Below are 57,025 nucleotides of genomic sequence, written 5' to 3' on the forward strand. Positions count from 1 at the left end.
AAAAAAGTGCAGGTAGCCCGGCGCGTAGCCCACCTCCGGCATCCCGAGCTTCTCCACCACGCGCAGGGAGTTGGAGTTCTCCGGCCGGATCGCCACCTCGACGCGGTGCAGGCCCAGCCGGTCGAAGGCGTGGTCGACCACCATCGCCACCGCGCGCGGCATGACGCCCCGCCCGGCGAACCGCTGGTCGAGCCAGTAGCCGACGGAGCCGAACATGGCCGAGCCACGCACCACGTTGTTGATGGTCACCTGACCTGCGAAGACGCCGCCGACCTCGATGACGAAGGGGTACGTGGTGCCGCGCCGGGCCTGGCGCCGCAGGCTGCGCACGAGCCCGTCGAAGGTCGTGGGGCGCAGGTCGCCGCCGGGCGGGACGGTGGCGTCCCACGGGGCCAGCCACGTCGCGTTGCGCTCCCGGGCGTCACGCCAGAGCGCGGCGTCCGTGGTGCGCAGGGGCCGGCAGACGACGTCCTCGTGCGTGAGCCGGACGGGCCAGCCGCCCGGCAGCACCCCGGGCGGACGGGTGAGCCCCAGGCTCGCGCCGAGGCCGAACCCGCCGGTCAATGGTCGCTCCCACGCACCTGCTCCACCGCGTGCACGAGCACGGGCTCGAGCACGCCGAGCGCGTCCTTCACCCCGCCCCGGGAGCCGGGCAGGTTCACCACGAGGCACTCCCCCGCCAGCCCCGCCAGGCCCCGCGAGAGCACGGCGGTGGGGACGCCCTTGGCGACCCCGGCGGCGCGGATCGCCTCGGCCAGGCCGGGGACCTCCCGGTCGAGCAGCGGACGCGTCACCTCCGGCGTCCGGTCGGTGGGCGTGAGCCCGGTGCCACCGGTGGTGAGCACCACCCGCGCGCCGGCTGCGACGGCGGCGGCGATGGCCTCGCCGACCGGCTGTCCGTCCGGGACGACGGCCGCGGCGTCCACCTCGAACCCCCACCCGCGCAGCGCGGCGACCAGCAGCGGGCCGGTCTCGTCGGCGTAGACGCCCGCGGCAGCCCGGTTGGAGGCCACCACGACGGCGGCCAGGCCTCGCGCAGGATCACGCTCGGACGGCGAGGTCACGACCGCCCCGGCACCGCGGGCAGGTCCGCCCGCGTCCAGTCGCCGGACTTGCCGCCCGACTTCGCCTCGACCCGGACGTCGGTGATCACCGCGCCCTTGTCGACGGCCTTGACCATGTCCACCACGGTGAGGGCGGCGACGGTCACGGAGGTCAGCGCCTCCATCTCGACGCCGGTGCGGTCGGCCGTCCGGACGGTGGCGGTGATGGCGACGGCGTCGTCCAGCACCTCCAGGTCGACCTCCACCCCGGAGACCGACAGCGGGTGGCACAGCGGCACGAGGTCGGGGGTGCGCTTGGCGCCCATGATGCCGGCGACGCGGGCCACGCCCAGGGCGTCGCCCTTGGGCACGCCCTCGCCGCGCAGCAGCGCCACGACCTCGGCGGAGACCAGGACGCGGCCCGTGGCGGTCGCGGTGCGGGCGGTCACGGCCTTGGCCGAGACGTCCACCATCCGCGCCGCCCCGGTCTCGTCGACGTGGGTCAGCCGGGCGGCGGGGGTCGCCTCGGACGGCGAGCTCACAGCCCGCCCTCGAGCCCGCCCTCGAGGGGCAGCACCTCGACCTCGGCGCCGGCCGGGAGCGCGGTGACGTCCTCCGGGACGACGATGAGCGCGTCCGCGACGGCCAGGTCGCCGACCAGGTGCGAGGCGGGCCCGCCGACCGGGGAGACGGTGCCGCCCGCGACGTCCAGGTCCCCGCGCATGTACTGGCGGCGTCCGGGAGGCGAGGTCAGCGCGTGCGTGAGCCGGGCCCGCACGTGCGGGCGCGAGGCCGGGGTGAGGCCCATCATCGTGCGCAGCGCGGGCAGCACGAACAGCTCGAAGGAGATGTAGGCGCTCACGGGGTTGCCGGGGAGCGTGAAGATCGGCGTGGAGTCCTCCCCCACCCGGCCGTAGCCCTGCGGCTTGCCCGGCTGCATCGCGACGCTGCCGAACCACACGGTGCCGAGCGGCGCGAGCGCCTCCTTGACGACGTCGTGGTCGCCCTGGGAGACGCCGCCGGAGGTGACGACGACGTCCGCGCGGACGAGCTGGTCGTCCAGCGACTCCAGGAACGCCCGCGGCTGGTCGGGCACGATGCCCACGCGGTAGGCGATGGCGCCGGCGCGGCGGGCGGCCGCGGCGAGCAGGAACGAGTTGCCGTCGTAGATCGAGTCGTGACCCAGGCCGGTGCCGGGGTCGCGGAGCTCGGTGCCGGTGGAGAGGATCACCACGCGCGGACGCGGCCGGGCGGCGATCGTCGGGTGACCCGCGGCCGCGAGCAGCCCGAGGTGGCGCGGGCCCAGGACGGTGCCCTCCTCCACGAGCAGGTCGCCGACCTCGACGTCCTCGCCCGCGTAGCGCACGTGCTGGTGCTCCCGCGGCGCGCGCGAGATGACGACCTTGGCCACGCCGCGGTCGGTCCACTCGTAGGGGACGACGGTGTCGGCGCCGTGCGGCACGGGCGCACCGGTCATGATCTTGGCGGCGGTGCCGGGCGGCAGCGCGAGGAGGCGGGCGTCGCCGGCGCTGATCTCGCCGACCACGGGCAGGTGCACCGGCGCGTCCTCCGAGGCCGTGGCCACGTCGGCGAAGCGCACGGCGTAGCCGTCCATCGCGGAGTTGTCGAAGGGCGGCAGGGAGGTCGAGGAGACGACGGGCTCGGCCGCCGCCAGCCCGAGCGCGTCCATCAGCGGCTGCTGGTAGGGCGCGAGCGGCTCGACGTCGTCGAGGATGCGGGCCAGGTGCGTCTCGACCGAGACCGGCTCAGGCATGCGGTGCTGCGTCCTCCTTCAGGACCGTGCCGGGCTCGATCCGCTTGCCGGCCTCGCCCTGCACCTTCACGTCGCCGACGACCTCGACACCCTTGCCGAAGGTGACGTCGCCGTCGACCCGCAGCGAGGTCGCCTGCTTGAGCGAGGGCGCGCCCTCGGGGAAGCGGCGGTCGAAGCCGTCGACCAGCTTGTAGTAGTCGTCGTCGAGGTCGATGAACGGCAGCGACTCGCTCACCTGGTCGAGCACGAAGTCCTGGCCGAGGCTGTAGACGTCCGAGCGCAGGACCAGCAGGTCGTTGGTCGTCTTGACCGGGACGAAGCGATCGCGACCGACCTCGATGAGCGTCGCGCCCTCGAAGACCTCGATCGCCGCGCCCATCGCCGACTCGACCTGGATCACCTTCGGCGAGGTCTTGTCGGCCGGGTCGACCGTCTTCTCGTTGCGGATCATCGGCAGCCCGAGGACGCCGTCGCGCTCGTCGAGGACCGCCTTGAGCGCGGCCAGGTCGACCCAGATGTTGTTGGTCGAGCAGAACCGGTGCCGCTCGAGGTCGGCCAGGGCCGCCTTGTCCTCGTCCAGCGTCTGGGCGGTCTCGCGCAGCACCAGGCGGTCGTCGGACTTGCGACGGGCGAAGTGGCCGCCCTTGCGGTCGCTCGGGGTGCGGCGCACGGCCTCGATGGCGAACGGGGCGCCCGAGGCGGCGAACCAGCCGGCCACGCGGGGGTCGGGGGTCGCGCCGAGGTTGTCGGAGTTGGAGATGAAGACCCGCTCGTAGCCGGCCTCCAGGAGGCGGTCGAGCAGGCCCGTGCCGCGCAGCGCGGTGTAGATGTCGCCGTGGCCCGGCGGGCACCACTCCAGCGTCGGGTCGGCCGGCCACTCGGCGGGCGTGAGCCCGTCGACGAGGAGCTTCGGCTCCTTGTTCTGCAGGAACTCCAGCGGCAGCCCGGCCACCGGGAGGTCCTCGTAGCGGGCCAGCGCGTCCATCGTGTCCGCGGACGTGCGGAACGAGTTCATCAGGATGAGCGGGAGCGGCGCCCCGTGCTCCTGGCGCAGGTGGAGGATCTGGCGGGCGATCACGTCGAGGAACGACAGGCCGCGGCGCACGCAGAGCAGCGACTTGGCGCGGTCCATGCCCATGGACGTGCCGAGGCCGCCGTTGAGCTTGATCACCGCCGTCGTGCGCAGCGCCGCGGAGGCGGCCTCGTCGGCCACCTCCACGTCGGCGAGCGACTCCATGTCGACGGGGTCGATGGTCGACTCGGGGATCATCCCGGTCTCACCGGCCTCGAGCAGCCCGTAGTAGTGGGCGAAGGTCCGGATGGCGACCTCGTCCACACCTGCGGCCTGCATCTTCTCGCGAGCAGCGGTCAGCCCTGCAGAAGTCATAAGGGCCATCGTATGGTCGGGCGGTGCCCGGTCCGCAAACCCCCGGTGGGGGAAACCTTCCCCAGGGCCCTGGTTCCGGGGCTGGTTCCGGCTCTGTCTCGGGCGCTGGTTCGGGGGCTGGTTCGGGTTCTGTTTCGGGCGCTGGCTCGGGGCCGGTCTCCGGCTCGTTCCCGGGGACTGTCTCGGGGGCGGCCGCCAAGACCGCCGTCCGAGACCGCCTGCTCACCGCCCGACGCCGGCGGACCCCGCTCGAGCAGGGCGAGCACGCACAGTCGCTGGCCGGCGTCCTGCTGGCGGCGCCGGAGGTGGCACGGGCCGCCACCCTCGCCTGCTACGTCTCCTCGCCGGGCGAGCCCGGCACCGGACCCCTCCTCGACGCCCTGCGCGCCGCGGGCAAGCGCGTGCTGCTGCCCGTGCTGAAGCGGGACATGGACCTCGACTGGGCCCCCTTCACCGGCGCCACTGACCTCGTGGGGGCCCGGTTCGGCCTCCTCGAGCCGTCCGCCCCGGCGCTCGGGCCGGAGGCGGTGGCGACGGCGGACGTCGTGCTCGTGCCGGGCCTGGCCGTCTCGGACGCCGGCGCGCGGCTCGGCCGCGGGGGCGGCTCGTACGACCGGGCGCTGGCTCGGGTGCCCCTCGGCACGCCGGTGTGGGTGCTGCTGCACCCCGAGGAGGTCGGCGTCGACGTGCCGACCGAGCCGCACGACCGCCCCGTGACCGGTGCCGCCAGCGGCGACGGGGTCGTGCGGCTGCCGCGCTAGTGCCCCGCTGGCTGGTGTCTGTCTGGCTGGCGTCTGTCTGGTCGGGGTGTGTGTCGGCTCGCTGGTGTGTCCCCGGCTGGCTGGGCTGTTCGGTCCTCGTAGCCACGAGGACCGAACGGCCCCTCCCACCTGCGGGGGTCCGCATCAGCGCAGGTCAGCGGGACGCCGCCCAGCCGGCCGCTGCGTTGGGTCCTCGTGCCCACGAGGACCGAAGCCAACCCACCGGCGCACCAGCCCCGGGCAGCTCGTCCAGCCGTCGCCTCGTCCGCCAGGAGGACCGAACCACCACGCCAGCCAGCTGGGGTGCGCATCAGCGCAGGTCAGCGGGACGCCGTCCAACCGGCCGGTGCGTTGGGTCCTCGTGGCCACGAGGGCCGAAGCCAGCCCACCGGCCCGGCGACATGACGGTCATCTGCCACCGGCCCTCTGTCCACCGGCCCGCTGGCGAGCCGGCCCCGACGGCACGAACCGCCGGCCCAACGGCCGCTGGCTCCTCGGCGCACCGAAGCTCGTCAGCCACGAGGACCGAACACCCGCACCAACCGGCAGGCGTGCACATCACCCCAGGTCAGCGGGACGCCGCCCAGCCGGCCGATGCGTTGGGTCCTCGTGGCCACGAGGACCGAAGCCGGCCCGCGGCGCACCGGCCCCACCCAGCAGCAGCAGCCGCAGCCAGCCGAAAGCCGTAGCCACACCCACACCCACAGCCACACCCAGCCGACGCGTCAGTCCGCCGGCTGGAGCGTGAGCACGTCCTCCGCGGCAGCGTGCACGGCGTCGGAGGAGAACAGGAAGGGCAGTGTCTCGCCGCGCGCCCACAGGTCGGTCTGGTCGGTGTAGTGCGCGGAGCCGGGATGCCCGGAGACACCGGTCAGGTTGATCCAGCGCGAGTCGTCCAGGTCTGCCAGCGAGACGAGCATCCGCATGGACGGCGCGCTCACGATCGTGAACTCGCCGACCGAGCCGGCCCCGCTCGAGCCACCCCCAGCAGACGCACCACTCGACGCACCAGCACCCGAAGCACCAGCACCCGAAGCACCAGCACCCGAAGCACCAGCACCCGACGCACCCTCACCCGACGCACCCTCACCCGACGCCCCCCACGTCGACGCGTCCCAGCTGGACGCATCGACCGCCGCCGAGCCGCCGCCGACCTCCCAGCCGCCCCGGTTGACCAGCGCCTCGACCGCCCCGATCCCCGACATCCCCAGCGGCGTCGCCACCAGGTCGAGCCGGTGCTGGTGGCCCCACGTCCAGTCGCGCGCGTCGCGCGACTGCAGCCGCGTGAGGTCGTCGCGCGCCTCGAGCAGGGCCTCCTGGAGCACGTCGTCGCGCGTCTCCACCTCGTCGGTGGTCACGTCGTCCCAGAAGGCGTCGCGCGGGTGCCGCAGCAGCCGGGTGACGACCGCGACCCAGCGGTCGCTGCCGTCGGGGCGGACGGCCTCGGGCAGCTCGTCGTCGAACGTGTCGGCGAGGAGCCGGGCCCAGACGGCGTTGAAGTAGGCCGCGGCCGCCGAGCCCTCACCGTCGGCGGGCTGCGAGAGGTCCCAGTCGCCCAGGAGCGCCTGCCCGGCCGCGTCGTAGCCGGGCTCGAGGTCAGCGTCGAGCAGGTACGGCACCAGCGCGGCCGCCATCGGGTGCCGGGTGTCGAGCTGGATCGCGGCGAGGTCGTCGAGGGTGACGCCGTCGCCGTCGGCCAGGTCCGCCGCCAGCAGGGTGCGCATCCGGTCGGAGCGGTAGCCCTGGTCCCAGTCGTCGGTGAGGAAGTACGGGTACTCCTCCCCCACGACACGCTGGTTGGCGGTCACCACGAAGCCCTCGTCCGGGTCGAGGACGCTGGGGAGGCCGTCGAACGGGACGGTCTGGTCGGTCCAGTCGTCCTGCACGAGCCAGCCGCGGGCCGGCGTCCGCCCGTCGTTGCCGGACTTGCGGATCGGCACCACGCCGGGCGCCTGGTACCCGATGTGGCCCGCGGTGTCGGCGTAGACGAGGTTCTGGGCGGGGACGGCGAACGAGGCGGCCGCGGCCCGGAACGAGTCCCAGTCGTCGGCCAGGTCCATGGCGAGCACCGCGTCGGCGGTGGGCTGCGGGTCGAGCGCCGTCCAGCGCAGCGCCACGGCGGGCTCCACCGCCCCGCCCGCGCCCGAGGAGCCGGCGACGTCCGAGCCGGTGGGGGCCGACGGCGCGGCCGCCAGGACGTCCTCGCCGACCTCGGCCAGCTGGTCGCTCACGTCCGAGAGCAGCGGCCCGTGCGCGGTGGAGCGGACGGTGATCTCCACGTCGTCGCCGCCGGCGACCGCGAGGGTCTCGGTGCGGGTGCGCAGCCGCCGCCAGCGCCCGCCGTGCAGCCAGCGGTCGCCGCGGACCTTCTCCACGTACAGGTCGCTCACGTCGGCGCCGAGGTTGGTGAACCCCCAGGCGATGGAGGCGTTGTGCCCGATGATCACGCCGGGGAAGCCGGAGAAGGTGAACCCGGCGACGTCGAGGGCGCAGTCGCCGGCGGCCGCCGCCTCCGCGGTGCAGTGCAGGCCCATCTGCATCCACACGCCCGGCACGGAGACCCCGAGGTGCGGGTCGTCGGCGAGCAGCGGGGCGCCGGTGGCGCTGAGGTCGCCGGAGACGACCACCGAGTTCGAGCCGATCCCGTCGCCGAGGCCGAGCAGGGCGGGCACCGACTCGGTGCCCGTCGCCACCTCCGCCAGGACGGCGCGCTGGGCGGCCGTGAACGCGGGCCGGGTGGGGTTGCGGGTGCCGCCCTGGGTCGCGTCCGCCTCGTAGACGCCGTCGACGACCGCGCCCTGGGTGACGATCGGGGTGGCCGCGGTCGCGCTCGGGTAGAGCTGGGCGGCGCGGTCGGCGCCGACCGCCGCCGTGGCGAGCACGCGGCCGACCTCGTCGTCCATGTTGCCCCGCAGGTCCCACGCCATCGCCTTGAGCCAGGCCAGCGAGTCGACGGGCGTCCACTCCTCCGGCACGTAGTCGTCGAGCGAGCCCAGGGAGAGCACCGTGTACTCGACCGCGATGTCGGCGGTGGAGCGGCCGTCGAGGTAGGCGTTCACCCCGTCGGCGTAGGCCTGCAGCAGCTCGCGGGTGTCGGGGTCGAGCAGCCCGAGCTCCTCGGCGGCGACGCGGCGCCACCCCATCGTCCGGACGTAGGCGTCGGTCTCGAGCCCCGCCTCCCCCACGAGCTCGGAGAGGCGCCCGGCGGTCACGTGCCGGCGCACGTCCATCTCGAAGAAGCGCTCCTGGGCGTGGACGTAGCCCTGGGCCATCGCGAGGTCCGCCACGGAGGAGCCGTAGAGCTGGGGGACGCCCTGGTCGTCGCGCACCACCTCGACCGGCGCGGAGAGGCCGGGTAGGTCGATCGTGCCGGTGGTCTGGGGGAGCGGACGCCGCACCTGGACGCCGACCAGCACCCCCGCCACGAGCGCGACCACCACCACGCCCACCGCGACGCCCGCCAGCACCCGCACCGGCCACGGCAGCGCGGCCCAGCGGGCGCGCAGGCGGGGCTCCCCGGGGGCGGCGGCGACGTCGCTCATGCCCGACATTGTCGTGCCTCCTGGCCACTGGCGTACTCTTGGCACTCGCAGGGTTCGAGTGCCAGGTCGAACGAGGCCTCGACGCCCCGCACCCCTGATCGGCGCGCTGCGCCCTGACCCCGGAGGGACGGATGCCCACCTACCAGTACGCCTGCACCGAGTGCGGTCACGGCTTCGAGATCGTCCAGAAGTTCTCGGACGCCTCGCTCACCGAGTGCCCCGAGTGCCACGGCAAGCTGCGCAAGGTCTACAACGCCGTCGGCGTGGTGTTCAAGGGTTCCGGGTTCTACAAGACCGACTCGCGCTCCGGGTCCGGCTCCGGCCCGAGCTCGTCCAGCTCGTCGTCGGCCACCTCCACGGGGTCGTCGTCCGGCTCCTCGGACTCCGGTTCCTCCTCGACCTCCTCCAGCACGTCGAGCACATCGAGCACGTCGAGCTCGTCCAGCAGCGGCTCCTCGACCTCGAGCTCCGCGTCGTCCTGATCCGCCGCTGACCCCGGCCCGCCCCTCCCGGGGGCACCGCGGGCCTGTGGAGGACGACGGACGCGTCGCGGCGATCCGGCCTAGCGTCGGTCCGTGCTCAGCGACCCGCCGCCCACCACCCCGGCCCAGGCGCTCGGCCGCGCCCGCGTGCGCCTCGGTGCCGCGCGTCGACGGCTGCGCGCCCTGGTGCTGGGTCACCGGAGGCTGCTCGCCGCGGGGCTGACGGCCGTGGCGGTGGCCGCCGGGCTGCACGCCGTGAGCACGCCGCCGCCCGCGTCCGTGGAGGTGGTGGTGGCCGCCGCCGACCTCCCGGCCGGGCACGTGGTGGCGCCGGACGACCTCACGTCGGTCGCGCAGCTCCCGGGGGCGGTGCCCGAGGATGTCGTCGCCGACCCGGTCGGCGCCGTGCTGGCCGGCCCCGTGAGCGCCGGAGAGCCGCTCACCCGCGCCCGGCTGGTGGGGCCGGGGCTCGCCTCCCCGGGGCTGGCCGCCGTGCCCGTCCGGCTGCCCGACGCCGGGACGGCGGCCCTGCTGGACGTCGGGGACACCGTCGACCTGCTGGCGACCGGGTCGGGCTCGGGCGCCGGTGGGGACTCCCGCGTCGTGGCCACCGACGTCACCGTGCTCGCCCTCCCCGCTGACTCCGGCTCCGGCCCGGCCGGCGTGGCCGGCGGGCGCGTCGTGGTGCTCGGCGTCCCGGACGAACTGGTCACACCTGTCGTGGATGCGGCCGCGCGCACCTTCCTCAGCTACGCCTGGGCTGGGTAGGTTGCGCACGCACGCCGGTCACCGGGGCCGGTATTGGACTGAGGAGGGGCAGCCCATGCTCACCGGATTCAAGAACTTCCTGCTGCGCGGCAGCCTGGTCGACCTGGCGGTCGCGGTCATCATCGGTACCGCGTTCGGCACCGTCGTCACCGCCTTCACCGCCCTGCTGCTGGCGCAGATCCCGACCAGCAACGACATCTTCGTCGGCGCGAAGGAGGGCACCTTCGGGTACTTCTTCAACGCGCTCGTGGCGTTCCTGCTGCTGGCCGCCGTCGTCTACTTCTTCGTCGTCCTGCCCTACACCAAGGCCAAGGAGAAGTGGTTCCCCAGCGCCCCTCCCGGCACCCCGGAGGACACGATGCTGCTCCGCGAGATCCGCGACCTGCTCGTCGCGCAGGCCGCCGCCGAGAAGGCCGAGCCCGAGGGCGAGCACAAGGCCTGACGGTTCCTCACCGGCGTCGCCGGGAGGAACGAGAACGACCCGCCACCCTGCCCGGTGGCGGGTCGTCGCAATTCTCGGGAGGGACGGCGGTCAGCCGCCGTGGTGCGGAGGCACCTGCTCACGCAGCCAGTCGTCGCCGGACCGGCCGCCCCGCCCGCCGTCCGGACCGCGCTCGTCGTTCGTCGTGCCCGGGAGGACGTCGCCGAAGACCTCCGCCAGCCGCCGCCTGCGCTTCCACGCGGGCTCGGCGGGCTCGGCGGCAGGCAGGTCTCGAGGCTCCTCGCCGGAGCTCGTCGCACCTCGACCACCGGGCTCGCTCACGTGCCCCTCGCTCACGTGCCCCTCCCTCAGGTGCACAGCCCGGCGGCGGCGAGCTGCTCGTCGTCGGCCAGGCCGGCACCGCCGGTGTTGGAGTTCTTCTTCTTGTTCTTCTTCCCCGTGCCGGAGGAGGCGGAGGCCGACGGCGAGGAGGACGCGGACGACGAGGACGAGCTGTCCGAGCCCGGCAGGTTGCCGGCGGAGATCGCGTCGGTGGCGATCGAGGACGTCAGCGGCTTGTCGTTGCGCAGCTTGCGCCAGACCTTGGCCGCGTCGTCGGTCCACACGAGCCGGTTGTAGTCGTTCGGGTCGGTGGTGTTCGGGATGGTGATGAACTGGATGCCGTCGAGGCTGATGTTGCGGAACTGGTAGCCGAGCTCGGCGAGCTTGGTGATGCTGCCCAGGCCCGAGTCGACGGTGAGCGAGGCGGTGGCGGCCTTGAGGAACTTGGTGAGCCGGACGGGGTTGGCCAGCGTGTTCGCCGAGACCACCGTGCTCGCCAGCGACGCCAGGAACGCCTGCTGACGCTTCATCCGGCCCAGGTCGGAGCCCTGCGAGACGGCGTACCGCTCGCGGACGTACTCGAGGGCCTCGTCGCCGTCGAGCACCCGGGTGCCGGCGGCGATGTGGATGCCGTGCGAGGCGTCGTCGATGTCCTCGGGGATGCACATCTCGACGCCACCGACGGCGTCGACCATGTCCTTGAAGCTGCCGAAGTCGACCACGACGTAGTGGTCGATGCGGATGTCGGTGAGCGACTCGAACTGCTGGATCGTGCAGGCGGCGCCGCCGACCGAGAACGCCGCGTTCCACATCTGGTAGTCGGCGGCCGGGATCGTGGTGCCGTCCTCGGTCTTGCAGGCCGGGCGGTCGACCATCGAGTCGCGCGGGATGGAGACGCCGTAGGCGCGCGTCCGGTCCGCGGAGAGGTGGATGAGCATCGTGTTGTCGGAGCCGTCGGCGCCGGTCTCGTTGTCGATGTCGCACCCGGAGCAGTCGCGGGCGTCGATGCCCATCACCAGGATGTTGAGCGGCTCCTGCGGGCCCTCCACCTCGACGGTGGTGGGCCGGTCGGTGAGCTGGTCGGTGACGTCGTCGACCGTGATGCCGCTGTTGAGCGTCCGGTAGAGCCACACCAGCGAGAGGCCGGAGACCATCGCGAGGACCACCATCGTGCTGAGCAGCACGCGGGCGACGGTGTGGCGGCGCTTCGGCCGGGCGCGGCGGCGGCCCTGGCGGGGCTCGGCCCTGGCGGTCTCCGGCTCGGGACCACCGGAGAGCTGCGGGTCGTTCGTCACGGAACTCCTCGGGTGAGGCAGGCGGCGCGGCCGCGGGCAGGTGTGGTGGTCCGCCACGATTGTGCGGACCCGCACAAGCCTCGCCAAGTCGGGGGTGGGGCGAGATGCGTCGCACCTGCTATCAGCGCACACCTGTCCTGAGCCGGGCGAGGGCCGCCACCAGGTCCTCCTCCGACGGCGCCGGACCGTCCGCCGCCCGCAGCCCCGCGCCCGCCGCGCGGACCACCTCGGCGTCGTCCACCGGGAGCAGCCGCAGGTCCAGCCGGGAGAGCAGCCGGGCGGTCACCGGACGCTTCGCGCCGGCCGGCACCAGGGCGGCGAGCAGGTCCGCGGCCGCCGGCGAGACGAGCAGCGCCCACGCGACCGCGGCGTCCACCGCGGCGTCCGGCCCGGTGAAGGCGGCCTGGTAGGCGGTGTCGTCCAGCAGGACGGGCCGGGCCGGGCCGTCCGCGCCCGGCGCGGGACCCACCAGCCGGAAGCGGGCCTCCCGGTGCAGGCCCGAGACGGCCACCTTCCAGGGGGCGAACGTGTACGGGCCGAGCCCGAAGACGCTGAACCGCGGGCGGCCGGCGTAGATGCGCGAGCGGCGGCCGTCGAGGGTCGCCGCGTGGCGCTCCAGGTGCGCCCACAGCGCCGGGGCCGTCGTCCTCAGGCCCGCGGTGTCCTCCCCCAGGCGCGCCTGCGGCAGCACCAGGAGCCGGTGCGGGGCGCGGCCGTGGTGGAGGTCCCCGCCCTTGAGCAGGGGGTGCAGGTGGCCGGGCTCGACGTGGACGGGCGCGCCGTCGCGGGTGGTGGGGCCGGCGGGCGAGGCCTCGAGCTCGAGCGCGGACGCCGCGTCGTGCTTGACCCCGGAGCGCCACTCCAGCGGGCTCCGCCCGTCCGCGGCGCGCACCCGCTCCCAGGCGGCCAGGTCCTCCACCACCCGGCCCTCCGCCGTCACGCCGAGCCGCCGCGACGGCCGCTCGCGCGCCGGCCCGGGGTGGACGTCGGCCACGACGACCGGCTCCCCCTCCGTCGCGCCTCGCGGCGCCGCGGGGTCGAGCCGCAGCACGCACCAGCACGCGTCGACGCTCGCGCCGAACCAGCGGCGGGCGTCGACGGCGAACAGCTCGGCCGAGACCACCGGCAGACCGGCCCGGGCGGCGTGCCGCAGCACCTCGCGGGCCACCTGGGTCTTCACCAGGACACCCAGCACCAGCGGCTGGTCGGCGAGGTGCTCGAGCACGGTGAGCAGGAGGGTCTCGGCCACGTCGAAGTTGCTGGCGCCGGTGAGCGCGTCGAGGCCGGCCAGCGGCTTGAGCCCGCGGCGGCGGGGCGCGGTGGTGACGCCGAGCCGGGTGAGGTCCGCGGAGGTCACCCAGGGCGGGTTGCCCACCACGGCGAGCGGGCCGGCGGTGCGCCAGGGCAGGTCGGTGTCGAGCCGCAGCGCCAGCACGTCGTCCAGGACGACCCGGGCGTGCCGCCGCGCCACCTCGGCGTGCTCCGCCTGGACCTCGACCCCCAGCAGCTCCGCCTCCGGCCAGCGCGCGGCGGCGGCCTCGAGGAACGCGCCGGTGCCGCAGGTCGGCTCGAGCACCCGCGACCGCGCCGGCAGGTCCAGCAGCGCCAGGCACTCCGCCGCCAGCGCGGGCGGGGTCTGGAAGTCCCCCAGCGCGTTGTTCGGCACCGGGCAAGGATGGCAGGCGCGGCTGCGACGGCCGGGGCGCGCGCCGGCGCGCACAGCCCCGCGTGCCAGGGTGGGGGTCATGACGCGCTCCCTGGACACCTCGCTCGCCCTCGACCACGCGCCACTGCCGGCCGAGACCGTGGTGGAGGGCTCCCCGACGGCCGGGCTGGCCGTGCTGACCGAGCTCGGCGGGGTCGGGGTCGGGGTGTGGGAGATGACGCCGGGCACCGCGACCGACGTGGAGGCCGACGAGGTCTTCGTCGTGCTCAGCGGCGCGGGCACGGTCACGTTCGCGGACGGGGAGGTCGTGCGGCTCGCCCCGGGCGTCGTCGTCCGGCTCGCCGAGGGAGAGGCGACCACCTGGGTGGTCACCGAGACCCTGCGCAAGGTCTGGGTCTCCTGACCCACCGCCGGCGAGCCCGCGCGATCCTCGTGCGCGGCCCGGGCGGTCCGGGCGGTCCTGGCCGCCGACGGCGGCCCCCGGGCCTCAGCCCGTGCGCGCCCCGAGCGCGGCGAGGATGTCGCTGACCCGCTCCTTGGCGTCGCCGAAGAGCATCGCGGTGTTCTCGCGGAAGAACAGCGGGTTCGGCACGCCGGCGTAGCCGGACGCCATCGAGCGCTTGAAGACCACCACGCGCCCCGCCTCCCACACCCGCAGCACGGGCATGCCGGCGATGGGGGACGTCGGGTCCTCCGCGGCCGCCGGGTTCACGGTGTCGTTGGCCCCGATGACGAGGACGACGTCCGTGCTCGCGAGGTCGTCGTTCACCTCGTCCATCTCGAGGACGACGTCGTAGGGGACCTTGGCCTCCGCGAGCAGCACGTTCATGTGCCCGGGCAGCCGTCCGGCCACCGGGTGGATGCCGAAGCGGACCTCCACGCCCCGCTCCCGCAGGCCGCGGGTGAGCTCGGCGACCGGGTACTGCGCCTGCGCCACCGCCATCCCGTAGCCGGGGGTGATGACGACGCTCGAGGCGCCCGCGAGCAGGTCCGCCACATCGTTCGCGGTGGTCTCGCGGTGCTCGCCCTCGACGGCGGCGCCGGTGCCCGCGGCCACCCCGAAGCCACCGAGGATCACCGAGACGAACGACCGGTTCATCGCCGCGCACATGAGGTAGGAGAGGTAGGCGCCGCTGCTGCCGACGAGCGCGCCGGTGACGATGAGCAGGTCGTTGCCGAGGAGGAAGCCGGACGCCGCGGCGGCCCAGCCGGAGTAGCTGTTGAGCATCGAGACGACGACGGGCATGTCGCCGCCGCCGATGGAGGCGACCAGGTGCCAGCCCAGGGCCAGCGCGACCACCGTGGCGAGCGCCAGCGGGGCGAGCGACGGCGAGGCCGTGAACCAGGCGGTGCAGACGACGAGCGCCACCAGGGCGCCGGCGTTGAGGACGTGCTTGCCCGGCAGCACGAGCGGCGCCGAGGAGATCCGGGCCGAGAGCTTGAGGAACGCGACGATCGAGCCCGTGAAGGTGACCGCCCCGATGAAGACGCCCAGCACGACCTCGGCGTGGTGGATGCCGAGCAGCCCCTCGGCGCGGAGCACCGCCCCCTCGAGGCCGGCCGGGTCGGCCTCGACGAGCAGGTAGCCGTTCCAGCCGACCAGCACGGCCGCGAGCCCGACGAACGAGTGCAGCAGCGCGATGAGCTCGGGCATGCCGGTCATCTCCACCACCCGGGCCCGCCACAGGCCGACGGAGGCACCCACCGCCACGGCCACGAGGACGCCGGCCGCGTACCCCGGCCGCTGGGACAGGCCCGTGTCGAGCGCCAGCGCGAGCGTCGCGACGAGGGCCAGCGCCATGCCGGCGATGCCGAGCCCGTTCCCGCTGCGGGCGGTCTCGTGCCGGGACAGCCCGGCCAGGGCGGCGACGAAGAGCAGCGCGGCCACCACGTAGGCGGCCAGGGCGAGGGACGTGACGCTCATCGGGCACCGCCCTTGCTCGAGCCGCGGCCGGGCGAGCCGGCGGCCGGCCCGGTGGACCGGGTGAACATGCCGAGCATCCGCCGGGTCACGGCGAAGCCGCCGAAGATGTTGATGCTGGCGAGCAGGATCGCCACCAGGCCGAGGACCCCGACGAGGGCCGGCGTGGCGGCGGTCGGGTCGCCGACCTGGAGCACCGCGCCGACCACGATGATCCCGGAGATCGCGTTGGTGACGCTCATGAGCGGGGTGTGCAGCGCGTGGTGCACGTGGCCGATCACGTAGAAGCCGACGACCACGGCGAGCGCGAAGACGGTCAGGTGCGGCAGCAGCGCCTCGGGGGCCGCGGCGAGCACCAGCAGCAGCGCCAGGGCGCCGACCGCGGTGAGGGCGGCGCGCCCGGCCGGCGTCCGGAGGAAGGAGGGGGACGTCGGTGCCGCCTCCGCCACCGCGGCGGCTGCGGGCGCGGCCGCCGGGGCGGCCGAGACCTGCACCGGCGGGGGCGGCCAGGTGACCTCCCCGGCGCGGGTGACGGTGACGGCGCGCTGCACCGGGTCCTCCAGGTCGAGCACCAGCTCGCCGTCCTTGCCGGGGGTGAGGAGGGTGAGGAGGTTGACCAGGTTGGTGGCGTAGAGGCGGGACGCCTGCTGCGGGAGCCGGGCCGCCAGGTCGGTGTAGCCGAGCACGACGACCCCGCCGGCGGTGACCACCCGCTCGCCGGGCACCGAGCCCTCGACGTTGCCGCCGGAGCCCGCGGCCATGTCCACGACCACGGACCCGGGCGCCATGGAGTCGAGCATCGCGGCGGTGACCAGGCGCGGGGCGGGGCGCCCCGGGATGAGCGCGGTGGTGATGAGGACGTCGACGCCCGGCAGCGTCTCGGCGTAGAGCCGCTCGGCGCGGGCCGCGTAGTCGGCCGAGACCTCCCTGGCGTAGCCGTCGGTGGAGACCGTCGCCTCCTCGTCCGGGACGGCGAGGTACTCCCCGCCCAGGGAGGCGACCTGGTCGGCGACCTCGGGCCGCGGGTCGGTGGCCAGGACCACGGCACCCAGCGAGCCGGCCGCGCCGATGGCGGCGAGCCCGGCCACGCCGGCGCCCGCCACGAGCACGCGCGCCGGCGGCACCTTGCCGGCCGCGGTGACCTGACCGGTGAAGAACCGGCCGAACTCGTGCGCGGCCTCGATCACCGCGCGGTAGCCCGCGATGTTCGCCATCGAGGAGAGGACATCCATGGACTGGGCGCGCGAGATGCGCGGCACCGCGTCCATGGACAGGGCCGTGACGCCGCGGGCGGCGAGCTCGTCCAGGAGGCCCGGCGAGGTGGCGGGAGCGAGCAGGCCGATCCAGGTCTGGCCCGCGCGCAGGTGCGGCCGCGTCACGGTGCCCGGCCCGGCCAGCGACAGCACGACGTCCGCGGCGAGCGGGTCGCCGATCCTGGCGCCGGCCTCCCGGTAGGCCTGGTCCGCGAAGCCCGCGCGGGCTCCTGCCTCGGGCTCGACGACGACCTCGTGCCCGAGGCGCAGCAGCGCCCGCACCGAGTCCGGCGTGGCCGCGACGCGCGGCTCGGCCTCCCTCACGACTCCCAGCAGCACGGGGCCCCCTCGGGGTTCGGTGGCGCCTCGTTGCGACACCGTCGGCAGGGAACCTAGCGCACCCCGGCGTCAGGGGTCGGGGACGAAATGCCCTGGCGGGTGCCGGCGGGCTGGACACCCTGCCCGGGGTCCGCCCGCGCCCCGCGCCCCACACCCCCGGCGTCCCACATATCAAGACCGCCGTCTTGATATGTGGGATTCCAGGCGTACGGTCGAGCCATGACCGCACCCACCCCCGCCACCTACACCCACGGCTACGCCGAGAGCGTGCAGCGCTCCTACCGCGTGCGGACCGCCGAGAACTCCGCGGCCTACCTGCTCCCCCACCTCCGGGCCGGGCAGGACCTGCTGGACGTCGGCTCCGGCCCCGGCACCATCACGGCGGGCCTGGCGGCACGCGTGGCCCCCGGGCCCGGCACCGGCTCGGTCACCGCGCTCGAGGTGGCCGAGGAGGCCCTGGCCCAGACCCGGGCCGGGCTCGAGGCGGCCGGGCTGGGGGCGTCCGGCGTCGAGGCGAGCCTGCTGGTCGGCGACGTCCACGCGCTCGACCTGCCCGACGACTCCTTCGACGTCGTGCACGCGCACCAGGTGCTCCAGCACGTCGCCGACCCCGTCGCGGCGCTGCGCGAGATGATCCGCGTCTGCCGACCCGGCGGGGTGGTCGCCGTCCGCGACGCCGACTACGCCTCCTTCGCCTGGTTCCCCGCCTCGCCCGGCCTGGAGGAGTGGGCACGCCTCTACCAGCAGGCCGCGCGGGCCAACGGGGGCGAGCCGGACGCCGGCCGCCGACTGCTCTCCTGGGCCCGCGCCGCCGGGGCCACCGACGTCGTCGCCACCTCCTCGACCTGGTGCTACGCCGACGACGCCGCCCGCGAGCTGTGGGGCGGGTCGTGGGCCGAGCGGATCACCGGCTCGGCGATCGCCGTCCAACTCGAGGCGTCCGGCACCCCGCGCGCCGACCTCGAGGCCGTGGCCCAGGCCTGGCGCGACTGGGCCGCGAGCCCGGACGGCTGGTTCAACATCGTCCACGGCGAGGTGCTCATCCGCGTCTGAGCCGGGCCCATCGGTCACCGGCGGGCCGCCCCCGGCCTGTTCGGTGACATGTGTCGGACAGGACAGCCGGCGGGGCTGGTGAGCCTTGCATGCAAGGTCGTACGCTTTCTGTGTGGCACCCACCGACCTCGCCGGCCCCGCGCCGACCGACAGCTCCCCCGCCCCCGTCTCCGCCGCCCCCGTTCCTGCTGCCCCCCTGCCTGCTGCTGAGCGCGCCTACCGCGCCGTGAAGCAGGCGATCCTGAGCGGCGAGAGCCCCGGCGGCCGGCTGCTGAGCGAGGCCGAGGTCGGCACGCAGCTGGGCCTGAGCCGGACCCCGGTGCACGAGGCGTTCCTCCGGCTCCAGGCCGAGGGCCTGCTCGACCTCCTCCCCCGGCGCGGCGCCGTCGTCGTGCCGGTCGCCCCGGGCGAGGCACGCGACGTCCTGGAGGTGCGCCGCGCGCTGGAGACCGCCGCCGTCCGGCGGCTGGCCGAGGCGGCCGCCGCCGAGCGCGAGGCCCTCGATGCCCGCCTCGCGGCCCTGCTGGCCGACCAGCGCTCGCTGGCCGCGGAGCAGGACGTCGCCGCGTTCGCCCAGGCCGACGCGGCCTTTCACGTCGCACTGCTGGAGGCGTCCGGCAACACCGTGGCGCTGCGCCTGTACGCCACGCTCGCGGACCGGCAGCAGCGGATGACGATCGGGTCCGTCGGCCGGCGTCCGGAGCACCTGGCCACGCTGGTCGACGAGCACCGGACCCTGGCGGCCCTCGTCCTGGCCGGCGACGTCGACGGCTTCGACGACGCGGTCACCACCCACCTCGGCCGGACGCACGCCGTCCTGCTCGGGGGTGCGCTGTGAGCGACACCCGGCTCGGTCACGCCCAGCCCCGCGCGGACGTCGAGACCTCGGCGCCCCGCCTGCGCGCGGACCTCCCGTCCCGCCGGCCCTGGCGCCGCTCCCCCGGCGGGTGGCGCGCCTGGTGGGCCCCCGCGGTGGCGATGTTCGTCATCGGCTGGGGCGGCAACCAGTTCACCCCGCTGCTCTCCGTCTACCGGGCCGACCTGGGGTTCTCGCAGGTCGACGTGGACGTCTTCCTGGGCGCGTACGTGGTCGGGCTGGTGCCCGGCCTGCTGCTCGCGGCCGCGCTCTCCGACCACTTCGGCCGGCGTCCGGTGATGACCGCCGGCCTGCTCGCCGGACTCCTCGGCAGCGCGCTCCTGGCCATGGGCGACGCCGAGGGCTTCGCGGCGATCTTCGCCGGCCGGGCCCTGTCCGGGGTGGCGGTCGGCATCGCGATGGCCGTGGGCACCTCCTGGGTCACCGAGCTCTCCCGGGCGCCCCACGACGACGCGCCCGCCGGCACCGGCGCGCGGCGCTCCTCGATCGTGCTCTCCCTCGGCTTCGCCAGCGGGCCGGCGTCCGCCTCCCTGCTGGCCGAGTGGGCGCGCCCGGCCCTGGTCTGGCCCTACGCCGTCCACGTGGCGCTGTGCGCGGTGGCGCTCGGGGTGGTCCGTGCCCGCGGGGTGGAGACCCGGCACGAGCGGGGCGACGCCCGGCTCGTCGAGCGGCTGCGCGTCCCGGCGGCCTCGCACCGTCGCTTCCTGCACGTCGTCGCTCCCATGGCGCCCTGGATCTTCGGCTCCGCCGCGGTCGCCTACGCCGTCGTGCCGCAGGTCGTCGCCGCCTCCCTCGGCGGCTGGACGCTGCTCTACACCGCCGGCCTCACCGTGGCGACGCTCGTCACCGGCGTGCTCGTGCAGCCCCTGGCCCGCCGCCTGGACGACCGCTCCAGCGCCCGCGCCGTCGTCGTCTCGATGGTGCTGATGACGCTCGGGATGGTCCTGGCGGCGCTCACCGCCCTCACCGGCAGCCCGCTCCTCGCCGTCCCGGTCGCCCTCGTGCTCGGCGCGGCCTACGGCATCGCCGTGGTGTCCGGGCTGCTGGAGGTGCAGCGCATCGCCCGGCCGGACGACCTCGCCGGGCTCACCGGCGTCTACTACGCCCTCGCCTACGTCGGCTTCCTGCTGCCGGCCGTCCTCGCCGCGCTCCCGGGTGGCTTCGGCTACCCCGCGATGCTCGGGGTGGTGGCGCTGCTCGCCCTCGGCTGCACCGCGGTGTGCGCGTCCGGGTGGTCGCGCCACCTCGGGGAGATCGGCCGAGGCTGAGCCCGCCGAGGCTGGGCCCACCGCGCCTGAGCCGCCCGTCGGGGCTCAGCGCGGCGGCGGACCGACGGACTCGCGCAGGACGAGCGCGGGCCGCTCCTTGGAGAGCCGGCCCGCGACGTCCGGGTCGTCGACCTCCTCCTTGAGCAGGCCGAGCGCCCGCACGCCGAGGCCGTGGAAGTCCTGGTGCGCGGTGGTGAGCGAGGGGGTCCAGAGCTCGGAGAGCGGGTGGTCGTCGAACCCGGCGACGCTCACGTCGTCCGGCACCCTCTTGCCCGCGTCCGTGAGCCCGCGGACGACGCCCATGGCCACCTCGTCGTTGCCGCAGAACACCGCGGTGACGCTGGGGTCGGCGGCGAGCCGCACGCCGATCGGCCGCCCGCTCGCGGGCTCCCACGACGCGTCCAGGACGTCGGGCACCGGCCGCCCCGCCCGCTTGAGCGCCTTGCGCCAGCCGGTGGTCCGGCCGTCCTCGCGCCGCGACGGCGGCACCCGCACGTGGTGGACCGTCTCGTGGCCGAGGGAGAGCAGGTGGTCGGTGAGCTCCTCGGCGGCGCGGGTCTCGTCGAGCAGCGCCTGGGAGACCCGGGTGTCCCGGGTGCCCGACACGGCGACGACGGGCACGCGACCCAGCAGCCGCTCGAGGACGGCGACGCCGGGCGGGTCGAACTTGAGGACGACGACGCCGACGACCGGCTGGGAGAGCACCTGGGCCACGACCTGGTCGACGTGGCGGTCCTCCGCGGACTCCACGACCGAGATGATCGCGCTCAGGCCCTCGCGCCGGCAGGACTCCTCGACGCCGCGCAGCGTCTCGGCGTAGCCGTACTGCGAGGTGCTGCCGGCCACGACCGCGACGCCGTCGGGCCGGGCGGAGGCCAGGGCGCGGGCGGCGAAGCTCGGCCGGAAGTTGAGCTCGCGCACGGCGTCCTCGACCCGCTCGCGCTTGCCCTGGCTCACGTTGATGTGGCCGTTGAGCACGCGGGAGACGGTGGGGACCGAGACGTTGGCGAGCCTGGCCACGTCCGCCATGGTCGGCGTGCGGGTGGGGGACGTCGGTCTGATGCTCATGGCCGGCCCCGTCCCTGGTCGCTCACTTCACCGCTCCGCCGGTGACTCCGGAGATGATACGGCGCTGAGCGACGGCGAAGACGATGAGCAGGGGCAGGCTCATGACGAGGATGTAGCTGAAGATCAGCTCCCAGTTCTGCAGGTAAAGCCCCGAGCTGGCAACCTGGTAGAGGTTGAGCGGCAGCGTGTCGAGCCGGCCACCGATGACGAACAGCGCGTAGAAGACGTCGTTCCAGATGTAGAGACAGATGAGGATCGTCGCCGTCGCGAGGACGGGCCGCAGCAGCGGGAAGACGATCTGGAAGAAGACGCGCACCGGCGAGGCGCCGTCGACGCGGGCGGCCTCCTCGAGCTCGACCGGGATGGTCCGGACGAAGCCGGTCACGAAGAAGATGACCGTCGAGAGGTACATGCCGCAGTAGACGCCGACCATGCCGACGGGCGTGCCGGCGAGGCCGAGCTGGCGCAGCAGCAGGACGATGGTGACGACCGCGGGCGGCAGCACGATGCCGCTGATCGCGATCGCGTAGACCGCCGCCAGGAGCCGCGACGTGCGACGGGCCAGGACCCACGAGGCCATCGAGCCGAGCACGAGGACGATGGCCACGGACGGGACCATCACGAGCAGGCTGCCGAAGAACGCCTTGAGCATCCGGCCGTCCTCGACGACGGTGGAGACGTTGTGCAGGAGCTGCCAGTGGCTCGGCGGGCTGAGGTCGGGGTCGAGCGCCTCGGCGTGCGGCTTGGACGCCGTGGCGATGATCAGCCAGAACGGGACGCCCAGCAGCACCACGACCGAGGTGACGGCGGCGATCGGCTGGACGAGGCCGCGGGGCGAGCGCCGGGGGGCCGGCGGACGCGGGGCTGCGGTGACGGGGAGGACGGGCGCGGCGCTCACAGGACGCGCTCCCTTCTGCGGAGGCCCGCGATGACGGGGAAGGCCAGGAGCGCCACGACCAGGAAGAGCGTGAGGCTCATGGCGGTCGCCTGGGCGAACAGGCCCTGGCCGAAGGTGCGGAAGATGAAGATGTTGAGCAGCTCGGTCGTGCCGCCGGGGCCGCCCTCGGTGGTGGCCTGGACGACGTCGAAGCCGTTCATGGAGCCGAGCAGCGCGGTGGCCACGTTGAAGGTGACCGCGGGGGCGAGCAGCGGGAGCTTGACCTGCCGGAAGAGCTGCCAGCCGGACGCCCCGTCCAGCCGCGCCGCCTCCAGGACGTCGTCGCTGATGGTCTTGAGGCCCGCCAGGTAGATGAGCATCGAGAGGCCCATCCACTTCCAGGCGTGCACGAGCGCGACGACGACGATCGTCCAGCGGGTGGAGCCGAGCCAGGCCACGTCGACCTGGCCGGGCAGCAGGAAGCTGAGCATCGCGTTGAGGCCGCCGTCCGGCTCCAGCAGCGCCTGGAAGACGTAGCCGACGGCGAGCGCCGACATGATGACCGGCACGAAGAAGGCCACGCGCGCCATCCGGTTCACCCGGGTGTCCCGCTCGAGCAGCAGGGCCAGGAGCAGGCCGAAGAGGTTCTGGAAGATCGCCACGAGGATCGCGTAGACGACCGTGATCCGCAGGTCGGCCAGCAGCGTGCCGCTGGAGGCCAGGTCGCGGAAGTTCTCCAGGCCGACGAAGCCGATCTCCGACTTGAAGCTGGACCAGTCGGTGAAGGCGTAGACGAAGTTGAAGACCGTCGGCGCGATGAAGAAGACGGCCAGGATGGCCAGGGCGGGGAGCAGGAACCAGAGCGGGTGGTCCGAGCTCGACCGGCGGCCGGGCCGCGCGCCGGCGCGGCTCGGGGCGAGCTCCTCCTGCGGAGCCCGGTGCGGCTCGAGCATCGTTGTCATGTGCTGCCTCCGGCGGGTCGCCCCGAGGGGCGACCCGCCTCGTCGAAAGTGTGTGACGGGAGTCGTGGACGTCCGGTGGGTCAGAACCCGGAGACGCCCTGGGCCTTCGCGAGCTGGGCGAACTGCTGCTGCGTCGCCTCGGTGACCTGCTCGGGCGTCTTGGTGCCCTGGATCATGTCCGCGAGGTTGATGTAGAGGTCGGGGTTCGCCACGGCCAGAGCCTGCATCGAGCCGGCGGCGCCGTCCAGGGAGGCGCTCACGTCGAGCAGCGCCTGGGGCACGTCGGAGGGGCTGGGGACGTCGGTCTGCAGCGAGACGGTCGACTGCGCGGCCACGAAGTCGGCGTAGCCGTCACCCAGCCAGTACTCGAGCAGCTGACGGGCGGCCGCCTCCTGGTCCTCGTCCCCGGTGTTGAAGGCGACCAGGGCGTTGCTCTGGTCGGGGATGTAGGTGCCGACGTTGCCGTCCTTGGAGATCGGGAAGAAGCCGATCTTCTGGTTCAGCTCGTCGGTGTCGGCGAGCTGCTGGAGCTGGCCGAAGAACGAGTTGACCTGCATGACCATCGCGGCGTCGCCGTTCAGCAGGGCCTTGCCCTGGTCCTCGAACGTCGCGGTCTTGATGTCGTCGTTGAACAGGCCCTCGTCGATGAGGTCCTCGTACTCGTCGACGGCGCCCTGGATGGTGTCGTCGGTGAAGGACTCCTCGTTCGCGTTGACGCGGTCCCACAGCCCGTCCTGCGCCGCCTCGGCGAGCTGGACCTGGACCCACCACTGGGTCGCCCAGCGGTCGGCGCCCATCTCGTAGAACGGGGTCACCCCGTCACCCTTGAGCTGCTCGGCGAGCGCCACGAAGGAGTCCCAGTCGGTCGGCAGGTCGGTGATGCCGGCCTTCTCGAAGACCTCCTTGTTGTAGTAGACGCCCTCGACGGCCGGGGTGGTGATGAGGGCCGCGTAGCGCGTCCCGTCCAGGAGGCCGGTCATGTCGGCGAGGCCGCCGCTGTAGGCGTCCACGAAGGGCGCGCCGTCGAGCGGCAGGAGGTTCTGCTTGGCGTTGAGGGCCGTCAGCTGCGAGGCCGTCGGCTGCCAGAAGGCCAGGTCGGGCATGTCGCCGGTGGCCACCTTGGTCTGGACGCCCTGCTCGTAGGGGTCCGGGATGGTCTCGACGTCCACCTCGGCGCCGGTGAGGTCCTCGAACCCGGCCACGACGGAGTCGGGGATCGTGTTGGAGTTCTGCGCCGCCCAGATGGTGAGGGTGGTGCCGGTCAGGTCGGTGTCCTGGGCCGGCCAGTCGACGGACCCCCCGGAGGTGGTCGTGCTGCTGCCCGGGTCCGAGCAGGCAGCCGCCAGCAGCAGCGTGGCGGCCGCCGCGACGCCCAGGACGCTACGCGTCATTCGCTTGTTCACTTGGTTCCTCCAGGGTTCTCGTCGACCACGACGTCGTGGACGGACGGGGATGTGTCGCTCCCGAGGCCGGCGGCCCGGGACATGATGCGGAAGGTCCGCGCCGAGACCGGGACGTCGGGGGCGACGAGCACCAGCGTGCCGCTCCCGGGGTCCCAGGTGGCGTCCCACGCGGCGAGGCCGACGGGGAACGAGGTCTGCAGGTCGAGCTCGTGGCCGACCAGGTGGGGCAGGTGGAGCGTCTGCTCGCGCGGCCCGCCCCGGCGCCACACGTGGAGCGTCGTCCCGTCCGGGCCGACGTGGGCGAGCGAGACCCAGGGGTCGCGCCAGCCGGGGAGTCCGGTGGGCCAGACGGGGCGCGAGTGCCCGAGCTCCTTGCGCAGGCGCTTGGCCAGGTCGACGGCCTCGCCGACCAGGGCCATCTCGTCGGCGCTCATCCGGTTCAGGAACCCGGACAGGTAGAAGCGTCCTGCCAGGCCCGTGACCAGGCAGAAGGCCGCCAGCTCGGGGTCCATGCCCGGCTGCGGGTAGGCCCAGCTGGCCGCCTGCTCCGGCGCCATCGCCAGCGGAGCCGTGACCGCGATCGGCGGGTACAGCAGGGGCTCCTGCTGGTCGGAGGTGGACTGCAGCGCGACCCGCGCGAGCATCGCCGGGTCCATCCGCATCGCGCCCGAGCCGCAGTTCTCCAGCACCAGGAACGGGTGCCGCTCCAGGACGCCGTCCAGCCACCGCAGGTGGGCCCGGTTGTGCTCCAGCAGGGCGTCGCCGGTGCTGTCCGCGCCGCGGTCGGGCCCGGTGCCGGGGTCGATGTTGTAGTCCAGCTTGAAGTAGCCGACCCCGAACTCCTCGACGAGCCGGTCGACGACCGCGTCGAGGTGCCGCACGGCGGCCGGGTGGCGCAGGTCCAGGTGGTAGCGGTCGTGCTCGACGACCCGCTGGCCGTGGAGGGTGAAGAAGGCGTCGTCGGGCAGCCGCTCGGCCACCGGGCTGCGCACCCCGACCACCTCGGGCTCCAGCCACAGCCCCGGGACCATGCCCCGGTCGCGGATCCGGTCGGTGACCTCGCGCAGGCCGCCGGGGAACCGGGTGCGGGACGGGGCCCACTCGCCCACGCTGTCCCACCAGTCACCGGTCTCGTCGTACCAGCCGGCGTCGATGCAGAAGACCTCCGCACCGGCCTCGGCCGCGGCGTCCACGAGCGGCAGGAGCTTCTCCGTGGTGGGGTCGCCGTCGAGGGTGTTCATGTAGTCGTTGAAGACCAGGGCGGGCGTGGCGTTGTCCGGGTGCGGGCGGCGGGACGCGCGCCGCTGCTGCGTCAGGGCGGCGACCGCCTCGTCCAGGTCGGCACCCAGGGCGAGGGACACGGGGACGGCCCCGAACCAGCCGCCGGGTCGCAGGACGTGGGTCCAGGCCGCGTCCCGGTCGGTCGGCCCGCCGAGGGCCAGCCAGCACCCGGCGGTGTCCTGGCCGACGTCCCAGCGCCAGGCGCCGTTGTGCTCGACCTGCCAGGCCCAGGCGAGCCCCGCCTGCTGCGAGGACAGGTAGGCGAACGGCAGTGCGGCTCCGGTGGACCAGGTGCCGGTCGAGCGCTGCGAGTGCCCGGTCCGGGGGTCGTGGCCCGTCAGGTGCTCCTCGAGGCCGGGGAGAAGGTCGTCCAGCGACCGCTGCTCCCAGCGCCCCTCCCCCAGCCAGTCGTTGCGCCCCTGGAGGAGCTGCCAGTCGGCGGTGACCCCGCCCGGCTCCGCCGCGGGGCCGATCGCCGTGGCGAACGAGGCGACCTGCCGCAGGACCACCGGGCGCGGGCCGACGTTGACCACCCGGGTGCTCGCGCGGAAGGCGGCGGCGGTGGGGTGGAGCTCGAGCGTGGTGAGCACCTCCAGCTGGTGCTGGGCGTCGGCCTGACGGACGAGCACCCGACCCGCCGCGGCCTGCGCCGGCGCAGCCGCCTGCTCCGACCCGGGGGCCGGCTCGACGGCCACGACCCGCAGCCGCCGACCGACCGCGGTGCCGACCAGGCGGTCGGCCGCCGGGACGTGCCCGCTGCCGGCGGTGAGCACCTGGCCGAGACCGACCGGGTGCGAGAGCTCGACCCGGCGCCCGTCCAGCACGACGGCGGCCAGGGCCGCCGGGGTGTCGGCGTCGAACGCCAGCTCCAGCCGCAGCCGGGCGTTGCCGATCTCGACGGTCTCCATTGATCGCTCCTGACTCGGACCCCCTCCCGGGGGCCATGTGGTGGCAGTCACATAAAGATAGCGCTTTCACGCCATTCTGCAAGCGCTATCAGAAAGCACTTTCAGAGGGTGCCCGGTGGGCTGGACCGGCCGTGCGCCTCCCGCGCACGGCCGGCCCGTCGACCGGCCTCTCAGCCGGCGGAATTGCCCCGGACCACGGTGGTCACCGGCGCGCCGGCCACCAGGCGCGAGAGCGCCACGGTGTCGAGGTCCGGCCCGTAGGCCGAGGCGTTGCCCAGCACGAGGGCGCCCGTGGCCGTGGTCAGGTCCAGGGGCACCGAGACGTCCCAGAAGCTCGACCACGAGTAGTTGTGCCGGAACGGGACGCGGGTCGTGCCGCCACCGTCCTCCGCGACGTCCAGGAAGCGCGAGACCACCTGCGGGTTGTAGTTGATCCCGCTGCTGCGCTCGGCGTTGGCGTAGCCCATCGTCAGCACGTAGGCGCCCTTGCCGAGGCCGGCGGGACGCTCCAGGGTGGCGGTGTTGCCGCTGCCGTTGCCGAGGTCCCCCACGTAGGAGACGACGCCGGAGGCGTCGGCCGAGCCGTTGGAGCCGCTCGACGCGGCGAGGGTGCGCACGCCGGCCGTGCCCGCCAGGTCGAGGTCCTCCGCCTGGCCGGACCAGCGCAGCGAGGCGTCGGAGTCGGAGGCACGCTGGTCGGCGCCCCGCACCGTCTCCACGTCGTCCAGGAGGACGCCGCGGTCGGAGGAGACCGCCACCTCCTGGACGCCCTCCCCCAGGTAGACCCGGACGCGGGTCGTCCACGAGCCGGCGCCCTTCGGCGTCAGGTCCGCCACCGTGCGGCCGTTGACGGTGACGTGCAGGTCGGTGGCCCGCGACGTCCGGTAGTGCACGAGGAGGTCGTGGTAACCGGTGTCGGCGTTGGAGGTGAAGAACGTGGCCGTGCCACCGCCCGAGAGCGCGGCGAAGCCGGCCGTGCTCGCCGAGGCGTAGGAGAGGGTGGCCCCGTCGGTGAGCCGCGCGTCGGTGGACGGGTAGGTGGTGCGCTCGCCGCCGGTCTCGTCGTAGAGGTCGAACCGGTCGAGGGTGATGTCGGCGCCGGGCAGGACGCTGCTGCCGTTGCGGCTGGCCCGCAGCGAGAGCGTGTGCTCCCCCGCGGTCAGGTCCAGCGCCACGTCCGTCGTGCCGCGGTAGGTCCAGCCCAGGTCCGCCGCGTAGTGGACGGTCGCCGCGTACGCGCCGTCGACGAAGAGCGCGTGCTCGCCGGGGGCCTGGTTGGCGCCGGCGAGGACGCTGAGCCGGTAGCGCCCGGTGCTCGGGACGTCCACGTCCCAGGTGGCGCTCGAGGCGGCGTTGTTGAACGAGCCGACGTCCTTGCCGCCCGAGGCGGGCAGCGTCCAGGCGTCGTGGGAGTCGTGGCTGTAGACGGTCGCGCCGGCGATCGTGGCGTCCTCGGCCTCGGTGCTGTCGACGAGCGAGGTGGAGACGGGCGCGGGGTCGGCCAGGGTCGGCGTGAGGATGACCTGGTAGGCCGTGGTCTCGTCGTCGTTGGGGATGGTCAGCGAGAGGGCGCCGCCGGAGACGGCCACGTCCTTGGACATCACCACGGCGGGGGCCGGGCTGTCCCCCTCCTTGCCGTTGAGCGTCACGGCCCGCACCTGGACGTGGACGGTGCTGCCGAGCCCGGCCGCGTCCGTGCCGGTGAGCTCGAGCGGGATGTCGGTGGTGGAACCGCCCACCAGGACGGTCGCCTTCTCGTCGTCCTCGTCGACGGTGGCGATGGCCTGGAGGCTGCGCAACCTGTTGAGCACCGGCGGGGTCACCTGGACGGTCTGGCCGCCGGCGAGGTCGCCGTACCACTTCATCAGCCACCAGCCGCCGTTCGCGCCGTTGACCCGGGAGGAGTTGTCGTCGAGGTTGCCGGCGTAGTTCCAGTAGGCGGTCTGGGCGTCGACCTTCTCGTCCTCGAAGACGGACATCCACTGCAGGAGGAAGCCGGGCACGCCCATGTCGTCGGGCAGGCCGTACTCGGTGACGTTGACCGGGATCTCCGGGGCGCCGAGGTCGGCCAGGATGCTGCGGTAGGTGGCCATGTGGTCGCGGAACTGGTCGAGCGACCAGTCCTGCAGCACGTGGAAGATGAAGACGTCGGGCAGCTCGTCGTGGGCCGCCGCGTAGGTGAGGAAGTCGCGGGTGCGGTCCTCGTGCCACACCGAGTCACCCGGCCCGCCGAGCCGCGCGTGGCCCAACCCGTGCTCGGCGTAGACCTCCTGGATCACCTCGTCGACCGCCGTCCAGTCGGCCATGAACTGGTCCTTCATCGAGGACCAGTCCTGGTACCACTGGCCGTCGGGCTCGTTGAAGGGGATGAACACGTAGGCGGACGGGTCGGCGGACTGGGTCGCGACCTTCTCGGCCACCTTCCGCACCACCGCCAGGTAGTCCCACTCACCGTCCCCGTCGGCGTCGCCCGGTCGGACGCCGCCGTTGTACGGCCAGTCCGGGTAGTCGTCCTGGATGTAGACGTACATGTCCTCGCCGGCGCCGGCGAAGAAGGAGTCCTCGACGTCGAGCGCGTCGCCGTTGGGGTGCTGCTGACCGCCCGGCGCCTTCTGCGAGACGTTGGTCAGGCGGGCGCCGTCGACCAGGGCCTGCGACGGGACCCCGTCGTCGCCCAGCGCGTAGAGGCCTCCGCTGGCCCCGCCGCGGAAGTCGCCGGTGACGGTGCCGAGGTCGACCTGGACCGCCGCGTCGTCGGCGGCCGCCGGGGAGACCAGGGACGTGGAGGTCAGGCCGGTGGTCGCCAGCCCCGTGGTGGCCAGCGCCAGGCCGAGGCAGGCGCCCGTCGCCAGGCGGGGCCGGGCGAGGCGGGTGCTGCGGCTGCTGCGGCTGCTCCGGCTGCTCCGTGCGTCGGGCTGACCGGTGGGCGTGGTGGACGCGCCGGGCGCGGCCTGCGGTGACGGGTGGTTCATGGCACTCCTTCGACCGGTGCGGCAGCGCGTGCCGGACCGGTGGACTTGTTGACGCCGGGGCGCCCGTCGCCTCGGCCAGATCGCGACGTCCCGCGGCGCCCTCACGCCCGGGTGTGTCGTCGGTCACAGGAAGATAGCGCTATCAGAAAGCGCTATCAACCGTGCGGGCGAAGTTCCCCCGGCTGTGCCCGCGGGCGTGCTGGTGGGCGGTGTGTGAGCAACCGAATCGGTCGGCTCGCCCGTTGCCTACACACCGCCGCTCGGGGTAGCCGCGACCAGCGGTGCCCCAGCAACCGAACTGGTCGGCCCACCGGTTGCCCACACACCGCCCCTCAGGGCAGCACCCACCAGCGGTGCGTCAGCAACCGGATCGGTCGGCACACCGGTTGCTCACACACCGCTCCTCGGCGCCCCGGCGACCGGCGGTGCCCCAGCAACCGAATCGGTCGCACCCACCGGTTGCTCACACACCGCCACCCAGGGCAGCCACCACCAGCGGTGCCCCAGCAACCGAACTGGTCGGCCCACCGGTTGCCCACACACCGCCACTCAGAGCAGCCACCACAGCCACACGCGGAGCAGGGAGGCTCAGGCGCCGGGGTGCCAGGCGGCGTGCTCGTCGAGCTTGAGGAAGAAGTCCTCGAACATCAGTCGCAGGTCGAGCGAGGTCCACACCCGGATGTCACGGCCGCCCGGAGCGTCCTCGTACTCGCCCTTCTCGTCCAGCCGCGGCGCCGGCACCACGACGTAGGAGGACGAGGACGGGTCGGGCTCGAAGCGGCTCTGGAGGGCGCTGAGCAGGACGAGCGGCTGGTCGCCCATGCAGTAGGTCTCGGCGTGGCCGAAGCCGTGCTGGGCCAGCAGCCGCGAGAGACCCGTGATGGAGTCGGCGAGGTAGCGGCCGAGCTCCCCCTTCGGCGCGACCCGGCGGCGCAGCTCCACGTTCGAGACCAGGCACTGCCGGTAGGCGTCGCGGGGCACCTGCCACAGCGGCAGGTCGGAGTCGTTGAAGAGGACCCGGGCGGCGGTGACGTCGATCTTGAGGTTGTACTCGGAGACCCCGACGCCCTCGGGCGCGGCCGGGGCGAAGGAGTGCTCGGGGCCGCCGATCCAGATGACGGTGAGTCGCTCGGCGATCCGCGGCTCGACCAGCCACGCCGAGACGATGTCGGTGAGGCCGCCGCCGGCGCAGTAGTAGAGCGGGCGCTCGTCGTCCCGCATGGCCTCGGCCACGATGCGGTCGACCGCCTCGCACGGCTGCGGGGTGGACGCGTCCACGAGACCGTCCTCCGAGCCGAGCCAGATCAGCGACTCGCCGTCGAAGCCGGCGACCCCGAACAGCTCGCGGAGCTTGTCCGCGGCGTGGGTGGCGGTGTCCGGGCCGGGGTCGAAGCCGTCGCCGGGCGCCAGGTGGGAGGCGACGATCCCGCGCAGGTCCACGCCCGGCGAGAGCAGGTGGTGCACCACCTGGAAGAGGTCGTCGGGGTCGCCCGCGAAGTCGTTGTCGACGATGACCCGGACGGTCGGCGCCGGTCGGTCACCCTCGTCGTCCAGCCACGGGAACGTCCCTGCCGCCCAGCCCGTCATGCGCCGCCGCCACCTCTCGTCCGCACGGGGCCCGTGCCCCACGTCACGTCCCAGCCTTCCACGCCGCCCCGCAACGCCGTCGAACGACCCCCGACGCCTGTCGGTCAGGGCTGCTCAGCCCTGTTCTCGCGGACGTCACAAGGCCGAAACAGCCGCCGACACCGTCCTTTGGCAGGCTGCTCCCGCGGTGCCGTCCAGGTAGCCGGCGGGACCTCCCCGTCTCTGCGGCGCCACGAGGGATTCCCCATGAGCACCACCACCCCCGCGCCGAGCACGGCGCAGCCGGCTCAGGACCACGACCAGCACCAGGACCAGCACCAGGACGGCGTCCAGCACCCGCCCCGGCCGGACCACCTCAAGCTCAGCGACCACCCCCTGTTCCGGCGGTTCTGGTACGCCGTCGCCTTCACCGCGGACGTCGAGGGCGCACCGGTCCGACGGCGCGTGCTGGGCACCGACGTGGTCGTCTGGCGCGCGGAGGAGGGCCGGCCGGTGAGCGCCGCGCTCGACCGCTGCGCCCACCGCGACGCCCCGCTCTCCAAGGGCTGGGTCGAGAACTGTCACCTCGTCTGCCCGTACCACGGCTGGGAGTGGGACCGCGACGGCCACACCCAGCGCATCCCCCAGTTCCCGGCCTCCCCGCACCCGACGAAGAGCGGCCTCACGATGGTCCGGTCGGCGGAGAAGTACGGGATGGCCTGGGTCTGCCTGGCCACGGACGCCGAGGGCGGGCCGGCCCACGACCTCCCCGTCGTCCCCGAGCTCGACGACCCGACGCACGACGGCCTGACGTGGCGCGCGGTCCCCGAGACCACGTGGTCGTTCGACTGCTCGGCGATGCACCTGACGGAGAACAACCTCGACCCCGGGCACGTGGCGTTCGTGCACGCCGGCTCGTTCGGCAACAAGGACGAGCCGGAGCTCACCGACACGGTGGTCGACCGGACACCGGACGGGATGGTCGCCCGCGGCGAGGTCCCGGTCGCGGCCCGCCCCGGCGAGGAGGGGGCGACCGTGCGGATCAGCACCTCGACCCTCGTCCTGCCGTTCTTCCTGCACCTGGAGATCCGCTACCCCGACGGCCTGCGGCACGTGATGATCAAGGCGATCACGCCGGAGGACGACGAGCGCTCCTACCTGCTCCAGACGGTGCTGCGCACCGACACCGAGGCGGATCGCCCCGCCGCGGAGATCCTCGCGTTCGACGAGATCGTCGAGGACGAGGACCGCGACCTGCTGGAGAGCCTGCCGAAGGAGTACCCGCTCGCGCCGCACCTCAACGCGCACGCCCACGCGGACCGGAACTCCCTGGCCCTGCGCCGGCTGTGGAGCGACCTGGTGACGGGTCGGTTCACGGTGCCCGCCGCCACCGACGACCCGGCCGGCGAGGCGTGATCCCGGGGCAGCCGCCGGGGCCGGCCCTGCTGGTCCACGGCGGCACGCTGCTGCCCTGCTCCCCCGACCTGCCGTCGGCGGTGCGCGGGTGGTTCACCGTCGGCGCGGACGGTCGGATCGACCGGCTCGAGGCGGGCGACCCGCCGCCCGGCCTCCGGGCGCGGGAGCGCCTGGACGCCACGGGCATGCTCGTCGCGCCCGGGTTCGTCTCCTCCCACAGCCACCTGTTCACCTCGGCCGGGCGCGGGCTGGCGCACGACGCCTCGCTGTACCGGTGGATCGACGAGAGCGTCCGGCACGTGCGCGCCGCCGACGCCGAGGACCTCTACTGGTTCGCGCGGCACGGTGCGCAGGACGTCCTGCTCGCCGGCGTCACCACCGCCTACGACCACTGCTTCTCCGGCCTCGGCTTCCGCCGCACCGGGGACGGCGAGGCCGCCTACGTCGAGGAGCTGCCGGACCCCGCGCTGCACCTCGCGCAGCTGCGGGGCAAGCTGGACGCCGGCCTTCGACACGTCCAGTCGACGATGCTGGGCCAGACGCCGGACCCCGAGGACACGCTCACCCACCTCGGCGAGCAGCTGGAGCTCACCCGGGCCGCCGCGGCCGGCAGCGACCTGCACCTCGGCTCCTCGGTGAGCGGCTCGGTGCAGTGGGCGGCCGGCCCCGCCACGGCCGAGCTCGAGGCCGAGGCCATGCGCCGCTACGGGCTCAGCAACCAGCCGCACCTGCTGGAGACGCCGCACGCGATCGAGGAGCAGCGGGTCAAGTGGTCCTGGTACCGCGACGCCGGGGTGCTGTCCGGGGACCTCGCCGCGCGCCTCGTCCTGGGTCACTTCATCCACGCGGACGACGCGATGGTGGCCGAGGCCGGGGAGGCCGGCGCGGCCGTGAGCTGGCAGCCGATGAGCAACGGTCGGCTGGCCTCGGGGGTGACCCGCATCCCGGAGCTGCGGGCGGCCGGCGTCCGGCTGGGCATGGGCGTGGACGACCAGTCCTGCACCGACGTCGTCGACCCGTTCTCCAACCTGCGCACCGGCCTCGCGCTGGTGCGCGCCACCTACCGCGACCCGGCGGCGCTCGGTGTCGAGGAGGCGCTCCTGCTGCACACCCGCGGGGCCGCCGACGCGATCGGGGTGGCGGACGACGTGGGCAGCCTGACCCCCGGCCGGTTCGCCGACTTCCTGCTCGTCGACCCGCGCCACCCCGACACCGGGCCGGTGTGGGACCCGGTCGCCACCTACGTCCTCGCCTGCAGCCTGCGCAACCTGGCCGGCGTGTGGGTCGGCGGGCGGCAGGTCGCCTCCGGCACGTTCCTCCTGGCCGAGGACGCCGCCGAGGCGAGCCGCGAGGTGCACTCGCGGATGGCCCGCCTCGCCGCTCGGGTGGACGGGCACGTCCCGTTCGACGTGCCGCTGACCCGGCGGTCCCGGCAGCCGGAGGGGGCGGCCCGATGACCGCGCGCGACCCCTTCGTCCTCGCCGCGTTCCAGTACCTCGGTCCCAACGGCACCGTGGGCGCCGGCTGGTACGAGGAGGAGGACCGCTCGGCCGACTTCCTCACGCTCGGCCACTGGACCTCCCTGGCCCGACGGCTGGACGAGGCGGGTTTCGACTTCCTCTTCCTCGCCGACAGCCACGGCTGGCCTGCAGTCGACGGCCAGCCCCACCCCGCGGCGGTGCGCGAGGGCCGCGGGGTGCCGCAAGCCGACCCGGTGACGGTCATCTCGGCCCTGGCCGCCGTCACCGAGCGACTCGGGTTCGTCGTGACGTCCTCGACGACGGTGGAGCGACCGGCGGCCCTGGCGCGCCGCTTGGCCACCCTCGACCACTTCTGCTCGGGCCGGCTGGGCTGGAACATCGTCACCGGCTCCAACGGGGCCTCGGCCGCGGCACTGATGGGCGAGGACCTGATCAGCCACGACCTGCGCTACGACATGGCCGAGGACTACCTCGAGCTCTGCCTCGGGCTGTGGGAGGGCACCTGGCGCACCGACGCCTACCGGCGCGACCCGTCCACCCGGACCTGGGCCGACCCGGACGGTGTCCGGGCGCTCACGCACGAGGGTCCCTACTTCCGCTCCCACGGCATCCTCAACCTCCCGCCCTCGCCACAGCGGACACCGCTGCTGGTCCAGGCGGGCTCGTCGGGGCGTGGCCTGGCCTACGCCGGGCGGAACGCCGAGGCGGTCTTCGTGGCCGGGGGCGACCCCCTCGTCGTGGCCCGTCGGGTCGCCGCCATCCGACGGGCGGCGGCGGACGCGGGTCGCGACCCGCGCTCGGTCAAGGTGCTGGCCGGCGTCATGCTGCTGGCCGCCGAGACGTCCGCGGAGGCGCACGCGCGGCACACCCGGATGCTGGAGCGCTCGACGCTCCAGGGTGCCGCGGCGGTCTTCGCGGGCAACACCGGCGTGGACCTGCTCCAGTTCCCCCTCGACCGGCCGCTGCCGCCCGACCTCACCACCGACCAGGGCCTGAGCAACCTCCAGCGCTACCTGGGGACGCCCGAGCAACCCGGCCCCACCGTCGCGCAGATCCTCGAGGACTTCCGCACGACCGGCCTCAACGGCACAGTCATCGCGGGTGACCCGGAGGAGGTCGTCGACGGCGCGGTGGCGTTCGCGGACGCCACCGACGTGGACGGCTTCCTGCTGCAACCGGACCTGGTGCCCGGCACCTTCGAGGCGGTCGCCGACCTGGTCGTACCGGTGCTCCGCGAGCGGGGGCTGGCACGGGAGGCGCCGACGGGCGCGACCCTGCGCGAGCACCTGTTCGGCGAGGGTCACCGGTGGCTGGCAGGCGACCACCACGGGTCGGGGCGCAGGTGGGTGGCCCCGGCGGAGGTGTGACCGAGGGCGCCCGCCGGTGTCGGTGCGGGGGCGTCGGCGGGGGATCTACCCGTGCCGGTCGGGGAGGTCGGCCCGGACGTGCTCGGCGTGGTGGACGGCCTGGTCGATGAGCGCGGAGACGTGGTCGTCGAAGAGGGAGTAGACGACGTGCCGCCCCTCGCGGCGGCTCTCCACCAGGCCGCGGGTGCGCAGCAGCCGCAGCTGCTGGCTCACGGCCGGCTGCTCCATGCCGACCTCGGTCACGAGCTCGCCGACCGTGCGGGGGCCCTGCTGGAGCGTCGCGAGGATGAGCAGGCGGCTCGGGGTGCCGAGCGCCTGGAGCGTGGAGGCGACCGACCTGGCCGTCTCCGCGTCCAGCTTGAGGCGGCTCGGGACGCCGTCCGCTCCGTGACCCATGGGACCAGCCTACGCAGGGACATATGCACAGACGTGCATGTCATACTCCGAGGCGGCCGGCGCCCCACCCCGGCCGCGGCCCTGCCCGACCCGCACGGCCTCCCGCCCCGCACAGCCCCACCCCGAGGAGCCCCATGACCTCGCCCGCCGGCACCTCGACGCCGACGACCGCTCCCCCGCACCCCGCCCCCGTCCGCCCCCGTGAGGCGCGGCCGGCCCCGCCGTCCCTGCTCGGGACGGCCCGGGCCGTGCCGGAGGCCCGCTGGGCCGCGCTCGCCCTCGCCCTCTTCGTGCTGGGCGGGCTGGCCCAGCTCGCCGGGGCACCGACGTGGCTGCACTGGGCGCTCTACCTGGCCTGCTACGTCGCCGGCGGGTGGGAGCCCACGCTGGCCGGCCTCGGCGCGCTGCGGGAGAGGACGCTCGACGTCGACGTCCTGATGATCGTCGCGGCGATCGCGGCCGCGGCGATCGGCCAGGTGCTCGACGGCGCGCTGCTCATCGTCATCTTCGCCACCTCCGGCGCGCTCGAGGCGATCGCCACCCAGCGCACCGGCGACTCCGTCCGCTCCCTGCTCACCCTCGCCCCCGAGCACGCCACGCGGCTTCTCCCGGACGGCCTGGGTGGCCCCGGCGCCGCCACCGAGGAGCGCGTGCCCGCGGCCGACCTGGCCCCCGGCGACCTCATCCTCGTGCGCCCGGGCGACCGGCTCGGCGCCGACGGCACCGTCCTCGACGGCGCCTCCGACGTCGACCAGGCCACCATCACCGGCGAGCCACTGCCCGTCGCCAAGCACCCGGGCGACCAGGTCTTCGCCGGCACCCTCAACGGCACCGGCACCCTCACCGTGCGGGTCGACGCCGCCGCGTCCGAGTCGGTCGTGGCCCGGATCGTGGCGCTCGTCGAGGAGGCCTCCACCACCAAGGCCCGCACCCAGCTCTTCATCGAGCGGGTGGAGCAGCGCTACGCGTTCCTCGTCGTGGCTGCCACCCTCGCGCTCGTCGCCGTGCCGCTCGCGCTCGGCTCCGACTTCCAGTCGACGCTCCTGCGTGCGATGACCTTCATGATCGTCGCCTCCCCCTGCGCGGTCGTGCTGGCGACCATGCCCCCGCTGCTCGCGGCGATGGCCAACGCCGGTCGCCACGGCGTCCTGCTGAAGTCCGCCGTGGCGCTCGAGCAGCTCGCGGCGACCGACCTCGTGGCCCTCGACAAGACCGGCACCCTCACCCTCGGGCAACCGCACGTGGTCGAGGTCGTCGCGCTGGAGGGGCACGACCCCCGGGACGTGCTCGCCCACGCGGCGGCCGCCGAGCGCGGCAGCGAGCACCCCGTGGGGCGCGCCGTGGTCGCGCACGCCGAGGAGGCCGGGGAGGTGCACGACTTCGCCGTCAGCGGGTTCTCCGCCACCCCCGGGCGTGGGGTCCGGGCGGACGTCTCGGGCACCCGCGTCGTGGTGGGCTCGCCGCTGCTGCTGGAGCCGGACGGCGCCGGGCAGGCGGACGACGAGCGGACCCGCGCCGCCAGGCTCGCGACGGCGCGCCTGGAGGCGGCCGGCCACACGGCCGTGGTGGTCGTGCTGGACGGCGTGCCGGCCGGCGTCCTGGCGCTGGCGGACCGTGCGCGACCCGAGGCCGCCGCGGCGGTCGCCCGGCTGGAGGCCCTGACCGGGCGTCCGCCGCTGCTGCTGACCGGCGACAACGAGGCCGCGGCCCGTGCGCTGGGGGCGAGCGTCGGCATCCGCGAGGTGCACGCGGGGCTGCTGCCGGAGGAGAAGGCCGCCGCCGTCGCGGGCCTGAGGGACGCCGGCCGCCGCGTGGCCGTGGTCGGCGACGGCATCAACGACGCCCCGGCCCTGGCCACCGCCCACACCGGCGTCGCGATGGGACGCACCGGCTCCGACCTGGCCCTGGAGAGCGCCGACGTCGTGCTCGTGCGCGACGACCTCGACGCCCTCCCCCGCACGCTCGCGCTCGGACGCCGGGCCGAGCGGGTCGTGCGGGCCAACCTGGCCTTCGCCGCGGTCGTGATCGCCGGCCTGGTCACCTGGGACCTCGTCGGCACCCTGCCGCTCCCCCTCGGCGTCGCCGGCCACGAGGGCTCGACGATCGTGGTGGCGCTCAACGGCCTGCGGCTGCTGCGGGCGCGGGTCTGGGACGAGGCGGGCTGACAGGACGAGGACGGCCCCGCCCGCCGGCCACCCGTGCGGGCGCCGACGGACGGGGCCGCCGATCAGGCGAGCAGGCGGATCGGGGAGGCCATCTCCCCGTCGTCCATGACGAAGCCGGCAGCGGACGAGAGCTCCCAGCCGAGCAGCTTCTGGACGTCCTCGGGCAGGCCGCGCACGATCTCGTGGTCCAGCGAGAGGTACATGTTCTCCTCCTGGCGCAGCCAGCCCAGGTCGAAGCCGATCGTGAGGCCGGTGCGCGAGGAGTCGCTCTCGTTCATGCCGCCCCCGTGGTAGACGCCACCGAGCCAGAGCAGCGCCGAGCCCTTGGCCATGACGGTGGGGATCGCCTCCTCCGGGAGCGGGCGCCGCTCGTCGTCCCACCGGTGGCTCCCCGGCACCACCATCGTGCCACCGTTCTCCTCCGTGAACTCGGTGATGGCGAGCATGACCTGCATCCGGGCGTGCTGCTCGTAGCCCTCCGGGTGCGGGTAGTCCCACAGCCCGTCGTCACGGTGGAGGACCTGCAGGCCCTGCCCCGGGTGGATGTCGATCACCTGGGTGACGCCGATCCGGTAGCTGGGTACCTGGCCCTGGCCGCGCAGCTCCTTCTTCCGCAGCGACGGGCCCTGGATGAAGTGCTGGGCCGCCGCGTGCCACTGGGGCTGGCGCACCACGGGGATCACGTGCTTGGTGTGGTTGAAGACCGCGCCGAAGCGCCGGGTGCGGCCGCCGGAGAAGTCGTCCTTCCCCCAGTCGGTCTCGTCGAGGTGGGCCCGGAGGTCGGCCTCCAGCCCCTCGATCGTGGCCTCGTCCACGAAGTCGCGGATGATGACGCCGCCGTCACGCTCGATGACGGCGATCACCTCCTCGAACGGCGCGTCCGGGCCTAGGGTCACGAGCTCGGGCATGCATGCCCCTCTCTCAGGTCGGCTCCGAGGAGCACAGGGTGGGGAACGGGTCAGCCTGCGACGTCGAGGGCTGAGGACCCGGCCGCGGAGGCCCCGCGGTCGGGGTGGGTCGACAGGGCGAGCACGGCGGCCCGCACGAGCGCGAGGGCGTCGCGGGTCCGGGGAGCGAGACCACCGGGCTCCCCCGACGGGATCTCCCCCGACGCCAGGAGGAGGACGCAGGACGCCGGGTCGGCCAGGAACGGCTCGGCCGCCGACGCGACGGCCTCGACCGCCTCGGGCGGGAGGCCCTCGACCGCACGCCCACCGGGGCCGGAGCCCAGGGAGACCACGAGGTCGAGACCCCCGAGGGCGGAGACCGCGTCCCGCACGACCTGGTCCGCCTGCGCCGGTCGGGTCGCGTTGCCGGGCACCCCGACGAGGCCGCGCCGCCGGGAGCCGTCCAGGCAGACCCGCACCGCCGCAGGGGTGGGCGCGTTGACGGCGACGGCGGCGCCCGCGTCGAGCAGGGCCCGCGTCACGGCCCGGCACCAGGGGTCAGCGCTGGCGACGACCAGTACGCGGGGAGCCTGCGGGGCGCGCGGGTTCGCGGACGGGCCGGCGGGTTCAGCAGCGAGTCGAGGAACCACGACCACTCCTCTCAAGAATGTGAGACTCATTCATATTTGACGCAGATTCCGAGATCGGGCAAGCCCTCTAGACCTGCAGATTTCCCACATCGAACGGCGCGCAGGCGCAGGGTGGCGAGTTCTTACGAGCGCGTCATCTGAACGAAACGTGAACAAGTTTCAGTTCTCGGCGACGGAAGAACGGGCCCCACACCAGGGCCTGAGGTCCCCGACACCCGGATCTCAGAGCCCCCCGTGAGGCCGCCCACCGCGCCATCGCCGCCGCGGACCTGCCCCCGCCCGTCGACGCGGGTGGCCGTTCACCTTCTCGGACGCACCAGCCGACCCGCCCCTCTCCAGGAGGACGTACCGATGAACCCCCGCGCGGCGCTCAGGAGCGCCGGAGCCCTCTCCGTGACCGGCCTGATGCTGCTGCTCGCCGCCTGCAGCGGCAGCAGCTCCTCAGACGAGGGCACGGACGCCTCCGCGCTCACCCAGGCCAACACCTTCGGCACCGTCAGCAGCTCGCTGGACGTCCTGAAGTGGAACTTCCCGGCCGAGCCCAACACCCTCGACCCGACCACCACCGGCGGCTACGCCGGCACCACGATCGTCGCCTCCACGTGCGACTCGCTGACGTACCAGACGGCCGACTTCGAGATCAAGCCGCACCTGGCCACGCCGACCCAGGTGTCGCCGACCAAGGTCACGCTGGACATCAACACCGACGCGACGTTCTGGGACGGCAAGCCGGTCACGCCGGCCGACGTCATCTACTCCCTGGAGAAGAGCGCGTCGCCGACCGCCTACTACAACTTCGCCTTCACCTACGTGAAGGACATGAAGCAGACCGGCGCGCACCAGGTCACCGTCACCTTCACCCAGCCCGACGAGCTGTTCGTCAAGGAGCTCTCCTCCAACGTCGGCACCGTCTGGGAGAAGGCCTACGCCGAGAAGGCGGGCGACAAGTACGGCACGGCCGAGGGCGGGATCATGTGCTCGGGCCCGCTCGAGCTGTCCGACTGGACGCCGGGCCAGTCGATCACCCTCACCAAGAACCCCGACTACTGGGACCCGACGTTCGAGGCCCAGTCCGACGAGATCGACATCAGCTTCGTCGCTGACTCCAGCGCTGTCACGCAGGGCCTGCTCTCCGGTGACCTGGACGGCGCCTCCAACCTGGCGGCCTCGACGATCGACTCGTTGTCCGACACCGACGCGGGCACGCTCGTCTCGGGCCAGACGATCACCCAGACCTACCTGGCCCTCACCAACCCCGGTGGCCGGACCGGCAGCACCGACCTGCGCAAGGCCATCTTCGGCTCGCTGGACCGCGACACCATCGCCTCGTCGATCTACCAGGGTGCCGCCGAGGGTGCCTACACCGCGATCCCCTCCGACTACTGGGAGTCCGACGCGACCGACATCTACGAGCCGGCCTACGAGTCCTACGAGGCCGACCGCAACCTGTCCACCGAGGACGCGAAGGCGCTCGTCGAGAAGAGCGGGTACGACGGGGAGACCCTCACCCTCGCCTACGCGGCGGGTGACGCGACCGTCCAGCTGATGGCGCAGTACCTCCAGCAGCAGATGGCCACCATCGGCGTCGACCTCAAGCTCAAGTCGCTCCAGACGGCGGCCTACAGCAACGTCCTGTACTCCAGCGAGGCGCGCAAGGACATCGACTTCGTCATCTTCGACAACTACGGCTACACGCTGGACCCGGTCGAGTCGCTCGCGTTCTTCTTCGGCACCGGCCAGGTCTTCAACTTCACCGACTGGGACGACGCGGCCGTGCAGAAGGGCATCGCGAAGCTGCGCACGACCTTCGACACCACGAAGCGGGTCACCGAGTTCGTGAAGCTCCAGGACGCCTGGGAGACCGAGCTGCCGCTCACCACCATCGTCGTCCCCCGGGCCCTGACCTTCGTGGGTGACGGGATCGGCGGGGTGACCACCTCGGCGGCCGCGAACCTCCAGCCCTCGCTCGCCCTCATCGGCGCCGAGTGAGCCCGGCGGCCGTGGGGCCGGGCCTCGCGCCCGGCCCCACGGCCGCCCCTCCGGGCCGGCACCCGCGGCTCCCGCCGCCCACCCGCCCGGACCAGCACCACCCACCCGTGCACCACCGAGAAAGCAGAGGAACCAGCATGTCCGAGACCGTCATGGACACCGCGACGGGTCTGCGCACGCTGCACCGCAGCGCGGGCGCCGACGCCATCTTCGCCGTCTACGAGGAGGACGGCGGCGTCATCATCGAGGACCTCGTGAGCGCCGAGGACCTGGCCGCGATGAACGCCGAGCTCGAGCCCTACCTCAAGGACCGTGCCCCCGGCGCCCAGGGCGGCGCCGAGGCCAACGAGGAGTTCGCCGCCTTCTACGGCGCCCAGACCAAGCGCATCACCCAGCTCGTGACCCGCAGCGCGACCTTCCGCGAGAAGGTCCTGTGCGACCCGCTCACCTGGGAGCTCGTCTGGAAGGTCTTCCCGGACCACGCCGAGGCCCCGCCGTGGATGTGCACGGCCCAGATCATCGAGATCGGCCCCGGCAACGCCGCCCAGATGCTGCACCGCGACACCGGCAACTACCCGGACTACCTGACGATGGGGAAGTCGGCGCCGGAGGTCATGTTCAACTTCCTCTTCGCCCTCACCGACTTCACCGAGGAGATCGGCGCCACGCGCGTCGTCCCGGGCAGCCACACCTGGGACGACTACTCCGTCCCCGGCGACCCGGCCGACTCCGTCGGCGCCGAGATGAAGGCCGGCAGCGCCCTGTTCTTCTCGGGCAAGGTCCTCCACGGCGGCGGGCAGAACAGCAGCACCGACCGGTGGCGCCGCGCCCTGGCCCTGCCGTTCAACGCCGCCCACCTCGTGCCCGAGGAGGCCGCGCCGTTCCTGATGGACCTGGAGCTGGTCAAGACCCTGCCCCCGCACGTCCAGGCAGCCCTGGGCTTCCGCTCCAAGGGCCGCGGCCTGTGGAGCGCGGACTGGTCCCCCCTCGAGGGCTACCTCGGGCTCTGAGCCCGACCGATCCCTCACCCGACCACGCCCACCCCGAGGAGAGCGCGATGGCGACACCCACCCTGCCCGCAGGCACCGTCACCAGCACGGACGACCGTGCCGGCGGCGGACCGCCCTCCTCGGGGCGGGCGCTGCTCGCGTCCGCCCGCCGGCTCGCGCCCCTGTGGCGGTGGGTGCTGCTGCCGCTGCTGACGATGCTCATCGCCTCGGCCGTGGTCTTCTTCGCGCTGGCCCTGGCCCCGGGAGACCCGCTCGCGCAGGCCCTGGGCTCGCACCCGACGGCCGAGAGCCGCGCGCTGCTCGAGGCCAAGTACGGCCTGGACCGCCCGCTCGTCGTCCAGTACCTCAGCTGGCTCTCGGGCGTCCTGCACGGCGACTTCGGCACCTCGATCGTCCAGAAGGCGTCCGTGTGGTCGCTCATCGCGCCCCGGATCTCGGTCACGCTCAGCCTGGTGGCCTACGCCGGCGTGCTGGTGGTCGTCGGCGGTCTCGCCTCCGCGACCCTGGGCACGATGGTGAAGCCCCTCGGGCCGCTGGTCACGGTCGTCAGCGCGATCGGCGTCGCCGTGCCGGCCTACGTGGCGGCCTCCGTCCTCTCCCTGCTCTTCGTCATCCAGCTCGGCTGGTTCCCGGCCCTCGGCGCCGGGGACGGCCTGGGTGACCGGCTCTACCACCTCACGCTGCCCGCCATCGCGCTGGCGATCGGCTGGGGCAGCTACCTCAGCCAGGTCGGCCGCGCCGCGCTCCGCGAGGAGAGCGACCGCGAGCACGTCGAGACGGCGCGCGCCCGCGGGCTCAGCGCCGGCACCGTCTTCCGCCGCCACGTCCTGCGCAACGCGGCCGTCCCCATCGTCACCGTCTCGGCCCTCGCCGTCGCCGCGCTGGTGGTGGGAGCCACCGTCGTGGAGACCGCGTTCGGCATCGACGGCCTCGGCTCGTTCTTCGTCACGGCGGTCTCGAACAAGGACTACGCGTCGGTGGAGGCCGTGAGCCTCCTGCTGGTGGTCCTGTTCGTCCTGCTCACGACGGCCCTGGACGCCGTCCACACCCTCCTCGACCCCCGACTCCGCACCCCGGGAGCCAGCCGATGACCACCCTCGCCCTGCCCTCCGTCCTCCCGCGCGGCGCGCGGGAGCGGTTCCGCTCCGTGGACCCCGTGGCCCTCGTGGTCGGCGCGGTCTGCGCCCTCCTGGTGCTCCTCGCCGTCGTGGGGCCGATGATCTCCGGCTACGACTCCCAGACCGGCGACATCCTGCACGCCGGCGAGGGCCCCTCGGCCGCCCACTGGTTCGGCACCGACGCCCTGGGGCGTGACATCTTCACGCGGGCCGCGGTCGGGGCCAGGCTGTCCCTCGTGGCGCCCGCGGTCTGCGTCCTCATCGCCGCAGCCGTCGCCACCGTCCTCGCGCTGGTCTCCAGCTGGTTCGGCGGGTGGGTCGACACCGCCATCACCCGCGGCCTCGACATCGTCTTCGCCTTCCCGAGCCTGCTGTTCGCCCTCATCGCGATCGCGATCTTCGGCACCGGCATCACGGCGCCGGTGATCGCGCTGAGCATCGCCTACGTCCCCTACCTGGCCCGCGTGGCCCGGGTGACGGCCCGCAGGGAGCGGCACGCCGCCTACATCACGGCCGGCACCCTCCAGGGCCTGGCGCCGTCGCGGGTGGCGATCCGGCACCTGCTGCCGTCCATGTTCCCGGTCATCCGCACCCAGGCGACGATCATGTACGGCTCGTGCCTCACCGACCTGGCCGGCATCTCGTTCCTGGGCCTGGGCGTCCAGCCGCCGGTGGCCGAGTGGGGCTCGATGGTCAACGAGGGCCGCACCGCCCTCCTCGACGGCCACCCCGAGGAGGCCCTGTTCCCGGGCCTGCTCATCGTCGTCACGGTCGTCGCCTTCAACCTGCTGGCCGAGCGCTTCGCCCTCCGAGAGGACCGAGTCAAGTGAGCGTCACCGAGATCCCCGCACCGCTGCTCGAGGTCCGCGACCTCGCGGTCGACCTGCCGGTCGGCAAGGGCCACCGGCCCGTCATCACCGACGTCTCGTTCAGCCTGAGGGCCGGCGAGTCGCTCGGTCTGGTCGGCGAGTCCGGCTCCGGCAAGTCGATGACCGTCCGCTCGGCCCTGCGCCTGCTGCCGGCGGGCAGCCGGGTGGCCGGCTCCATCCGTTGGGAGGGCGAGGACGTCTACGCGATGTCCCGCTCCCGGCTCCGCTCGTGGCACGCCTCCGAGGTCGGCTTCATCCACCAGGACCCGCGCGCCCACATCAACCCGCTGCGCACCATCGGCGACTTCCTCACCGAGGGGCTGCGCGCGTCCGGGGTGGGCCGGCGGGAGTCCGTCGAGAAGGCGGAGGCACTCCTGGAGCGCGTGGGCATCACCGAGCCCCGGACCCGGATGCGGCAGTACCCGCACGAGCTGTCGGGCGGTCTCCTCCAGCGCGTCATGATCGCCTCGGTCCTCCTCGTGGAGCCCAAGCTGATCATCGCGGACGAGCCGACGACCGCCCTCGACGTCACGATCCAGGAGTCGGTCATGGCCATCCTCGACGACCTGCGTCGACACGAGGGCGTCTCCCTCGTCATGATCACCCACGACCTCGACCTGGCTGCCGCGGTCACCGACCGCATCGCGGTCGTCTACGCGGGGCAGCTGGTCGAGGAGGGCGCGTCGGGCTCCATCCACACCGAGGGGCTCCACCCCTACTCGGTGGGGCTGCTCGAGTCCCGCCCCTCGACCACCCGACGCCAGCGGCTCCGGGCGATCCCGGGCCGCCCGGTCGCGGCCTTCGAGGCACCACCCGGGTGCGTCTTCGTCGACCGCTGCGCCCACGCCGTCGACACGTGCCGCGAGGAGCGGCCGTCCCTCCGGCCGGTCCAGCGCCAGCTCGTGGCCTGCCACCGGGCCGAGGACCTGCAGGCTCCCGTCGTGCTGGCCGCGGGGGGTGCTCTCTGATGGTCGAGCAGCTCACCGCACGCCACCTGCGCAAGGAGTACCGCCTGCGCGGGGGCGAGACCCTGGTCGCCGTCCACGACGTCTCGTTCTCCGTCTCCGCCGGCGACTCGCTGGCGATCGTGGGCGAGTCCGGCTCGGGCAAGACCACGTGCGCGCGGATCGTGGCGGGCCTGGAGCCCGCGACGTCCGGCACCGTCCTCTTCGACGAGCAGGAGGTGGACGCCGCGCAGGCCCGTGTCTCGGCCCGCCGGTGGCGCGCACGCCAGGTGCAGATGGTCTTCCAGGACCCCTACTCCTCCCTGGACCCCCGCCAGAGCGTCAACGACTCCGTCTCGGAGGTGCTCGCCGCGCACGGCCTGCACGACCGCCGCGAGCGCGCGGCCCGGACGGCGGACCTGCTGGACAAGGTGGGGCTGCCCGAGCGGGTCGGCCGGTCGAAGCCCAAGCAGCTCTCCGGTGGACAGCGCCAGCGCGTCGCGATCATGAAGGCGCTCGCGGTGAAGCCGCGGCTGCTCATCCTCGACGAGGCCGTCTCGGCCCTCGACGTCTCGGTCCAGGCCCAGGTCATCAACCTGCTCAGCGACCTGCGCGCCTCGGAGAAGCTGGCCTTCCTGTTCATCTCCCACGACCTCGGGGTCGTGCGCCAGGTCAGCGACCGGGTCATGGTGATGCGCCACGGCCGCGTGGTGGAGGAGGGCAGCACCGACGCGGTGCTCGACGCCCCCTCCGACCCCTACACGCAGCGGCTGCTCGACGCGATCCCCCGCCCCGGCTGGAAGCCGGTGGCCCGGGCCGTCTGACCCAGCAAGCGTCGGGTCGCCCCGACGCACCTCTCTCTCCGTTAGCGTTCGAGGACGGGCGGCCCGTGCCGCCCGTCCTCGGCGCCTCCTCGGGCCCTGACGGCCACGACAGAAGGAGCCCTTCCTTGGACAGCGGCGCTCTCCACGAGCCCCCTGCGGTCGCGGTGCCGACCGGCACCTCCGGCTCCGCGGACCCCAGGTCCCAGCCACTCGTCCCCGACTGGCGGCACTCCTCCGGCGCCCGGCGGCGGCCCACCCAGGCGCGCAGCCAGCTGAAGATGAAGAAGGTGCTGCGGGCGGCCGAGCGCATCCTCGACGAGGAGGGCGAGGACGCCGTGACGACCACCGCGGTCGCCGCGCGCGCCGGCATCTCCGTCGGCTGGATCTACAACTACTTCGACGACCGGGGCGCCCTCCTGGAGGAGCTGCTCATCGACCAGATGCAGGAGCTCGAGGACGAGCTCGAGGCGGTGTTCTACGGTCTCGACCACCGCGACTGGCGACGCTCCGCCACCGCGGCCTGCGACGTGGTGGGGCGCTTCTACCGCGACCTGCCCGGCTTCTCCTCGATCCAGAACGACGGCGAGTGGACCCGGACGATCCAGCGGCTGGGCAACCAGATGGACGAGGCGATCGCCGAGATGGTGCTCGACTCCTTCACGCTCCCCCCGCTGCGGGAGGACGCCCCCGACGTGCCCATGCGGCTCGTCGTGGCCACCTACCTCACCCTGCTCAACACGACCGTCGGGATGGTCGTCCGCGCGCAGCCCGACGAGGTGGAGCCGGTGCTCGAGGAGGCCGCCCGCATGTGCGTGGCGTACCTGGCGCTGTACTTCGCCTGACGGCCGTCCTCAGACCGGAACAACCCGAAAGCTCGGCCGCGCCCAACTCTCTGACCTGCGAAGATCGGAGGTTGCACGCGCGGCCGAGCGGGTTGTTCCGGTCCTGGGACGTCGGACCCCGAGGACTCGGCGGGGTAGCCGGGTCAGACCAGCATGGCGCCCATCGCCAGCATCGAGGCCGCACCGGCCGCGAGCTCCCCCCGGACCAGCCAGGACGTGCTGCGCACCGCGGCCAGCACCAGCGGGACGGCCGCCGCGACGGCCACGCCGACCAGCACGGCGTCCAGCAGGGGGACGCCGAGGAGGGTGACGCCGGACGTCCCGGCGGCCCCCTCGGTGCCCTCCATCCCACTCATGCCGCTCATGCCGGCCGAGCCCATGGCCGCACCCATCCGCCACACGAGCGCCGCCATGACGGCGAGGTGCAGCGTCCGGAGCCGGTGGTGGTCACCGCGCAGGAGCCACAGGCCGAGGGCCGCGGCTCCCAGCAGCAGCGCCCAGGACTCCCCGGACAGCAGCGGCGCCGGCGACAGCATCGAGTCGAGCATCGCCAGCAGCATCAGGACCATGGCGGCGCTGTCCGCCCAGGCAGTCCGCGCGCGCATGGCGACGCAGCAGCCCGTGCCCAGCGCGGCCGGGACGACCGCGCCGAGCGCCAGCGCCGCCTCCACGGCTCAGTCCTCCCCGTGGCAGGAGCTGCCGCCGCCCGGGTGGCAGCTGACGGCCGTGCTCGCGGGCACGTTGAGGGTGGGGTTGCGGTCGAAGAAGCCGTAGGGCACCAGCTCGAAGCCGATGTGGTCCACCGGCATGACCGGCCAGTCCTCGGTGCGCGGGAAGTGGGTGACGCCGAAGGTGTGCCAGAGGACGACGTCCGCCCCGTCGAGGTTGCGGTCCGCCGCCATGTAGGTCGGCAGGCCGGCGCCGGGCTTGCTCTGGTTGACGAACTCGCCGGTGGGGTAGCGCTCCTCGGGCGAGTAGGCGGTGAACCACGCGGCCTTCTGGGTGAAGGCCGCTCGGGCCGCGATCGACGAGGACGGGTCGGCCAGGAGGGTCGGCTGCTGGTTGGTCCGCAGCGCGTAGCCCGTCGGGCGGCCCAGGCGGTTCGTGCGCTCGGTGCTCACGACGTGCCAGGTGCGGCCGACCGAGGCGTCCGCCTCCCGGGCCCCCTCGGCCTCCGAGGCCAGGCGCGTGGCCCGGTAGGTGAACGCGTTGCCCCACGGGTTCGAGTCGCTGACCGGCAGCCGCACGGCGTCCACCTCGTCGACCGCGTTGGCCAGGCCGTCGACCATCATGTCGAGGCGGGCGCTGAACAGGTGCTGGTGCACGGGGGCGCCCAGGCCGGGGGCCACCTCGGTCATGTGCGGGGTGTCGCCGTAGTCCTTGTAGGCGGCCGGGAAGAGGATGCCGGTCAGCTTGGCCTCGAGCTCGATCTTGCCGTCGAGGTAGAGGTACCAGTAGAAGCCGTAGTCGTAGTTGCCGATCGTGGTGAAGAACGAGATCACCAGGCGACGCTGACGACGGACCTCGCTGCCCTCGGCGAAGTCGGTGTGCTTCCAGAGCGTCCCGAAGTCCTCCTCGTGCATGCAGATCGCGTTGGGGATGACGACGGGCGTGCCGGACGCGTCCGCCACCGTGGCGTCGAAGTAGCGGATCTCGCCCAGGCAGTCGCAGCCCAGGGTGAGCGAGTTGGACATGCGGCCGAACAGGTACTCGCCGGTGTCGAAGTAGTTCTGCCAGAAGCGGACCGGCGAGGGGTCGCCGTAGGGCACCACCATCTCGGCGACCGAGGCGCGGTAGACGACCGGGCGGACCTCGCCGCCGTGGTCGGGGTCCGCGTAGGCGAGCCGGTGGAGGACCAGGCCCTCGCGGGCGTCGAACCCGAGGCTGAAGCTCCAGTTGGCCCAGGAGACCTCGTCGCCCTCGACGGTGAACGACGGGCCCTCGGGCTGGGTGATCTCGATGGGCTTCAGGCCCTCCATCGGGGCCGGGCGGCCCTCCTCGTTCATGAAGGTGCTGCCCTCGGCAGGCACCTCCATGACCTCGTTGTCGACCACGGTCACGACCTCGCGGGCGATGGTGTCGACGTAGGCGCAGACGCCGTCGATGGGGTGGGCCCAGGGCTGGCCGCCCTCGGTCCGACGGTGGAGGCCGAGGCCGCGCATCATGCGGCGGCCCTCCTCCCCCTCCAGCGGGTAGTCACCGGCCGACAGCGCGGTGATGAGCACGTCCTTGGGGTCGATGCCGCGACGCTCCATGGCGGCGACCCAGCGCGGGTCCTGCTGGCAGACCTCGTCCATCATGGCGAACTCCTCGAACAGGATCGGGAGCCGACCCTGGTCGGGGGTCACGACCGTGGAGGAGGCGACCTCGCCCGCCGTGAGGTCGACCACGACGTCGAGGGACTCGCCGGTGGACATGTTCAGCAGCTGGGCACGCATCAGGCGGGCCGGGCGGGGGCCGGACCCGTCGAGGAAGGCGAGCACCTCGGCCTTCGCCGGCTCGAGCAGGCCGGTGTAGGCGAAGCGGACGTCGGGGCCGGCCAGCCCGGCCTCCCCCAGGATCGCCACACCCGCGTTGAGCTCCTGGACGGACAGGCTCGACAGGGGGCTGGAGCCGCCGCCGGCAGGGGCGGTGGTCGCGGTGTCAGGGTCGGTCAGGGTCATGGTGCTTCCTTCCAAACGGGGTTGCAGAAAGTGAATCTATTTCGTATTTCAAGGGCGTGAATGATGGGCTACGTGTGATCACATGGCCGATTCAGGTGAAAGAATCTGAAGAACTTTCACTTCGGGACGTTCGGCACGACGGTGCCGGAGGCAGGAGCAGGCATGACACGGATCGCTGTCCTCGGGACCGGACAGGTCGGGACGACCCTGGCCACGCGCTGGGCGGCCGTCGGGCACGAGGTGGTGGTCGGCTCGCGCAGACCGCAGGCGGGCGCGAGCGTCGCCTACCGCGAGGCCGTCGAGGGCGCGGACGTCGTGGTGTCCGCCCTGCCCGGAGCCGTGGTGCTCGAGACGCTCACCGGGCTGGCCGACGTCCTGGCGGGCGCCGTCGTCCTCGACCCGGCCGCCCCGATCGACCAGGACCGCCGGCTCCTCTACCCCAACGACAGCCTCGCGGCCCGGCTCCAGGCGGCGCTGCCCGGCTCCCGGGTCGTCAAGACCCTCAACCTCATGAACGTCTCGGTGATGACGGACCCGCTCTCGACGCTGCCCAGCGCCACCGTGATGCTCTCCGGCGACGACCCGGACGCGAAGGACCTGGTCGTCTCGCTGCTGCTGAACCTGGGCTGGCGGACCGAGGACGTCCTCGACCTCGGCGGGATCGGGACGGCCCTGGCGACCGAGCACGCGGTCCCGCTCTTCTTCGCGCTCGCGGGCCGGCTCGGCACGCTGCGCTTCAACCTGGACGTCAGTCGCTGACGACGGCCCGGCGCCGGGCCGCGCACAGCTGCTCGATCGCCTCGGCGGCGAGCTCGGTGTCGGCGCAGGCCTGCTCCCAGTCACGGAACCCGACCCAGCGCACCAGCAGCCCGTCGGCCTGCGCGCTCACCAGCCGCACGACCGGCTCGACCAGTGACTCGTCGTCGTCGGGCAGCATGCTGCGCCGCAGCCGGGTGGCGAGCACGGGCGAGAACAGCTCGAAGGAGCGGCGGCCGGTGTCACCGGCCGCGTGCGCCATCCAGAAGAAGAGCTCGAGCTGCGCCTGCGCCAGCTCCTCGTTGTCGCGGTACCAGGCCATGACCCGGCGCAGCAGCAGACCGGCAGCCCGCCCGAGACCGAGGCCCTCGGGGACCTCGGCGAGGATGCCCTCGACCTGCTCGGACATCCGCTCCATGACGGCGAAGAACAGCGCCTCCTTGGAGGGGAAGCAGTAGTGCAGGGCGGCCAGCGGCGCGTCGGCCTCCTCGGCGATCGCCCGCGTCGTGGCCCCCTCGATCCCCCTCCGGGCCACCATCGCGATGGTGGCGTCGACGAACTGCTCCCGTCGCTGCACCGCGGGCACGCGAGCCACGCCTACTCCCCCGCCCTCGACGACGCCGCGGGCCGTCCGGCCCGTGCGCCCTCGATCCTAGGCACCCGTCCTCACCCCGCCGCGGCCGGTGCGAGCCGGGCGAGCCCGGTGAAGCCGAGGTCGCCGAGCCCGGCGGCCTCCGCCTCGCGCAGCGTCACCGCGGCGGCCGCGAGCATGGAGGCCCGGTCGCCCGTCGCCAGCACCGAGTCGCGCCAGGCGTACGCCGCGTCCGCGTAGACGGCCACGGTCGCCTGGTCGGTGCTGTGGTCGGTGGCCAGGATGCCCGCCACCATCTCCTCCAGCGTCGCGCTCGTGTCCTCCAGCGAGCGCCGCAGCTGCGTGCTGATGCTCTCCGGCGCGATGCCGTTGCGGGCCATGTAGCTGACGGCCTCGACCAGCGCCAGGTGCATCGGCAGCGCGAACAGGCCGGCCAGTCCGGCGTCCACGACACCGGAGCCGCCCACGTCCTCGGAGACGTGCAGGCTGCCGCCGCCGAGCAGCATCAGGAGGTCCCGGGTGGCGGCCCAGGTGGCTGCGTCACCGCCGTAGGCGATGACGCAGCCGGGCGTCCCGATGTGCACGGGGTAGGCGAGGATGCCGCCGTCGAGGTAGGCCCCGCCCATCCCCACGACCAGCGCCTCGAGGTCGCGCGAGTCGCCGGGCTCGCTGGTGGAGAGCCCGACGACGGTCCGCCCCTCGAGGCTGTCGACCTCGGCCAGCACCTCGCGCAGGGCGTCGTAGTCGCTGAGGACGCTGACCACGACCGGCGCGGCGGCGATCGCCTCCGCCCCCGACGCGGCCACGGCGACGGTGTCGGAGGCCAGGGCCTCCGCCTTGGCCGGCGTGCGGTTCCACACGACGACCCCGACGTGCTGGGAGAAGGTCCTGGCGATGGCTGCTCCCATGAGGCCGCAACCGAGGACCGCGACCTGCGGACTGGTGCTCATCTCGACTCCTGACGTGGGTGTGGGACGGGGGTGGCTGGTCGAACGGGACGGGGCAGGGCGACCGCGCGGGTCAGGCGTTGAAGGTGGCGTTGACCAGCACCGGCTCGTCCTCGAGCACGATGTGCGGGTCGGCCATCACGCCGTCCACCTCGATCCAGCCCATGGTCGGCGGGCAGAACGAGTAGCCGAGCAGGCGCTGGACGTGCAGCGGCAGGGTCTTGGCGGTCTCCAGCGGCACGGCCAGGTACTGGTTCTCCTCCTGGCGCAGGTAGCCCAGGTCGAGGCCGATCGTGATGCCGGTGCGGGTGGCCTCGGCGGCCGTGTTCTCGCCGCCGCCGTGGTAGGTCCCGCCGAGCCAGATGAGCGCGGAGCCGGCCTTCATGACGGCCGAGACGGCCTCCTCACGCTTGGGGGCGCGGTCGTCCGGCCACAGGTGGCTGCCCGGGACGACGTTGGTCGCCCCGTTCTCCTCGGTGAAGTCCTCCACCGCGAGCATGATCTGGACCCGGGCCTGGCCGTAGCCGGGCTCGTGGGTCCACTGGAAGACGCCGTCGTCGCGGTGCAGGGCCTGCTTGCCCTCGCCCGGGTAGATCTTGATGACCTGGGTGACGCCGATCTGGAAGGTCGGGACCAGCTCGACCGGCTCCTCGCCCAGGAAGCCCTTCGTGGGGCGGAGCAGGAAGTGCTCGGCGGCCGCGAGGAAGTGCTCCTCCTCGACCAGCGGGGCGGCGTGGGTGGACTTGGCGTAGAGCCCGCCCAGGCGACGGGTGCGGTGGCCGGAGAACGTGTCCTGCCCCCACTCCCCCGCCTCCAGGTACGGGTCGAGGTCGGCCTTGATGCCGGCGAGCGTGGCGCTGTCGACGAAGTCCTCGATGATGACGCCGCCGTCCCGCTCCATGACGGCGATGGCCTCCTCGACCGAGGCCGTGCGCGGGAGAGTCGTGAGACCCATGGGTTCCTCCTGGTGGTGTGGCCGGTGGTGTGGCTGGTGGTGTGGTGACCGGTGACGACCGGTCGTGCGTGGGACGTGCGTGAGGGGTGGGGTCAGCGGTGCCGGGTGCGGCCCGGGCTCACTGCCGACCGATGCGGGCGAAGACGTGGGGCCGGCGCTGGGCCAGCCAGCCGGCGAGGACGAAGCCGATCACCAGCGCGACGGCCAGGGAGCCGAGCACCGCGGCGATGAGGGCGGTGTCCGTGCCGGCCAGCAGCGTGAGGTTCTGCGCCGTGTACACGGTGAGCGCGAGCAGGGCGACGATGGTCACCGCCGGGGCGACGAACACCCGCAGCGGGTGGGCCCCGTGCTCACGGTGCCGGGCGAAGTAGACGACCACCGAGAACGAGACCAGCAGCAGCATCACCTGGAAGGCGAGCATCGCGGTGCCGCCGGTGACGGTGTAGACCGCGAGCGGGTCGCCGCCGGTCAGCATCGCCAGGACGAGGCAGAGCCCGATGAGCCCGTTGGTGAGCAGCGAGGCACGCGCCGGGGAGCCGAGGCGCGGGTGCACCGCGCCGAGCCCGGCCGGCAGCACGCCGTCCACGCCCAGGGAGTAGACGTACCGGGTGGTCGCGTTGGCGACCGAGAGCTGCGAGGCCACGAGGCTGGTGATGATGAGCAGGGCGACGAGGTTCGAGACGGTGCCGCCGAGCATGCTGCCGATGGCGACGTCGAAGGCGGTGCCCGGGTCGGTGGCGGCGGTGAGGACGGCGTCCCCGGTGCCGAGGGCCGCGATGACGGCCCACGTGGTGAAGCCGTAGAGCAGCGTGAGGATGACGACGACGGCGTAGGTGGCCCGCGGCACGGTCCGGCCGGGGTCCTTCACCTCCTCGCGGAAGATCGACGTGGTCTCGAAGCCGAGGAACAGCCCGAACACGAAGAGCAGGGAGAGCGCGACCGGGCCGCTGGTGAAGGCGTCCCAGCTGAAGGTCTGCGTGGGCAGGCCCTCGGAGCCGCCGCGGACGACGGTGACGAGGTCGAAGACCAGCAGCAGGGCGAACTCGACGGCCACGACGACGCCGACGACCTTGGCGTTGAAGTCCACGCCCCGGTAGGTGAAGGCCGTGACCAGCGCGAGGAAGCCCAGGGCGAAGACCTGCCACGGGACGTCGACGCCGAAGATGCTCTGCGCCGTCGCGCTCGCCATGGCGCCGCCGAAGAGGTAGAAGCCGAAGGCGATGAGGACGTAGAAGACCGTCGTCATGAAGGCGGAGCCGAGACCCACCCGCCGCCCGAGCCCGGCGGTGATGAAGGCGTAGAACGCACCCGGGTTCTCCACGTGGCGGACCATCGCGGTGTAGCCGACCGCGAACACCAGGAACAGCGCGCCGACGAGCAGGAGCACGAGCGGCGAGCCGAGGCCGTTGCCGTACCCGATGAGCAGGGGGATGAGGCTGGCGCCGGTGGCCAGGGGTGCCAGGTAGCCGAGCACGGTGAGGACGAGCCCGCCGGTGCCCAGGCCGCCCTGGAGGCCCGCGGCGCCGTGGGCGTCCGGCGCCGGGGCGACGGCCGGGGACCCGGGGGTCGGGCCGGTGGAGAGGTCGGTCATGGTGCGGCCACCTTTCGGCGCACGGGCCCCACGTCGGCGGGGGCCGGCTGACTGATCGAGCCACGACCTGACGACGCCGGCAGGGGTGGTGACGCCCGGGCAGCGGCCTCGGGCGGTTCTAAGTCATCTGACCAAGTCGGATGACTGAGAGAAGGCAATCCGGCCCGGGCCGCCGGGTCAAGAGTCGTGATCGCGAGTTAACGAAAGTCCCTTCGCGGGGCCGTCCGTGTCACCGTCCCGACACACACCGCGTGGCCCGCGACACGGCGCGTCAGGGCGTCCCACGCGCGTCGTGGCCCGGGCGGGCAGGATGGGGGCGCCGCCTGCACCGAGGCAGGGCACGACAAGGAGGACGCCATGGACACCACTCGTTGGGCGCAGCTGAGCCCCCGCGCACGCACGATGCTCGTGGGCGTCGGCCTCGCGGACGCGGCGCTCCGCCTCGTCGCCCTGAAGGACCTCAAGGGCCGGGACGCCGCGGACGTCCGCGGCCCCAAGCGCGCCTGGGGGCTCGGCCTCGCGCTCGTCAGCTCCAGCGGCGTCCTGCCGACGGCCTACCTGCTCTGGGGCCGGCGCCGCTGAGCCCCGCGCCCTGAACCCCGATAGTCCCTGACAAACGGACCCGATTCCGCCCCGAAAAGCGGTCCGTTCGTCAGGGACTATCGGAGCCGGGCCCTGCGGAGGGTCAGCGGGCCGGGTCGTCCAGGACGTCGCGCCACGAGTGCTGCGGGTCGAAGCCGACCAGCCGGCGCGCCTTGTCGATGGAGTAGAACGTCTCGTCGCGGCCCATCTCGCGCCGCACCTCGACGCCCGCGTAGAACCGCTCGCGCACCTCGTCGGTGGTGGCCGCCACCGACATGTCCGCGTTGGCGACGTTGAACACCTCGTACCCGAGCCCGTCGGTCTCCAGGCACCGCTGGACCATCTGCCCGAGGTCGCGCACGTCGATGTAGGCGAAGAGGTTGCGCCGGCGCAGCGCCGGGTCCTCGAGGAACGGCGGGAACATCTCGGCGTACTCGTGCGGCTCGATCACGTTGTTGATCCGCAGGCCGTAGACGTCCGCGCCGGTGCGGGCCTGGAAGGAGCGGGCCACGGCTTCGCCGGCCACCTTGGACATGGCGTAGGAGTCCTCGGGCACCGTCGGGTGCTCCTCGTCGACCGGCACGTAGAGCGGGCGCCGCTCCCCCTGCGCGAAGCAGAGGCCGTACGTGGTCTCGGAGGAGGCGAACACGACCTTGGGGATGCCGAGCCGGGTGGCGGCCTCCAGCACGTGGTAGGTGCTGAGGATGTTGGCCTCGAAGGTGGCGGCGTCGGGGCGCAGCAGGATGCGCGGGATGGCCGCGAAGTGGACGACGGCGTCGTACCGCGGCACCTCGGGGAGGTCGAGCTCGGCCATCGTCGCCAGGCCGGCCATCGCCGAGTAGGTCTCCCCCGCGTCGGCCAGGTCGACGCGGAGGTCGGCGACGTCCGGGTGCCCCAGGCCCACCAGGTCCGCGTTGGTCACCTGGTGCCCCAGGCCCGCCAGGAACGGAGCCACGTGTCGGCCTGCCTTGCCGCTGCCGCCGGTGAAGAAGATGCGCATCGTCGTCCGCCCGCGGGCGGCCACCACCTCTCGTCAGGTGCCCGCGGACGCTCCGGGGCAGGGTGCAGTCTGCCGACCCGGTCGGGCCGGCGGAACCACCCGGGAGACCGGGTCGGGCGTCAGACGCTCGCGGGCTCGGCGGCGGGGGCTGCGGGAGCGGGACGCTGGAGGACCGCCAGCACGACGACCAGGAGGCCGGCGACGAGGACGCCGAGCTCGACCAGCGGCACGGCGGTCGGGGGTTCCAAGGCGAGGGCCGCGGTGGCACCGACCACGAGGACGGCGCCGACGACCGCCCACCGGTTGGCCACCCGGACCGGGCGGTCACCGCCGCGGGTCGCGACCAGGCGCACGCCCACCGCGCCGACCGCCGCGAGGGGCGAGCACCTCAGGAGCACGCTCTCGAGCACGTCCAGCCACCCGGGCGACGACGCGGCACCGGCGGCGACGACGACGAGGCCGGCCAGCGCGGCGAGCGCGATCGGGGCCACGAGCAGCACGACCGCGGCGACGGCGAGGGCTCGGGACGTCGCGAGCAGGCGTGGGGTGGTGGACGTCGGCATGGCGCCTCCTGGCTCCCGGCCACGGACGCGACCGTGCGCGACAGCATGCCTCCCCACCCTCCGTCCCGCCACCGGGAGCGCCGTGGAACGAACGGGCGGCCGCGTACCCACTACTGCGTAGATCCGGGCACCCAGGCGCCGAATTCGGTCTCCCGACAAGCGTCTGCGGCGGATCTTCGGCACGCTGGA

General features: G+C 73.7%; 50 protein-coding genes. 21 read left to right on the top strand and 29 right to left on the bottom strand.

What is annotated here, in order from left to right; translation table 11 throughout:
* The 5 genes from E8D37_RS18150 to E8D37_RS18170 form a co-directional block, all read right to left on the bottom strand.
* Positions 1-564 (bottom strand): GNAT family protein (locus E8D37_RS18150; protein WP_240770548.1); only part of this gene is annotated, 564 nt, incomplete at its 3' end.
* A complete protein-coding gene (locus E8D37_RS18155; protein ID WP_240770549.1) occupies positions 561-1,064 on the bottom strand; it encodes a molybdenum cofactor synthesis domain-containing protein in 504 nt (167 codons plus the stop codon). The genes E8D37_RS18150 and E8D37_RS18155, both read right to left, overlap by 4 nt.
* A complete protein-coding gene (moaC, locus tag E8D37_RS18160; protein WP_276606515.1) occupies positions 1,061-1,585 on the bottom strand; it encodes a cyclic pyranopterin monophosphate synthase MoaC in 525 nt (174 codons plus the stop codon). The genes E8D37_RS18155 and moaC overlap by 4 nt, the downstream gene beginning before the upstream one ends.
* Positions 1,582-2,817 carry a gephyrin-like molybdotransferase Glp gene (gene glp, locus E8D37_RS18165; protein WP_136571250.1) on the bottom strand — a complete coding sequence of 412 codons (1,236 nt, stop codon included), beginning with the start codon at positions 2,815-2,817 and terminating at the stop codon, positions 1,582-1,584. The genes moaC and glp overlap by 4 nt, the downstream gene beginning before the upstream one ends.
* A complete protein-coding gene (locus E8D37_RS18170) occupies positions 2,810-4,204 on the bottom strand; it encodes a UTP--glucose-1-phosphate uridylyltransferase (RefSeq protein WP_136571251.1) in 1,395 nt (464 codons plus the stop codon). The genes glp and E8D37_RS18170 overlap by 8 nt, the downstream gene beginning before the upstream one ends.
* Before the next feature lie 23 nt (positions 4,205-4,227).
* Between E8D37_RS18170 and E8D37_RS18175 the strand changes: the two genes are divergently transcribed.
* Positions 4,228-4,965 (top strand): 5-formyltetrahydrofolate cyclo-ligase, encoded by a 738-nt coding sequence (locus E8D37_RS18175; protein ID WP_136571252.1) that lies wholly within the window; start codon positions 4,228-4,230, stop codon positions 4,963-4,965.
* Between the two features lie 725 nt (positions 4,966-5,690).
* On the opposite strand, the gene E8D37_RS18180 is transcribed toward E8D37_RS18175, so the two are convergent.
* Positions 5,691-8,507, bottom strand: a complete 2,817-nt coding sequence (locus E8D37_RS18180) for a penicillin acylase family protein (protein WP_136571253.1) — start codon at positions 8,505-8,507, stop codon at positions 5,691-5,693.
* A 131-nt stretch (positions 8,508-8,638) separates the two neighbouring features.
* Here E8D37_RS18180 and E8D37_RS18185 point away from each other — a divergent pair, with 131 nt between their 5' ends.
* From E8D37_RS18185 to E8D37_RS18195, 3 genes are all read left to right on the top strand, one after another.
* Positions 8,639-8,989: an FmdB family zinc ribbon protein gene (locus tag E8D37_RS18185; RefSeq protein ID WP_136571254.1), complete on the top strand. Its 351-nt coding sequence runs from the start codon at positions 8,639-8,641 to the stop codon at positions 8,987-8,989.
* Positions 8,990-9,082: 93 nt separating this feature from the next.
* A complete protein-coding gene (locus E8D37_RS18190) occupies positions 9,083-9,757 on the top strand; it encodes an SAF domain-containing protein (RefSeq protein ID WP_240770550.1) in 675 nt (224 codons plus the stop codon).
* Between the two features lie 55 nt (positions 9,758-9,812).
* Positions 9,813-10,199, top strand: coding sequence for an MscL family protein (locus tag E8D37_RS18195; protein WP_136571255.1), 387 nt, complete (start codon positions 9,813-9,815; stop codon positions 10,197-10,199).
* A 90-nt stretch (positions 10,200-10,289) separates the two neighbouring features.
* On the opposite strand, the gene E8D37_RS18200 is transcribed toward E8D37_RS18195, so the two are convergent.
* The 3 genes from E8D37_RS18200 to E8D37_RS18210 form a co-directional block, all read right to left on the bottom strand.
* Positions 10,290-10,535: a hypothetical protein gene (locus tag E8D37_RS18200; RefSeq protein WP_136571256.1), complete on the bottom strand. Its 246-nt coding sequence runs from the start codon at positions 10,533-10,535 to the stop codon at positions 10,290-10,292.
* Positions 10,536-10,546: 11 nt separating this feature from the next.
* Positions 10,547-11,815, bottom strand: a complete 1,269-nt coding sequence (locus E8D37_RS18205; protein WP_240770551.1) for an LCP family protein — start codon at positions 11,813-11,815, stop codon at positions 10,547-10,549.
* 121 nt (positions 11,816-11,936) lie between these two features.
* On the bottom strand, positions 11,937-13,481 hold the full coding sequence (locus E8D37_RS18210; RefSeq protein ID WP_136571257.1) for a class I SAM-dependent methyltransferase: 1,545 nt from the start codon (positions 13,479-13,481) through the stop codon (positions 11,937-11,939).
* A 79-nt stretch (positions 13,482-13,560) separates the two neighbouring features.
* Between E8D37_RS18210 and E8D37_RS18215 the strand changes: the two genes are divergently transcribed.
* Entirely contained in the window at positions 13,561-13,884 is a 324-nt protein-coding gene (locus E8D37_RS18215; protein WP_136571258.1) for a cupin domain-containing protein, read from the top strand.
* 84 nt (positions 13,885-13,968) lie between these two features.
* Here the strand turns inward: E8D37_RS18215 and pntB are convergent, their stop codons facing one another.
* Both pntB and E8D37_RS18225 read right to left on the bottom strand, forming a co-directional pair.
* Positions 13,969-15,405, bottom strand: coding sequence for a Re/Si-specific NAD(P)(+) transhydrogenase subunit beta (gene pntB / locus E8D37_RS18220; protein ID WP_136571259.1), 1,437 nt, complete (start codon positions 15,403-15,405; stop codon positions 13,969-13,971).
* Positions 15,402-16,994, bottom strand: a complete 1,593-nt coding sequence (locus tag E8D37_RS18225; protein WP_136571260.1) for a Re/Si-specific NAD(P)(+) transhydrogenase subunit alpha — start codon at positions 16,992-16,994, stop codon at positions 15,402-15,404. Before E8D37_RS18225 ends, pntB begins: the two co-directional genes overlap by 4 nt.
* A gap of 219 nt (positions 16,995-17,213) precedes the next feature.
* On the opposite strand from E8D37_RS18225, the gene E8D37_RS18230 reads away from it, so the two are divergent.
* From E8D37_RS18230 to E8D37_RS18240, 3 genes are all read left to right on the top strand, one after another.
* Entirely contained in the window at positions 17,214-18,047 is an 834-nt protein-coding gene (locus E8D37_RS18230) for a methyltransferase domain-containing protein (RefSeq protein WP_136571261.1), read from the top strand.
* A gap of 112 nt (positions 18,048-18,159) precedes the next feature.
* Positions 18,160-18,885, top strand: coding sequence for a GntR family transcriptional regulator (locus tag E8D37_RS18235; protein ID WP_206055853.1), 726 nt, complete (start codon positions 18,160-18,162; stop codon positions 18,883-18,885).
* Positions 18,882-20,192, top strand: a complete 1,311-nt coding sequence (locus E8D37_RS18240) for an MFS transporter (protein ID WP_206055854.1) — start codon at positions 18,882-18,884, stop codon at positions 20,190-20,192. The genes E8D37_RS18235 and E8D37_RS18240 overlap by 4 nt, the downstream gene beginning before the upstream one ends.
* Before the next feature lie 45 nt (positions 20,193-20,237).
* Here the strand turns inward: E8D37_RS18240 and E8D37_RS18245 are convergent, their stop codons facing one another.
* The 7 genes from E8D37_RS18245 to E8D37_RS18275 form a co-directional block, all read right to left on the bottom strand.
* A complete protein-coding gene (locus E8D37_RS18245; protein WP_136571262.1) occupies positions 20,238-21,260 on the bottom strand; it encodes a LacI family DNA-binding transcriptional regulator in 1,023 nt (340 codons plus the stop codon).
* Between the two features lie 22 nt (positions 21,261-21,282).
* Positions 21,283-22,158 (bottom strand): carbohydrate ABC transporter permease, encoded by an 876-nt coding sequence (locus tag E8D37_RS18250; protein ID WP_136571263.1) that lies wholly within the window; start codon positions 22,156-22,158, stop codon positions 21,283-21,285.
* The gene (locus tag E8D37_RS18255) at positions 22,155-23,099 is read right to left on the bottom strand and encodes a sugar ABC transporter permease (protein WP_240770552.1); all 945 of its coding nucleotides are present in this window, start codon (positions 23,097-23,099) and stop codon (positions 22,155-22,157) included. Before E8D37_RS18255 ends, E8D37_RS18250 begins: the two co-directional genes overlap by 4 nt.
* A gap of 80 nt (positions 23,100-23,179) precedes the next feature.
* Positions 23,180-24,490: an ABC transporter substrate-binding protein gene (locus tag E8D37_RS18260; protein WP_136571264.1), complete on the bottom strand. Its 1,311-nt coding sequence runs from the start codon at positions 24,488-24,490 to the stop codon at positions 23,180-23,182.
* An 8-nt stretch (positions 24,491-24,498) separates the two neighbouring features.
* Entirely contained in the window at positions 24,499-26,691 is a 2,193-nt protein-coding gene (locus E8D37_RS18265) for a glycoside hydrolase family 36 protein (RefSeq protein ID WP_136571265.1), read from the bottom strand.
* Between the two features lie 170 nt (positions 26,692-26,861).
* Positions 26,862-29,663 carry a CBM35 domain-containing protein gene (locus E8D37_RS18270; protein WP_136571266.1) on the bottom strand — a complete coding sequence of 934 codons (2,802 nt, stop codon included), beginning with the start codon at positions 29,661-29,663 and terminating at the stop codon, positions 26,862-26,864.
* Between the two features lie 588 nt (positions 29,664-30,251).
* Positions 30,252-31,250 (bottom strand): nucleoside hydrolase, encoded by a 999-nt coding sequence (locus tag E8D37_RS18275; RefSeq protein ID WP_136571267.1) that lies wholly within the window; start codon positions 31,248-31,250, stop codon positions 30,252-30,254.
* A 246-nt stretch (positions 31,251-31,496) separates the two neighbouring features.
* On the opposite strand from E8D37_RS18275, the gene E8D37_RS18280 reads away from it, so the two are divergent.
* From E8D37_RS18280 to E8D37_RS18290, 3 genes are read left to right on the top strand one after another with little or no spacing between them, the layout of a single operon-like run.
* A complete protein-coding gene (locus E8D37_RS18280; RefSeq protein WP_136571268.1) occupies positions 31,497-32,645 on the top strand; it encodes an aromatic ring-hydroxylating dioxygenase subunit alpha in 1,149 nt (382 codons plus the stop codon).
* Positions 32,642-34,102 carry an amidohydrolase family protein gene (locus E8D37_RS18285; RefSeq protein ID WP_206055855.1) on the top strand — a complete coding sequence of 487 codons (1,461 nt, stop codon included), beginning with the start codon at positions 32,642-32,644 and terminating at the stop codon, positions 34,100-34,102. Before E8D37_RS18280 ends, E8D37_RS18285 begins: the two co-directional genes overlap by 4 nt.
* Complete coding sequence (locus tag E8D37_RS18290; protein WP_136571269.1) at positions 34,099-35,493, top strand: NtaA/DmoA family FMN-dependent monooxygenase; 1,395 nt, start codon at positions 34,099-34,101, stop codon at positions 35,491-35,493. The genes E8D37_RS18285 and E8D37_RS18290 overlap by 4 nt, the downstream gene beginning before the upstream one ends.
* A gap of 45 nt (positions 35,494-35,538) precedes the next feature.
* On the opposite strand, the gene E8D37_RS18295 is transcribed toward E8D37_RS18290, so the two are convergent.
* On the bottom strand, positions 35,539-35,889 hold the full coding sequence (locus E8D37_RS18295; protein ID WP_136571270.1) for a metalloregulator ArsR/SmtB family transcription factor: 351 nt from the start codon (positions 35,887-35,889) through the stop codon (positions 35,539-35,541).
* A 134-nt stretch (positions 35,890-36,023) separates the two neighbouring features.
* Between E8D37_RS18295 and E8D37_RS18300 the strand changes: the two genes are divergently transcribed.
* The gene (locus tag E8D37_RS18300) at positions 36,024-38,054 is read left to right on the top strand and encodes a heavy metal translocating P-type ATPase (protein ID WP_136571271.1); all 2,031 of its coding nucleotides are present in this window, start codon (positions 36,024-36,026) and stop codon (positions 38,052-38,054) included.
* 62 nt (positions 38,055-38,116) lie between these two features.
* On the opposite strand, the gene E8D37_RS18305 is transcribed toward E8D37_RS18300, so the two are convergent.
* Positions 38,117-38,962: a phytanoyl-CoA dioxygenase family protein gene (locus E8D37_RS18305; RefSeq protein ID WP_136571272.1), complete on the bottom strand. Its 846-nt coding sequence runs from the start codon at positions 38,960-38,962 to the stop codon at positions 38,117-38,119.
* A gap of 50 nt (positions 38,963-39,012) precedes the next feature.
* The gene (locus tag E8D37_RS18310) at positions 39,013-39,483 is read right to left on the bottom strand and encodes a hypothetical protein (RefSeq protein ID WP_136571273.1); all 471 of its coding nucleotides are present in this window, start codon (positions 39,481-39,483) and stop codon (positions 39,013-39,015) included.
* Between the two features lie 459 nt (positions 39,484-39,942).
* On the opposite strand from E8D37_RS18310, the gene E8D37_RS18315 reads away from it, so the two are divergent.
* The 7 genes from E8D37_RS18315 to E8D37_RS18345 all read left to right on the top strand — a co-directional run bounded on the left by E8D37_RS18315 (position 39,943) and on the right by E8D37_RS18345 (position 47,187).
* Positions 39,943-41,580, top strand: a complete 1,638-nt coding sequence (locus E8D37_RS18315) for an ABC transporter substrate-binding protein (protein WP_136571274.1) — start codon at positions 39,943-39,945, stop codon at positions 41,578-41,580.
* Between the two features lie 137 nt (positions 41,581-41,717).
* A complete protein-coding gene (locus E8D37_RS18320) occupies positions 41,718-42,590 on the top strand; it encodes a phytanoyl-CoA dioxygenase family protein (protein ID WP_206055856.1) in 873 nt (290 codons plus the stop codon).
* 47 nt (positions 42,591-42,637) lie between these two features.
* A complete protein-coding gene (locus E8D37_RS18325) occupies positions 42,638-43,681 on the top strand; it encodes an ABC transporter permease (protein ID WP_136571275.1) in 1,044 nt (347 codons plus the stop codon).
* Complete coding sequence (locus E8D37_RS18330) at positions 43,678-44,538, top strand: ABC transporter permease (RefSeq protein WP_136571276.1); 861 nt, start codon at positions 43,678-43,680, stop codon at positions 44,536-44,538. Before E8D37_RS18325 ends, E8D37_RS18330 begins: the two co-directional genes overlap by 4 nt.
* Positions 44,535-45,545 (top strand): ABC transporter ATP-binding protein, encoded by a 1,011-nt coding sequence (locus E8D37_RS18335; RefSeq protein ID WP_240770553.1) that lies wholly within the window; start codon positions 44,535-44,537, stop codon positions 45,543-45,545. Before E8D37_RS18330 ends, E8D37_RS18335 begins: the two co-directional genes overlap by 4 nt.
* Positions 45,545-46,345 carry an ATP-binding cassette domain-containing protein gene (locus E8D37_RS18340; RefSeq protein WP_136571277.1) on the top strand — a complete coding sequence of 267 codons (801 nt, stop codon included), beginning with the start codon at positions 45,545-45,547 and terminating at the stop codon, positions 46,343-46,345. The genes E8D37_RS18335 and E8D37_RS18340 overlap by 1 nt, the downstream gene beginning before the upstream one ends.
* 125 nt (positions 46,346-46,470) lie before the next feature.
* Positions 46,471-47,187 (top strand): TetR/AcrR family transcriptional regulator, encoded by a 717-nt coding sequence (locus E8D37_RS18345; RefSeq protein ID WP_136571278.1) that lies wholly within the window; start codon positions 46,471-46,473, stop codon positions 47,185-47,187.
* 143 nt (positions 47,188-47,330) lie between these two features.
* Here the strand turns inward: E8D37_RS18345 and E8D37_RS18350 are convergent, their stop codons facing one another.
* Both E8D37_RS18350 and E8D37_RS18355 read right to left on the bottom strand, forming a co-directional pair.
* Positions 47,331-47,858: a hypothetical protein gene (locus tag E8D37_RS18350; RefSeq protein ID WP_136571279.1), complete on the bottom strand. Its 528-nt coding sequence runs from the start codon at positions 47,856-47,858 to the stop codon at positions 47,331-47,333.
* Between the two features lie 3 nt (positions 47,859-47,861).
* Positions 47,862-49,850: a primary-amine oxidase gene (locus E8D37_RS18355; protein ID WP_136571280.1), complete on the bottom strand. Its 1,989-nt coding sequence runs from the start codon at positions 49,848-49,850 to the stop codon at positions 47,862-47,864.
* Positions 49,851-50,012: 162 nt separating this feature from the next.
* On the opposite strand from E8D37_RS18355, the gene E8D37_RS18360 reads away from it, so the two are divergent.
* Positions 50,013-50,609, top strand: coding sequence for an NAD(P)-binding domain-containing protein (locus E8D37_RS18360; RefSeq protein ID WP_136571281.1), 597 nt, complete (start codon positions 50,013-50,015; stop codon positions 50,607-50,609).
* On the opposite strand, the gene E8D37_RS18365 is transcribed toward E8D37_RS18360, so the two are convergent.
* The 4 genes from E8D37_RS18365 to E8D37_RS18380 all read right to left on the bottom strand — a co-directional run bounded on the left by E8D37_RS18365 (position 50,599) and on the right by E8D37_RS18380 (position 54,691).
* Positions 50,599-51,192, bottom strand: a complete 594-nt coding sequence (locus tag E8D37_RS18365; protein WP_136571282.1) for a TetR/AcrR family transcriptional regulator — start codon at positions 51,190-51,192, stop codon at positions 50,599-50,601. The genes E8D37_RS18360 and E8D37_RS18365 overlap by 11 nt on opposite strands.
* Before the next feature lie 80 nt (positions 51,193-51,272).
* Positions 51,273-52,148 carry an NAD(P)-binding domain-containing protein gene (locus E8D37_RS18370; RefSeq protein ID WP_136571283.1) on the bottom strand — a complete coding sequence of 292 codons (876 nt, stop codon included), beginning with the start codon at positions 52,146-52,148 and terminating at the stop codon, positions 51,273-51,275.
* Between the two features lie 70 nt (positions 52,149-52,218).
* Complete coding sequence (locus E8D37_RS18375; RefSeq protein WP_136571284.1) at positions 52,219-53,100, bottom strand: phytanoyl-CoA dioxygenase family protein; 882 nt, start codon at positions 53,098-53,100, stop codon at positions 52,219-52,221.
* A gap of 118 nt (positions 53,101-53,218) precedes the next feature.
* Positions 53,219-54,691: an APC family permease gene (locus tag E8D37_RS18380; protein ID WP_136571285.1), complete on the bottom strand. Its 1,473-nt coding sequence runs from the start codon at positions 54,689-54,691 to the stop codon at positions 53,219-53,221.
* A gap of 357 nt (positions 54,692-55,048) precedes the next feature.
* Between E8D37_RS18380 and E8D37_RS18385 the strand changes: the two genes are divergently transcribed.
* Positions 55,049-55,273: a hypothetical protein gene (locus tag E8D37_RS18385; protein ID WP_136571286.1), complete on the top strand. Its 225-nt coding sequence runs from the start codon at positions 55,049-55,051 to the stop codon at positions 55,271-55,273.
* 103 nt (positions 55,274-55,376) lie between these two features.
* Here the strand turns inward: E8D37_RS18385 and E8D37_RS18390 are convergent, their stop codons facing one another.
* Both E8D37_RS18390 and E8D37_RS18395 read right to left on the bottom strand, forming a co-directional pair.
* A complete protein-coding gene (locus E8D37_RS18390; protein WP_206055857.1) occupies positions 55,377-56,297 on the bottom strand; it encodes an NAD(P)-dependent oxidoreductase in 921 nt (306 codons plus the stop codon).
* Between the two features lie 95 nt (positions 56,298-56,392).
* A complete protein-coding gene (locus E8D37_RS18395; RefSeq protein ID WP_136571287.1) occupies positions 56,393-56,836 on the bottom strand; it encodes a hypothetical protein in 444 nt (147 codons plus the stop codon).
* Between the last annotated feature and the right edge of the window lie 189 nt (positions 56,837-57,025).

The organism is Nocardioides sp. GY 10127 (assembly GCF_004919085.1).
In the GTDB taxonomy this organism is placed as follows: Bacteria; Actinomycetota; Actinomycetes; order Propionibacteriales; family Nocardioidaceae; genus Nocardioides.

Coding starts and splice junctions, on each gene's coding strand:
- glp (WP_136571250.1), bottom strand. CDS start 2,817: ATGCCTGAGCCGGTCTCGGTCGAGACGCACCTGGCCCGCATCCTCGAC.
- E8D37_RS18170 (WP_136571251.1), bottom strand. CDS start 4,204: ATGACTTCTGCAGGGCTGACCGCTGCTCGCGAGAAGATGCAGGCCGCA.
- E8D37_RS18180 (WP_136571253.1), bottom strand. CDS start 8,507: ATGAGCGACGTCGCCGCCGCCCCCGGGGAGCCCCGCCTGCGCGCCCGC.
- E8D37_RS18185 (WP_136571254.1), top strand. CDS start 8,639: ATGCCCACCTACCAGTACGCCTGCACCGAGTGCGGTCACGGCTTCGAG.
- E8D37_RS18195 (WP_136571255.1), top strand. CDS start 9,813: ATGCTCACCGGATTCAAGAACTTCCTGCTGCGCGGCAGCCTGGTCGAC.
- E8D37_RS18215 (WP_136571258.1), top strand. CDS start 13,561: ATGACGCGCTCCCTGGACACCTCGCTCGCCCTCGACCACGCGCCACTG.
- pntB (WP_136571259.1), bottom strand. CDS start 15,405: ATGAGCGTCACGTCCCTCGCCCTGGCCGCCTACGTGGTGGCCGCGCTG.
- E8D37_RS18230 (WP_136571261.1), top strand. CDS start 17,214: ATGACCGCACCCACCCCCGCCACCTACACCCACGGCTACGCCGAGAGC.
- E8D37_RS18245 (WP_136571262.1), bottom strand. CDS start 21,260: ATGAGCATCAGACCGACGTCCCCCACCCGCACGCCGACCATGGCGGAC.
- E8D37_RS18255 (WP_240770552.1), bottom strand. CDS start 23,099: ATGACAACGATGCTCGAGCCGCACCGGGCTCCGCAGGAGGAGCTCGCC.
- E8D37_RS18260 (WP_136571264.1), bottom strand. CDS start 24,490: ATGACGCGTAGCGTCCTGGGCGTCGCGGCGGCCGCCACGCTGCTGCTG.
- E8D37_RS18265 (WP_136571265.1), bottom strand. CDS start 26,691: ATGGAGACCGTCGAGATCGGCAACGCCCGGCTGCGGCTGGAGCTGGCG.
- E8D37_RS18270 (WP_136571266.1), bottom strand. CDS start 29,663: ATGAACCACCCGTCACCGCAGGCCGCGCCCGGCGCGTCCACCACGCCC.
- E8D37_RS18275 (WP_136571267.1), bottom strand. CDS start 31,250: ATGACGGGCTGGGCGGCAGGGACGTTCCCGTGGCTGGACGACGAGGGT.
- E8D37_RS18280 (WP_136571268.1), top strand. CDS start 31,497: ATGAGCACCACCACCCCCGCGCCGAGCACGGCGCAGCCGGCTCAGGAC.
- E8D37_RS18290 (WP_136571269.1), top strand. CDS start 34,099: ATGACCGCGCGCGACCCCTTCGTCCTCGCCGCGTTCCAGTACCTCGGT.
- E8D37_RS18295 (WP_136571270.1), bottom strand. CDS start 35,889: ATGGGTCACGGAGCGGACGGCGTCCCGAGCCGCCTCAAGCTGGACGCG.
- E8D37_RS18300 (WP_136571271.1), top strand. CDS start 36,024: ATGACCTCGCCCGCCGGCACCTCGACGCCGACGACCGCTCCCCCGCAC.
- E8D37_RS18305 (WP_136571272.1), bottom strand. CDS start 38,962: ATGCCCGAGCTCGTGACCCTAGGCCCGGACGCGCCGTTCGAGGAGGTG.
- E8D37_RS18315 (WP_136571274.1), top strand. CDS start 39,943: ATGAACCCCCGCGCGGCGCTCAGGAGCGCCGGAGCCCTCTCCGTGACC.
- E8D37_RS18320 (WP_206055856.1), top strand. CDS start 41,718: ATGTCCGAGACCGTCATGGACACCGCGACGGGTCTGCGCACGCTGCAC.
- E8D37_RS18325 (WP_136571275.1), top strand. CDS start 42,638: ATGGCGACACCCACCCTGCCCGCAGGCACCGTCACCAGCACGGACGAC.
- E8D37_RS18330 (WP_136571276.1), top strand. CDS start 43,678: ATGACCACCCTCGCCCTGCCCTCCGTCCTCCCGCGCGGCGCGCGGGAG.
- E8D37_RS18340 (WP_136571277.1), top strand. CDS start 45,545: ATGGTCGAGCAGCTCACCGCACGCCACCTGCGCAAGGAGTACCGCCTG.
- E8D37_RS18355 (WP_136571280.1), bottom strand. CDS start 49,850: ATGACCCTGACCGACCCTGACACCGCGACCACCGCCCCTGCCGGCGGC.
- E8D37_RS18360 (WP_136571281.1), top strand. CDS start 50,013: ATGACACGGATCGCTGTCCTCGGGACCGGACAGGTCGGGACGACCCTG.
- E8D37_RS18370 (WP_136571283.1), bottom strand. CDS start 52,148: ATGAGCACCAGTCCGCAGGTCGCGGTCCTCGGTTGCGGCCTCATGGGA.
- E8D37_RS18375 (WP_136571284.1), bottom strand. CDS start 53,100: ATGGGTCTCACGACTCTCCCGCGCACGGCCTCGGTCGAGGAGGCCATC.
- E8D37_RS18380 (WP_136571285.1), bottom strand. CDS start 54,691: ATGACCGACCTCTCCACCGGCCCGACCCCCGGGTCCCCGGCCGTCGCC.
- E8D37_RS18385 (WP_136571286.1), top strand. CDS start 55,049: ATGGACACCACTCGTTGGGCGCAGCTGAGCCCCCGCGCACGCACGATG.
- E8D37_RS18395 (WP_136571287.1), bottom strand. CDS start 56,836: ATGCCGACGTCCACCACCCCACGCCTGCTCGCGACGTCCCGAGCCCTC.